At 51.0% G+C, this 57,671-nt stretch carries 56 protein-coding genes, 1 tRNA gene and 2 pseudogenes (1 of these 59 running past the window's edge); 26 read left to right on the top strand and 33 right to left on the bottom strand.

The features are described 5' to 3' along the window. Positions 1-635 carry the 5' portion of a phosphoglycerate kinase gene (gene pgk, locus OGV80_RS12920; protein WP_286515077.1) on the bottom strand. It extends 529 nt beyond the left edge of the window, so only the first 635 of its 1,164 coding nucleotides appear in the window; it begins with the start codon at positions 633-635; its stop codon lies off the left edge, out of view. 39 nt (positions 636-674) lie between these two features. Continuing rightward, positions 675-1,703 (bottom strand): erythrose-4-phosphate dehydrogenase, encoded by a 1,029-nt coding sequence (gene epd / locus OGV80_RS12915; protein WP_008785759.1) that lies wholly within the window; start codon positions 1,701-1,703, stop codon positions 675-677. A 374-nt stretch (positions 1,704-2,077) separates the two neighbouring features. Between epd and OGV80_RS12910 the strand changes: the two genes are divergently transcribed. The 5 genes from OGV80_RS12910 to OGV80_RS12890 are packed head-to-tail and all read left to right on the top strand — an operon-like array spanning position 2,078 to position 5,156. Continuing rightward, positions 2,078-2,503 (top strand): PPC domain-containing DNA-binding protein, encoded by a 426-nt coding sequence (locus tag OGV80_RS12910; RefSeq protein ID WP_043017528.1) that lies wholly within the window; start codon positions 2,078-2,080, stop codon positions 2,501-2,503. A gap of 24 nt (positions 2,504-2,527) precedes the next feature. Further along, on the top strand, positions 2,528-3,106 hold the full coding sequence (locus OGV80_RS12905; protein WP_003027040.1) for an ECF transporter S component: 579 nt from the start codon (positions 2,528-2,530) through the stop codon (positions 3,104-3,106). Continuing rightward, positions 3,107-3,814 carry an energy-coupling factor transporter transmembrane component T gene (locus tag OGV80_RS12900; RefSeq protein ID WP_080626128.1) on the top strand — a complete coding sequence of 236 codons (708 nt, stop codon included), beginning with the start codon at positions 3,107-3,109 and terminating at the stop codon, positions 3,812-3,814. It abuts the gene before it with no gap. Continuing rightward, positions 3,802-4,479, top strand: coding sequence for an ABC transporter ATP-binding protein (locus OGV80_RS12895; protein ID WP_286515075.1), 678 nt, complete (start codon positions 3,802-3,804; stop codon positions 4,477-4,479). The genes OGV80_RS12900 and OGV80_RS12895 overlap by 13 nt, the downstream gene beginning before the upstream one ends. Then, positions 4,473-5,156, top strand: coding sequence for an ABC transporter ATP-binding protein (locus OGV80_RS12890; protein ID WP_043017531.1), 684 nt, complete (start codon positions 4,473-4,475; stop codon positions 5,154-5,156). Before OGV80_RS12895 ends, OGV80_RS12890 begins: the two co-directional genes overlap by 7 nt. Here the strand turns inward: OGV80_RS12890 and OGV80_RS12885 are convergent. From OGV80_RS12885 to tkt, 7 genes are all read right to left on the bottom strand, one after another. Next, positions 5,113-5,823 carry a nucleoside/nucleotide kinase family protein gene (locus tag OGV80_RS12885; protein WP_043017532.1) on the bottom strand — a complete coding sequence of 237 codons (711 nt, stop codon included), beginning with the start codon at positions 5,821-5,823 and terminating at the stop codon, positions 5,113-5,115. The two genes, OGV80_RS12890 and OGV80_RS12885, sit on opposite strands and share 44 nt — an antisense overlap. Next, positions 5,820-6,329: an MltR family transcriptional regulator gene (locus OGV80_RS12880; protein WP_047408872.1), complete on the bottom strand. Its 510-nt coding sequence runs from the start codon at positions 6,327-6,329 to the stop codon at positions 5,820-5,822. Before OGV80_RS12880 ends, OGV80_RS12885 begins: the two co-directional genes overlap by 4 nt. Positions 6,330-6,344: 15 nt before the next feature. Next, the gene (gene glpX / locus OGV80_RS12875) at positions 6,345-7,316 is read right to left on the bottom strand and encodes a class II fructose-bisphosphatase (protein ID WP_087051209.1); all 972 of its coding nucleotides are present in this window, start codon (positions 7,314-7,316) and stop codon (positions 6,345-6,347) included. Next, positions 7,313-8,590: a zinc-binding dehydrogenase gene (locus tag OGV80_RS12870; RefSeq protein WP_286515071.1), complete on the bottom strand. Its 1,278-nt coding sequence runs from the start codon at positions 8,588-8,590 to the stop codon at positions 7,313-7,315. Before OGV80_RS12870 ends, glpX begins: the two co-directional genes overlap by 4 nt. A gap of 25 nt (positions 8,591-8,615) precedes the next feature. After that, positions 8,616-9,995 (bottom strand): PTS mannitol transporter subunit IIBC, encoded by a 1,380-nt coding sequence (locus OGV80_RS12865; protein ID WP_286515069.1) that lies wholly within the window; start codon positions 9,993-9,995, stop codon positions 8,616-8,618. A 27-nt stretch (positions 9,996-10,022) separates the two neighbouring features. Continuing rightward, complete coding sequence (cmtB, locus tag OGV80_RS12860; protein WP_043017536.1) at positions 10,023-10,466, bottom strand: PTS mannitol transporter subunit IIA; 444 nt, start codon at positions 10,464-10,466, stop codon at positions 10,023-10,025. A gap of 315 nt (positions 10,467-10,781) precedes the next feature. Further along, entirely contained in the window at positions 10,782-12,773 is a 1,992-nt protein-coding gene (tkt, locus tag OGV80_RS12855; RefSeq protein WP_043017537.1) for a transketolase, read from the bottom strand. Positions 12,774-13,052: 279 nt separating this feature from the next. On the opposite strand from tkt, the gene loiP reads away from it, so the two are divergent. Next, positions 13,053-13,811 carry a metalloprotease LoiP gene (gene loiP, locus OGV80_RS12850; protein WP_220771430.1) on the top strand — a complete coding sequence of 253 codons (759 nt, stop codon included), beginning with the start codon at positions 13,053-13,055 and terminating at the stop codon, positions 13,809-13,811. A 186-nt stretch (positions 13,812-13,997) separates the two neighbouring features. Here loiP and speB read toward each other — a convergent pair whose 3' ends face one another. The 4 genes from speB to yqgG all read right to left on the bottom strand — a co-directional run bounded on the left by speB (position 13,998) and on the right by yqgG (position 17,463). Further along, positions 13,998-14,918, bottom strand: coding sequence for an agmatinase (gene speB, locus OGV80_RS12845; RefSeq protein ID WP_005123314.1), 921 nt, complete (start codon positions 14,916-14,918; stop codon positions 13,998-14,000). Between the two features lie 142 nt (positions 14,919-15,060). Beyond that, positions 15,061-17,037, bottom strand: coding sequence for a biosynthetic arginine decarboxylase (speA, locus tag OGV80_RS12840; RefSeq protein WP_072033361.1), 1,977 nt, complete (start codon positions 17,035-17,037; stop codon positions 15,061-15,063). An 8-nt stretch (positions 17,038-17,045) separates the two neighbouring features. Beyond that, entirely contained in the window at positions 17,046-17,177 is a 132-nt protein-coding gene (gene yqgB / locus OGV80_RS12835) for an acid stress response protein YqgB (RefSeq protein WP_049041971.1), read from the bottom strand. 91 nt (positions 17,178-17,268) lie between these two features. After that, positions 17,269-17,463: a small protein YqgG gene (gene yqgG, locus OGV80_RS24520; protein WP_370867238.1), complete on the bottom strand. Its 195-nt coding sequence runs from the start codon at positions 17,461-17,463 to the stop codon at positions 17,269-17,271. Between the two features lie 612 nt (positions 17,464-18,075). On the opposite strand from yqgG, the gene metK reads away from it, so the two are divergent. From metK to ruvX, 8 genes are all read left to right on the top strand, one after another. Next, positions 18,076-19,230: a methionine adenosyltransferase gene (gene metK, locus OGV80_RS12825; protein WP_003027071.1), complete on the top strand. Its 1,155-nt coding sequence runs from the start codon at positions 18,076-18,078 to the stop codon at positions 19,228-19,230. Positions 19,231-19,630: 400 nt separating this feature from the next. After that, a complete protein-coding gene (gene galP / locus OGV80_RS12820) occupies positions 19,631-21,025 on the top strand; it encodes a galactose/proton symporter (RefSeq protein WP_003027074.1) in 1,395 nt (464 codons plus the stop codon). Between the two features lie 78 nt (positions 21,026-21,103). Further along, positions 21,104-21,601, top strand: a complete 498-nt coding sequence (locus OGV80_RS12815) for a SprT family zinc-dependent metalloprotease (protein WP_087052022.1) — start codon at positions 21,104-21,106, stop codon at positions 21,599-21,601. 94 nt (positions 21,602-21,695) lie between these two features. Further along, a complete protein-coding gene (gene endA, locus OGV80_RS12810) occupies positions 21,696-22,403 on the top strand; it encodes a deoxyribonuclease I (protein ID WP_043017541.1) in 708 nt (235 codons plus the stop codon). Positions 22,404-22,477: 74 nt separating this feature from the next. Further along, positions 22,478-23,209 carry a 16S rRNA (uracil(1498)-N(3))-methyltransferase gene (rsmE, locus tag OGV80_RS12805; protein WP_016154393.1) on the top strand — a complete coding sequence of 244 codons (732 nt, stop codon included), beginning with the start codon at positions 22,478-22,480 and terminating at the stop codon, positions 23,207-23,209. 19 nt (positions 23,210-23,228) lie between these two features. Further along, the gene (gene gshB, locus OGV80_RS12800; protein ID WP_043017542.1) at positions 23,229-24,176 is read left to right on the top strand and encodes a glutathione synthase; all 948 of its coding nucleotides are present in this window, start codon (positions 23,229-23,231) and stop codon (positions 24,174-24,176) included. Between the two features lie 176 nt (positions 24,177-24,352). Next, on the top strand, positions 24,353-24,916 hold the full coding sequence (locus OGV80_RS12795) for a YqgE/AlgH family protein (protein ID WP_047408844.1): 564 nt from the start codon (positions 24,353-24,355) through the stop codon (positions 24,914-24,916). Beyond that, positions 24,916-25,332 (top strand): Holliday junction resolvase RuvX, encoded by a 417-nt coding sequence (ruvX, locus tag OGV80_RS12790; protein WP_008785771.1) that lies wholly within the window; start codon positions 24,916-24,918, stop codon positions 25,330-25,332. Before OGV80_RS12795 ends, ruvX begins: the two co-directional genes overlap by 1 nt. Here the strand turns inward: ruvX and OGV80_RS12785 are convergent. Beyond that, the gene (locus OGV80_RS12785; RefSeq protein WP_087052019.1) at positions 25,329-26,309 is read right to left on the bottom strand and encodes a type IV pilus twitching motility protein PilT; all 981 of its coding nucleotides are present in this window, start codon (positions 26,307-26,309) and stop codon (positions 25,329-25,331) included. The two genes, ruvX and OGV80_RS12785, sit on opposite strands and share 4 nt — an antisense overlap. A gap of 17 nt (positions 26,310-26,326) precedes the next feature. Here OGV80_RS12785 and OGV80_RS12780 point away from each other — a divergent pair. After that, positions 26,327-26,497, top strand: a pseudogene (locus OGV80_RS12780) (YggS family pyridoxal phosphate enzyme); the annotation flags it as partial. 5 nt (positions 26,498-26,502) lie between these two features. On the opposite strand, the gene OGV80_RS12775 reads toward OGV80_RS12780, so the two are convergent. From OGV80_RS12775 to OGV80_RS12765, 3 genes and pseudogenes are all read right to left on the bottom strand, one after another. Further along, positions 26,503-26,922, bottom strand: coding sequence for a DUF3828 domain-containing protein (locus tag OGV80_RS12775; protein WP_087052018.1), 420 nt, complete (start codon positions 26,920-26,922; stop codon positions 26,503-26,505). Further along, positions 26,922-27,281 carry a hypothetical protein gene (locus OGV80_RS12770; protein ID WP_087052017.1) on the bottom strand — a complete coding sequence of 120 codons (360 nt, stop codon included), beginning with the start codon at positions 27,279-27,281 and terminating at the stop codon, positions 26,922-26,924. The genes OGV80_RS12775 and OGV80_RS12770 overlap by 1 nt, the downstream gene beginning before the upstream one ends. 351 nt (positions 27,282-27,632) lie before the next feature. Beyond that, positions 27,633-27,758 (bottom strand): annotated as a pseudogene (locus OGV80_RS12765) (type IV pili twitching motility protein PilT); the annotation flags it as partial. Between the two features lie 17 nt (positions 27,759-27,775). On the opposite strand from OGV80_RS12765, the gene OGV80_RS12760 reads away from it, so the two are divergent. The 5 genes from OGV80_RS12760 to hemW are packed head-to-tail and all read left to right on the top strand — an operon-like array spanning position 27,776 to position 31,082. Beyond that, the gene (locus OGV80_RS12760; protein ID WP_075145648.1) at positions 27,776-28,480 is read left to right on the top strand and encodes a YggS family pyridoxal phosphate-dependent enzyme; all 705 of its coding nucleotides are present in this window, start codon (positions 27,776-27,778) and stop codon (positions 28,478-28,480) included. Positions 28,481-28,498: 18 nt separating this feature from the next. Beyond that, a complete protein-coding gene (locus OGV80_RS12755; RefSeq protein ID WP_087051206.1) occupies positions 28,499-29,065 on the top strand; it encodes a YggT family protein in 567 nt (188 codons plus the stop codon). Further along, positions 29,062-29,352 (top strand): DUF167 family protein YggU, encoded by a 291-nt coding sequence (gene yggU, locus OGV80_RS12750; RefSeq protein WP_005123286.1) that lies wholly within the window; start codon positions 29,062-29,064, stop codon positions 29,350-29,352. The genes OGV80_RS12755 and yggU overlap by 4 nt, the downstream gene beginning before the upstream one ends. Before the next feature lie 7 nt (positions 29,353-29,359). Continuing rightward, positions 29,360-29,953 carry an XTP/dITP diphosphatase gene (locus tag OGV80_RS12745; protein WP_047408837.1) on the top strand — a complete coding sequence of 198 codons (594 nt, stop codon included), beginning with the start codon at positions 29,360-29,362 and terminating at the stop codon, positions 29,951-29,953. Next, on the top strand, positions 29,946-31,082 hold the full coding sequence (gene hemW, locus OGV80_RS12740; protein WP_075145647.1) for a radical SAM family heme chaperone HemW: 1,137 nt from the start codon (positions 29,946-29,948) through the stop codon (positions 31,080-31,082). Before OGV80_RS12745 ends, hemW begins: the two co-directional genes overlap by 8 nt. Before the next feature lie 116 nt (positions 31,083-31,198). Here hemW and ansB read toward each other — a convergent pair whose 3' ends face one another. The 4 genes from ansB to trmB all read right to left on the bottom strand — a co-directional run bounded on the left by ansB (position 31,199) and on the right by trmB (position 34,248). Beyond that, a complete protein-coding gene (ansB, locus tag OGV80_RS12735) occupies positions 31,199-32,245 on the bottom strand; it encodes an L-asparaginase 2 (RefSeq protein WP_043017547.1) in 1,047 nt (348 codons plus the stop codon). A gap of 188 nt (positions 32,246-32,433) precedes the next feature. Next, positions 32,434-33,153: a YggN family protein gene (locus OGV80_RS12730; RefSeq protein ID WP_043017548.1), complete on the bottom strand. Its 720-nt coding sequence runs from the start codon at positions 33,151-33,153 to the stop codon at positions 32,434-32,436. Between the two features lie 49 nt (positions 33,154-33,202). Then, entirely contained in the window at positions 33,203-33,529 is a 327-nt protein-coding gene (locus OGV80_RS12725; protein WP_043017549.1) for a YggL family protein, read from the bottom strand. After that, the gene (gene trmB / locus OGV80_RS12720; protein ID WP_043017550.1) at positions 33,529-34,248 is read right to left on the bottom strand and encodes a tRNA (guanosine(46)-N7)-methyltransferase TrmB; all 720 of its coding nucleotides are present in this window, start codon (positions 34,246-34,248) and stop codon (positions 33,529-33,531) included. The genes OGV80_RS12725 and trmB overlap by 1 nt, the downstream gene beginning before the upstream one ends. A 160-nt stretch (positions 34,249-34,408) precedes the next feature. Here trmB and mutY point away from each other — a divergent pair, with 160 nt between their 5' ends. The 4 genes from mutY to OGV80_RS12700 all read left to right on the top strand — a co-directional run bounded on the left by mutY (position 34,409) and on the right by OGV80_RS12700 (position 38,397). Further along, positions 34,409-35,461 (top strand): A/G-specific adenine glycosylase, encoded by a 1,053-nt coding sequence (gene mutY, locus OGV80_RS12715; protein ID WP_043017992.1) that lies wholly within the window; start codon positions 34,409-34,411, stop codon positions 35,459-35,461. Between the two features lie 27 nt (positions 35,462-35,488). Continuing rightward, positions 35,489-35,758: an oxidative damage protection protein gene (locus OGV80_RS12710; protein ID WP_003027126.1), complete on the top strand. Its 270-nt coding sequence runs from the start codon at positions 35,489-35,491 to the stop codon at positions 35,756-35,758. Positions 35,759-35,844: 86 nt separating this feature from the next. Continuing rightward, positions 35,845-36,930: a membrane-bound lytic murein transglycosylase MltC gene (gene mltC / locus OGV80_RS12705; protein ID WP_087052015.1), complete on the top strand. Its 1,086-nt coding sequence runs from the start codon at positions 35,845-35,847 to the stop codon at positions 36,928-36,930. 210 nt (positions 36,931-37,140) lie between these two features. Next, positions 37,141-38,397: a nucleoside permease gene (locus OGV80_RS12700; RefSeq protein WP_043017551.1), complete on the top strand. Its 1,257-nt coding sequence runs from the start codon at positions 37,141-37,143 to the stop codon at positions 38,395-38,397. Between the two features lie 57 nt (positions 38,398-38,454). Here the strand turns inward: OGV80_RS12700 and OGV80_RS12695 are convergent, their stop codons facing one another. Then, positions 38,455-40,590: an ornithine decarboxylase gene (locus OGV80_RS12695; protein ID WP_087052014.1), complete on the bottom strand. Its 2,136-nt coding sequence runs from the start codon at positions 40,588-40,590 to the stop codon at positions 38,455-38,457. A 468-nt stretch (positions 40,591-41,058) separates the two neighbouring features. On the opposite strand from OGV80_RS12695, the gene OGV80_RS12690 reads away from it, so the two are divergent. Both OGV80_RS12690 and OGV80_RS12685 read left to right on the top strand, forming a co-directional pair. Beyond that, complete coding sequence (locus tag OGV80_RS12690; protein ID WP_043017554.1) at positions 41,059-41,766, top strand: DUF554 domain-containing protein; 708 nt, start codon at positions 41,059-41,061, stop codon at positions 41,764-41,766. Between the two features lie 105 nt (positions 41,767-41,871). Next, positions 41,872-41,947: transfer RNA gene (locus tag OGV80_RS12685), tRNA-Phe, on the top strand. A gap of 214 nt (positions 41,948-42,161) precedes the next feature. Here the strand turns inward: OGV80_RS12685 and OGV80_RS12680 are convergent. The 11 genes from OGV80_RS12680 to OGV80_RS12630 form a co-directional block, all read right to left on the bottom strand. After that, positions 42,162-43,502, bottom strand: coding sequence for a VasL domain-containing protein (locus tag OGV80_RS12680; protein ID WP_087052013.1), 1,341 nt, complete (start codon positions 43,500-43,502; stop codon positions 42,162-42,164). A 1-nt stretch (position 43,503) separates the two neighbouring features. Beyond that, on the bottom strand, positions 43,504-43,947 hold the full coding sequence (gene tssE / locus OGV80_RS12675) for a type VI secretion system baseplate subunit TssE (RefSeq protein ID WP_043017589.1): 444 nt from the start codon (positions 43,945-43,947) through the stop codon (positions 43,504-43,506). Then, positions 43,947-44,480 (bottom strand): type VI secretion system lipoprotein TssJ, encoded by a 534-nt coding sequence (gene tssJ / locus OGV80_RS12670; RefSeq protein WP_043017590.1) that lies wholly within the window; start codon positions 44,478-44,480, stop codon positions 43,947-43,949. Before tssJ ends, tssE begins: the two co-directional genes overlap by 1 nt. After that, positions 44,455-45,543 carry a type VI secretion system baseplate subunit TssG gene (gene tssG / locus OGV80_RS12665; protein ID WP_080626115.1) on the bottom strand — a complete coding sequence of 363 codons (1,089 nt, stop codon included), beginning with the start codon at positions 45,541-45,543 and terminating at the stop codon, positions 44,455-44,457. Before tssG ends, tssJ begins: the two co-directional genes overlap by 26 nt. Beyond that, positions 45,504-47,270, bottom strand: coding sequence for a type VI secretion system baseplate subunit TssF (tssF, locus tag OGV80_RS12660; protein ID WP_087052012.1), 1,767 nt, complete (start codon positions 47,268-47,270; stop codon positions 45,504-45,506). The genes tssG and tssF overlap by 40 nt, the downstream gene beginning before the upstream one ends. Positions 47,271-47,292: 22 nt before the next feature. After that, complete coding sequence (tssA, locus tag OGV80_RS12655; protein WP_087052011.1) at positions 47,293-48,891, bottom strand: type VI secretion system protein TssA; 1,599 nt, start codon at positions 48,889-48,891, stop codon at positions 47,293-47,295. After that, positions 48,888-52,304 (bottom strand): ImcF-related family protein, encoded by a 3,417-nt coding sequence (locus tag OGV80_RS12650; RefSeq protein ID WP_502873998.1) that lies wholly within the window; start codon positions 52,302-52,304, stop codon positions 48,888-48,890. The genes tssA and OGV80_RS12650 overlap by 4 nt, the downstream gene beginning before the upstream one ends. Positions 52,305-52,308: 4 nt before the next feature. Next, positions 52,309-53,460 (bottom strand): hypothetical protein, encoded by a 1,152-nt coding sequence (locus OGV80_RS12645; RefSeq protein WP_087052009.1) that lies wholly within the window; start codon positions 53,458-53,460, stop codon positions 52,309-52,311. A gap of 6 nt (positions 53,461-53,466) precedes the next feature. Continuing rightward, entirely contained in the window at positions 53,467-53,733 is a 267-nt protein-coding gene (locus OGV80_RS12640; RefSeq protein WP_087052008.1) for a PAAR domain-containing protein, read from the bottom strand. Between the two features lie 157 nt (positions 53,734-53,890). Next, on the bottom strand, positions 53,891-54,907 hold the full coding sequence (locus tag OGV80_RS12635; RefSeq protein WP_087052007.1) for a putative type VI secretion system effector: 1,017 nt from the start codon (positions 54,905-54,907) through the stop codon (positions 53,891-53,893). 20 nt (positions 54,908-54,927) lie between these two features. After that, the coding region (locus OGV80_RS12630; RefSeq protein ID WP_286515050.1) for a T6SS effector BTH_I2691 family protein at positions 54,928-57,671 on the bottom strand (2,744 nt) is incomplete at its 5' end.

Raw genomic sequence — 57,671 nt, 5'->3', positions numbered from 1 at the left:
ATCAGTTGGTCAGCGATTTTTGACAGAGAATCCAGAACGGTCAGTTTGGTAGAAACTTTAGAACCACCAACGATAGCCACCATCGGACGAGCAGGTTCTTTCAGCGCTTTACCCAGCGCATCCAGCTCTTCAGCCAGCAGCGGACCTGCGCACGCTACGTCAGCAAATTTGCCGATACCGTGGGTAGAAGCCTGCGCACGGTGAGCCGTACCGAAAGCATCCATGACGAATACGTCGCACAGCGCAGCATATTTTTTGGACAGCGCTTCGTCGTCTTTCTTCTCGCCTTTGTTGAAGCGAACGTTTTCCAGAACAACCAGTTCACCGGCAGCGACTTCAACGCCGTCCAGGTAATCTTTTACCAGGCGAACTGGAGCAGACAGTTTGTCTTTCAGATAGTTAACAACCGGCAGCAGAGAGAATTCTTCGTTGTACTCGCCTTCGGTAGGACGACCCAGGTGGGAAGTTACCATCACTTTAGCACCCTGTTTCAGGGCCAGTTCGATGGTTGGCAGGGAAGCACGGATACGCGCATCGCTGGTTACTTTCCCTTCTTTAACTGGTACGTTCAGGTCCGCACGGATAAAAACGCGTTTACCAGCCAGATCCAGATCGGTCATCTTAATTACAGACATGGTGAATCCTCTCGTTGATTCATAAAGTTTTGTCGACGCTCAAGCGTCGAGCCTGAAACCAATAGCAGCCATCGCTAACGTTGTGTCGAGCATACGGTTAGCAAAGCCCCATTCATTATCACACCAGACCAGCGTTTTGATCAGGTGAGCGCCACTCACGCGCGTTTGCGTACCATCAACGATGGCGCTGTGCGGGTCGTGGTTAAAATCTACAGAGACCAACGGTAATTCCGTATAGTCAACTATACCATGAAATGCACCTTGTGCTGCTTTTTGCAGCAACTGGTTGACTTCACTGGCTTTTACTGGTTTTTTCACCGTCACGCTTAAGTCGATCGCCGTCACATTTATGGTCGGTACACGCACCGCTATCGCTTCAAAACGATCGTTAAACTGCGGGAAAATTCGCGTGATGCCCGCCGCCAGTTTGGTATCCACCGGAATAATCGACTGACTGGCCGCTCGCGTGCGACGCAGGTCGGGATGATAAGCATCAATAACCTGCTGATCGTGCATCGCGGAGTGGATCGTGGTGACGGTACCAGACTCAATGCCGTAAGCATCATCCAGCAATTTAATGACGGGAATTATACAATTCGTGGTGCAGGAGGCGTTGGATACAATTCGGTGCTCAGCGCGCAGCTGATCCTGATTAACGCCATACACAACGGTTGCGTCGATGTCGTGACTGCCAGGATGTGAAAAGAGCACTTTTTTTGCACCAGCGGCAATATGCGCCTCGCCGTGTTCGCGGTTGCCGAAGACCCCCGTACAATCCAGCACGATGTCGACACCCAGTTCGCGCCATGGAAGTGCATCGAGTGTTCGCTCATGCAGAATGCGAATCGCGTCATCGCCAACAATGAGCTGGTCACGTTCCTGACGAACATCCCAGGCAAAACGTCCATGGCTGGTGTCATATTTCAACAAATGCGCCATGCCTGCAGCATCGGCCAGTTCGTTGATTGCCACCACGGTGATTTCCGCCCGACGCCCGGATTCATACAAAGCACGAACCACGTTGCGTCCGATGCGACCGAAACCATTAATCGCTACGCGTACGGTCATAGGTCTCCTGCAAGGATTTCTCAGAAACGATGTGGCTGACAGAGTAATGCAGCAAATCGCTCAGGGAAACCTTACCTGTCGCAAACTGCGACTAATTGGTTAATTGTCGAACATTTAATCGACTGAAACGCTTCAGCTAGAATAAGCGAAACGCGGAATAAAAGGAATGATTGTCCAGCAACAGAACACAGTTATCTGACTTACGTCACATTTTAACGCCCTTCAGCGCTAAATTTATTCCATATTCCAGAATTACGAATAACCGTAGCAAGATTATTTCGTTGCCATGTCACAAATCCTGATTTATATCAGGAAGCTCCCTAGCCCGCGTCTATATTATCAGCGCTACGTCCGAGTCTCGGAGTCCCTCAACTATGGCTATATTCTATCCCCCATCATCTGAAGCTCGCTTTCATGCGCTGCGGTTATTACCCGGTCAGGAAGTCTTTTCAGCGCTACACGCTTTTGTACAACAACATCAGCTACAGGCTGGTTGGATAGCGGGTTGCACCGGCAGTCTGAGCAACATAGCCCTGCGCTTCGCTGGACGCGAAGAAACCACGTTACTCACCGATTCGTGGGAAATTATCTCTCTGAACGGCACGCTGGAACTTACCGGTGAGCATCTCCATCTGGCGGTTGCCGACCCGCGCGGCGCGATGCTGGGCGGCCACATGATGCCGGGCTGTACCGTGCGCACCACGCTGGAACTGGTGATTGGCGAGCTGACGTCTCTGGCATTCAGCCGTCAGCCCTGCGCCGTTTCCGGTTATGACGAACTGGTTATTTCATCCCGCTAACGTTTTACTTGAAAGAGGTTTTCTATGGCGCGTCGCCAATTTTCCAGCCAGTCTCTGGTACTGATTGTCATTGCTATCGCCATCAATATGGTCGGTGGGCAGCTTATCAGCATGCTGAAACTACCTATTTTTCTCGACTCGATTGGTACCTTGATTAGCGCAGTGCTGCTAGGTCCAGTGGTGGGGATGCTCACCGGATTACTCACTAACCTGTTATGGGGGTTACTGACCGATCCGATCGCCGCCGCCTTTGCGCCCGTCGCCATGGTGATTGGACTGGTCGCCGGTTGGCTGGCGCGGGCGGGATGGTTTCGCACCTTACCCAAAGTCGTTGTCAGCGGTGTGATTATTACGCTTGCTGTTACCCTCGTTGCCGTGCCTATTCGCACGACCCTGTTTGGCGGCGTTACCGGCAGCGGTGCCGATCTTTTTGTCGCGTGGATGCACTCGGTCGGTCAGAACCTGGTGGAGTCCGTCGCCATCACCGTCATCGGTGCGAATCTGGTCGATAAAATCCTCACGGCAATCATCGTCTGGGTGCTACTCCGCCAGCTCCCGCTGCGCACAACGCGCCATTTCCCTACGATGTCTGCCGTGCGCTAAATGCACCCGTTTACGTCGTTAACTCTGTGGGCACTCGCCGCCTGCTCCACGCTCCTGCTGCCAACCGGAGCGCCGCTTAGTCTGTACAGCGCCGCGACGTTTGCCAGTTTGTTGTGTATGAAGGCTACGCGGTCGCGGGCGAAATACGTACTCTGGCTGATGATCCCCTTAGGACTGGGGCTATGGCTGGTGCACGGCGGATGGCTTACCGAATGGCTCAGCGGACAACCACGCACGCCAGAACGTTGGGCCGATGCCATTACGCTCTGGCTGCGGATCCTGGCTATTGTGTCAACATCGCAGATATGGATGCAGTACGTACCGGTTTCGCGTTTTATACGCGCCCTGTTTGCTTCTCGGCTGCCGCCAGGTGTGGCCTACCTGTTTGCCGGGCCGTTGCTGGTCGTTGAACAGTTCAAACGCCAGTTGGCGATTATTCATGAGGCCCAGCGCGCACGCGGCGTACCGCTGGATGAGTCCTGGTACCAACGTTTACGCGCCATGCCAGCATTGATTGTTCCGCTTACCCATAACGCGCTCAATGATTTAGCCGTCCGCGGCGCGGCGCTCGATATGCGAGGATTTCGCCTGCATCGCTCACGCACCACGCTGTGGGCGCCGCCAGACAGCCCCCTGCAGCGTCTGGCTCGCTACGCCATGATAGTTCTGATGATGGTTGAGACAGGAGTCTGGATTTGGTTACGTTAGAACAGTTTCGCTATCTTCCGACGCATGCCGCGCGGCCCCCCGCTTGCTACAATTTCCACTATGCCGAGCCCGGAATGGTAGCTATTTTTGGCGATAACGGCAGTGGGAAAAGTACGCTGGCACAGCTGATGGCAGGCTGGTACCCCGATTTCCTGCCCGGAGAAATTGAGGGCACAGGAACGCTGCTGGGTACCCCCATCGGGAAACTGTCACTGGTCGAGCAGTCGAGTACTGTCCAGCTTGTACAGCAGTCACCTTACCTGCAGCTTTCAGGTTGTACATTCAGCGTAGAGGAAGAAGTGGCGTTTGGTCCGGAAAATCTCTGCCTTACCGAGGCCGAAATTATGAAGCGCATTGATGAAGCCCTGACGCTGACGGAATGTCAGCCTCTGCGCCGTCGTCATCCTGGCACGCTTTCCGGCGGAGAAACCCAGCGGGTGGTGATTGCCAGCGCGCTCGCCATGCAGCCGAAGATATTGATTCTGGACGAAGCATTCAGCCGCCTGACAGCGCAGGCGACTGTGATGCTACTCAGGCGACTGCAACAATGGGCGCAGGAACAGCATGCTTTGGTGGTGCTTTTCGAACGCAATCATTCCCCTTTTCTCAGCCATTGCCAGCAGGCGTGGCAACTGCGCGATGGAGCATTGTCACCGCTATGCTAACGTTAAACCAGGTCAGCTATCGCTGGCCGAACGCCGCCGATGACTGCCTGTGCAATATTTCACTTGAACTCCATGAAGGGGAATGGCTGGCGCTTACAGGCGATAATGGCGCCGGTAAATCTACGCTGCTGCGTATTATGGCCGGGCTGCTATTTCCGTCTTCTGGCTCAGTAACGGTACAAAACCGTGCGATTGCGCAACTGAAAAACCGGGAGCGCGCCAGGGCGATCGGCGTGCTGTTTCAGGAGGCGGAAAACCAAATCTTTCACAGCAAGGTAGCAGAGGAAGTGGCTTTCGGATTACGGCTACAGAAGCTCCCGGTAGCTGAGATTGCGCAACGTACGTCGGCAGCACTGCAGTTATGTCAGCTAGAGGACGTTGCCGACGCACACCCACTGGATCTGCATACTGCTCAACGACGAATGGTTGCCGTCGCCAGTCTGGAAGCACTCGCGCCCGCGATTCTACTGCTGGATGAACCCAGCCGGGATTTTGATGCGCACTGGCTTGGCGTCTTCGAAAACTGGCTGGCGGTATGTCGTGCGCGTGGTACAAGCATTGTAGCGATCAGTCATGACGCGGCGTTTACGCAGCGTCATTTCTCGCGCGTGGTACGTCTACACAATAAAAATATCACACAGCCCGATATGCACCATCGACCGTCATCTCCAGCATAAAGTCTGCTGACCGACTACCATCCAGTACCCGACGAACATTCGGTCCGTCGGTACGCTCATAAAACGCCTCAGCGTCAGCTTGTGAGAGTCCACCAGCCAGTTTACGACCTACCAGTCGCATGCGCAGCGCATTGGCGGGGGCGCGAATAAACAACGAGCAATCACAAAACTCAGCTAACGCTCGCCACCTTTCGTCATCGCGCAATAACCAGTTTCCTTCCACAATCACGATCGGTGCCGTCACGGTGATGGCCGCTTCTACCGGATCGTGCTTTTGCCGATCATATTGCGGCCAGGATCCTTCCCCTTCCTTTATCTGGCGTAGATTCTGCGCAAGCTTATCCACATCAAATGTTTCCGGCGCACCTTTGTATGCCCGCAGGTTATGGGCATCCAGCCAGGTATTATAGTGATGGAAGCCATCCATCGGCAGCGTCTGGATCTCCGGCAGATCAGGATCCTGATGGGAGAGATATTCCCAGAAGGTGGTCAGCGTCGATTTCCCCGTACCCGGCGGCGCGCTAAGAAAAACAATCGTTCGTCGCTGCGGGTTAGTGGCGTGTATTTTTGCCAACTGATGCAATAACGGTTTATGAACGTTCTCTATCTCATCATCATGGTAATGCGCTTCAACTTGTAGCCCATTCACCGTTAGTTCGATTTTCACGGCGTTAATTCCTTTAAAATCGCCGTTACTGCCAGCGTCATTGCCGTCTTGACCATGGCGCTAAAGCGCACTTCAGACCACGCAGCAAAGTCGGCAAATTTCATCGACTCCAGCGCACCATAAAGGGTCGCATTGCGGGTGATACTGTTCACGTTGCTGACAAAATCCCAGGTAATATCATCGGCAAAACCGGGGATATTATCCTGCTCCTTCAGGTACTGATAAAACTGAGAGAAATGGGTGATGTCGGCATAAAGCCATTTATCCATTTTTCCCAGCGCATAAATCAGTCGTAACGCAACGTCGATATCGTCAAGCGGTCCACTCTGGGCGAGTAACGGCTTCACTGCATATTCCACGATTTCTTCATCGTTATTAACGAACAGCGACGGTAAAAAACGCTTAATGCCCTGGAGCAAAATGTTATGTGCCGTCGTCATAAACGAGAGTAAATTATTTTGAGCATCCAGTTGCTCAAGCACATCGTCTTCTGTCAGCGTCGTCATTAGTTATCCGATAAATCACCATGAATGCAGAGAGTCTATTATATTACACGTTCGATCCGCGCCACCGATCAGTAAAGTTTGTGTGCGCACACCATTTGCAACCTGTTGGATCCCTTTAACAAGATCGCCGCCTGTTACCCCCGTCGCGCTGAAAAGGATCTTATTTCCCCCTACCAGTTCGTCAAGCGCATAGATACGGTTGATTTCAACGCCCATCTCCGCACAGCGCTGACGTTCCTGTGTTGCAATCAGGCGATGATCTGCGCTATCTCCTTTCGCTTCGCAAAAATCAATCAGCTCAGCCTGCATATCTCCCCCCAGCGCTTTAACCGCGCAGGCCGAAATAACCCCTTCAGGCGCCCCGCCAATGGTATACATCAGATCATAAGGATTCTCCTGCATACAGGCCAATACGCTGGCGGCCACATCGCCATCGGGCAGAGCAAAGACTTTGACGCCAAGCCGCGTCGCCTCGGCAATCGCTGATTGAAGACGCGGTTTATCCAGCGTCACCATCCGCAGTCGATCCAGCGGTTTGCCCAACGCCTCAGCCACATTACGCAGATTGTCTGCCAACGGCAGCGCCAGATTAATCGCCCCTTTTGCAAACCGATTAACAACCAGTTTTTTCATGTACATATCAGGAGCGTGTAACAGTGAACCTCGAGGTGCAAACGCCATGACGGCCAGCGCATTGCTTTGACCCATCGCCACCATTCGGGTTCCTTCAATAGGATCGACGGCGATATCTACCTCAGGTCCGGTATCGGTTCCCACTTCCTCGCCAATCCACAGCATCGGGGCTTGATCAATCTCCCCTTCGCCAATGACGATTCGTCCACGGATGGCAATACTGTTCAATGCTTCACGCATTGCCGTCACCGCCAGACCATCAATCTTGTTTTTATCGCCGCACCCGGTTTGCGGCCAGGCTGCCAGCGCAGCCTGTTCCGTGATACGAAATAGCGGCCATGCCAGCGACATCATATCGCCGCCTCCCCGATATCAACGCCAAAGTGTGCTAAAAGGTATTTTTCTGCCTTTTCATTCCAGATACCGTGCGTCTCCTCCACCAGCAGCGCCAGTTCTTTGAATAATGGGTCCGTTTTCCCTTTCTCCGCAAAATCAGCAATGGCGGTCAGTGGCATGGTAACGCCGTTGTATATCAGCTTTTTACCGCCGGGGATCGCAGGTAAGTTCAATACGGTGTGCGGAACCGCATCAAGGCCGCCAATGTGCGTCACCATAAACGACGGTTGCAGTTGGCCAGTTGCACTGAGCGCAATAGCCTCTTTCATATCATCCGTGGAACCGCCGGACGTTCCGACAACGTGAGTACTGTTGTAGTGCACGTTATAAAAGTTAAACGGCACTTTGAAGTTACTGTCCGTAGGGCCGGCAAAGAAATTCAGGCAGCCATCTTCCGCAAGTAAATCATCAGCCATTTCAATGACGGTTGGCACTGCCGCATACACAAAGACATCATCAAAACCTGCGTCATTGGTAAGAGCACGCAGCATCGCGGTCGGAGAATCCATGCCTGTAGTATTCACATAGATAAGCTCAATCCCCTTTTCTGCCGCTAACTCAACCGGCAACAGTTTTTTAGCCTGCGCCAGTCGCGCTTCGTCAATGTCGACCACCACCACACGTGACGGCTGAATGCTGCCGTTAATGGCATAATCTATAGCGCCAATCCCCATCGGCCCGGCGCAGGCCAGAAGCGCAATACTTCCCCCCGGCTTAATCCCCATACGGTGCTCATAAACGTAAGGCGTGGTGTGAAAATTCGCGTTATAAGCGCCAATAATGCAGCACATCGGCTCCGCCAGGGATGCTGCGGCAAAATAAGAACCGTGGTACGGTAAAACACAACCCAGATTAATCGCCACCTCCGGGATAATCATATATGTCGCATTACCGCCAAAATATTCGTAGCTGTATCCCGCTGAATAACCGCTTGGCAATCCCATCGCGGGTTGCAAAACAAAACGCTGGCCTTTCTTATATTTATCCGTCAGGTTTTTTCCAACCTCAACGATGATACCTGCACATTCATGCCCGGTAATAACCGGATGGTTTTCCAGATCATCCGGTACGCGTTTATGATCGCTCCCTAATGCCGCCGCTTTCCAGGTAGATAAACAAACGCTATCGGATATTACGCTTACTAACAATTCATTATCTGTAATTGCAGGCAGCTCAAACTCGCGGATACGAATATCCTGCTTGCCATAAATGGCAGCAACTTTCGTTTTCATATTCACTCCATAAAATAGAATAAGGCTAGTTCGCCGTAATGCGTTTAAATAAATCGTCTAACAGTGGGTCACCAATATAGTTCTTAATCAGCACTAATGGCTTTTCGCTTACACGTTTAACACGACCTTCAAGACTGGCATGGGTGACAATAATATCGGCATCTTTTGGAACATTTTCGATGGCATAATGTGTCACGTTAATATTCAATCCCGCTTTCTCCAGACGTTTACGAAACGTGGTTGCCCCCATCGCGCTGGAACCCATTCCCGCATCACAGACAAAAGCAACGCGTTTAATATTTTTATAAGAGAATTTACCTTCCTGCTTCATCGCCTTGACGGCTCTGGCTGACTCAGCAAAGTCATCCTCACTTTCCGTTTCGACGCTCTTTTCCATTTTCAGGATTACAGAGGTAATAACAAAAGTCACTATTGTACCCGCAGTGACTCCTGCTATGGTCGCGAGGAAAGAACCTTTGGGCGTTAATGCCAGATAGGCGAATATTGATCCAGGGCTCGGACCCGCAACTAACCCACCGTCCAGCAGGTGGAATACCCACGTCCCGGTCATTCCCCCGGCAATCATCGCAATCAGGGTCAGAGGCTTCATCAGCACATACGGGAAATACAGTTCATGAATACCGCCGAGAAAGTGGATAATCATGGCGCCTGGCGCAGACTTTTTACTCATCCCTTTGCCAAAGATAGCAAAGCCAAGTAACAGACCTAACCCTGGACCTGGGTTAGATGCCACCATGAAGAAAATCGATTTTCCCGTTTCTGAAGCTTGTTGCATTCCCAGCGGATAATATACGCCCTGATCGATAGCATTATTCAGAAAAAGGATTTTCGCCGGTTCATTGATTACGGATAGCAACGGCAGATAACCCGCATGAACCAACGCTTCAATACATTCCTTCACAAAATTATTAGCAATGAGGACCGCCGGGCCAATGACTTCGAACCCCAGCAGGCATAACAGCATTCCCGCAATACCAAGAGAGAAGTTATTGATAACCATCTCGAAACCTGCAGGAATGCGTTTTTCCAGCAGACGATCGATATGCTTAATCACCCAGCCACCAAGCGGTCCCATCACCATCGCGCCAAGGAACATCGGGATATCCGCGCCGACGATAACGCCAATAGAACCAATGCCCCCCATTACTGCGCCACGTTTCCCGCCTACCAGATGTCCCCCTGTGGAGCCAATCATGACGGGCAGTAAATAGGTAATCATCGGACCGACAATTTTGGCGAAATGCTCGTTCGGCATCCAACCGGTAGGAATAAACAATGCGGTTATAAAACCCCAGGCAATAAACGCGCCGATGTTGGGAATGACCATGGCAGTCAAAAACCCACCAAAAGCCTGGACTTTGGCACGAGCAGACTTGTTTTCCATAATAATGTCCTGAAAGGAAACTGTGAATTATGCGTGGGCGATAATATCCGCCAGTTGTTTTTCTGATTTAGCTGATAACAAAGCGGTTAGCGCTTCCTCTTCACATAACAATTCACTTAAAGCCTGAATAGCACCAATATGTGAATCAGCATTTGCTGCCGATAATCCGATTAATAATCTGATACCTTCATCATCTTCGGCAAATTTTACTTCCTGTTTGAGAAGCGTTAATGACATTCCGGTCTTTAATGCACCACACTCTGGGCGAGCGTGTGGCATGGCAACGCCAGGGGCTAAAATATAATAAGGTCCATTGTTAACCGTTGAATCTTTAATGGCCTGAATATAATCTGAATTGACATAATGATTGGCGAGTAAGGATGACATAGAAAAGTCAATTGCCTCCTGCCAGTTCTTTGCTGAATTTTTTATTGAGATAGATGATTCTGGAAAGTAATCAATCAGCCGCATACATTTTCCTTATTTTATTTTTAGGGTACGAGTTAGCGTTAAAAATAAAATACGCGCACGGCAAAATGAAATCAATCGAGGAGAAAAATACAGACAGCGCAGAATGTTTTTTGATGAGGCCTTTAAAAACAGATGGTTAAGGAGTTAAAAATAAAAATCAATACTAATTATGCGACATCGCCTGCAAATACCAAACAAGGATAAATATCATATTTGTGACTCAGATCTACAATGAAAGGTTGCACAGGGATAAATAAACATCCTCTGATTAAAAAACGGGCCGCCTGAGCGACCCGTTTTTACCTGTAATCGAAATTACAGCAGTTCTTTTGCTTTCGCGACGACGTTGTCGACGGTGAAGCCAAACTCTTCGAACAGCAGCTCTGCCGGAGCAGACTCACCAAAGGTGGTCATACCGACGATAGCGCCGTTCAGGCCCACATATTTGAACCAGTAGTCAGCGATACCCGCTTCCACTGCAACGCGAGCGGAAACCGCTTTCGGCAGTACGGACTCGCGGTAAGCGGCATCCTGCTTGTCGAACGCGTCGGTAGACGGCATGGAAACCACGCGCGCTTTAACGCCTTCAGCCGTCAGTTTGTCCCATGCAGCCACAGCCAGCTCAACTTCAGAACCGGTAGCAATGAAGATCAGTTCCGGCTGACCGGCGCAATCTTTCAGCACGTAACCACCGCGAGCGATGTTCGCCAGCTGCTCTTCGGTACGTTCCTGCTGTGCCAGGTTCTGACGGGAGAGGATCAGCGCGGTCGGGCCGTCCTGACGCTCTACGCCGTATTTCCATGCCACGGCAGATTCAACCTGGTCACACGGACGCCATGTGCTCATGTTCGGCGTCACGCGCAGAGAAGCAACCTGCTCTACCGGCTGGTGTGTCGGGCCATCTTCGCCCAGACCGATTGAGTCGTGGGTATAGACCATCACCTGACGCTGTTTCATCAGCGCAGCCATACGCACCGCGTTACGGGCATATTCTACGAACATCAGGAAGGTAGAGGTGTATGGCAGGAAACCACCGTGCAGCGCGATACCGTTAGCGATAGCGGTCATACCGAATTCACGCACACCGTAATGGATGTAGTTACCAGCGGTATCTTCGTTGATCGCTTTAGAACCCGACCACAGAGTCAGGTTAGAAGGTGCCAGGTCAGCAGAGCCGCCAAGGAATTCCGGCAGCAGAGGACCGAACGCTTCAATCGCGTTCTGAGACGCTTTACGACTGGCGATCTTGGATGGGTTAGCCTGCAGCTTAGCGATGAACTCGTTCGCTTTGGCGTCGAAATCAGCCGGCATTTCACCTTTCATACGGCGGGTGAATTCAGCCGCTTCCTGCGGGAAGGCTTTCGCATAAGCAGCGAACTTCTCGTTCCATGCCGCTTCTTTTGCCTGACCTGCTTCTTTCGCATCCCACTGCGCGTAGATTTCAGACGGGATTTCGAACGGCGCGTATTTCCAGCCCAGCTGTTCACGGGTCAGTGCGATTTCTGCATCGCCCAGCGGCGCACCGTGAGAGTCATGGGTACCGGCTTTGTTCGGGGAACCGAAACCGATGATGGTTTTGCACATCAGCAGGGACGGTTTGTCGGTCACAGCGCGTGCTTCTTCAACTGCGCGTTTAATCGCGTCAGCATCGTGGCCATCAACGCCGCGAACCACGTGCCAGCCGTAAGCTTCAAAACGCTTAGCGGTGTCATCGGTGAACCAGCCTTCAACGTGGCCATCAATAGAGATGCCGTTGTCATCGTAGAACGCAACCAGTTTGCCCAGCTTCAGCGTACCGGCCAGGGAACATACCTCGTGAGAGATACCTTCCATCATGCAGCCGTCGCCCATGAAAGCGTAGGTGAAGTGGTCAACGATGTCGTGACCTGGACGGTTAAACTGCGCCGCCAGCGTTTTTTCAGCGATAGCCATACCCACTGCATTCGCAATGCCCTGACCCAGAGGACCGGTAGTGGTTTCAACACCCGCGGTGTAACCCACTTCCGGGTGACCCGGAGTTTTGGAGTGCAGCTGACGGAAGTTCTGCAGCTCGGACATCGGCAGATCGTAGCCGGTGAGGTGCAGCAGGCTGTAAATCAGCATGGAGCCGTGACCGTTAGACAGCACGAAGCGGTCACGGTCAGCCCAGGACGGGTTAGTCGGGTTGTGGTTCAGGAAATCACGCCACAGGACTTCGGCAATGTCAGCCATACCCATCGGGGCACCCGGGTGACCGGATTTGGCTTTCTGTACTGCGTCCATGCTCAGCGCACGAATAGCATTGGCAAGCTCTTTACGTGAGGACATTTTGACTCCAGATCGGATAATGAAGGCCACGCCCTAAACGACTTGACGACAGCGCGTTTTGGGCTACGCCGGAAAAAAGTGCCAACAATGTAACCCAAGCCGCGTGTCATGTACATGGAGCATCCTTTTACCGCTTCAGAAATCTCTGGATCGTGCGCGCAAGTTGCGCAATCTTCTCGCCCGCTTATTGTTCTTTTCTTTATACTTAGGCCGGGCGTCGGTTCACCTGCAAACGACGCATTTTTTAGAATAATCCTGACTTTGTGCGGAAGAGAAAAAATGAAAATTCGCGCTTTACTGCTTGCTACGAGCATGGCGGCGGCATTGACCGGCTGCCAGAACATGGACTCAAACGGACTGCTTTCTTCTGGCGCAGAGGCTTTTCAGGCCTACAGTCTGAGCGATACTCAGGTGAAAGCGCTGAGCGATCAGGCCTGTAAGGATATGGACAGCAAAGCTACCATCGCCCCGGCTGGCAGCGAGTATGCAACGCGTCTTGGCAAAATTGCCTCCGCGCTTGGCGATAACATTAACGGCCAGCCGGTGAACTACAAAGTCTATATGGCGAAAGACGTGAATGCCTTTGCCATGGCGAACGGCTGTATCCGCGTATACAGCGGCCTGATGGATATGATGACGGATAACGAAGTTGAAGCGGTGATCGGCCATGAAATGGGCCACGTTGCGCTGGGCCACGTGAAAAAAGGCATGCAGGTTGCGCTGGGTACAAACGCCGTACGTGCAGCGGCGGCGTCAGCTGGCGGCATTGTCGGCAGCCTGTCACAGTCGCAATTGGGCGATCTTGGCGAGAAACTGGTGAACTCGCAGTTCTCCCAGCGTCAGGAATCCGAGGCGGATGATTACTCGTATGATTTGTTGCGCAAACGAGGGATCAGTCCGGCAGGCTTAGCCACCAGCTTTGAGAAACTGGCAAAACTGGAAGCGGGACGTCAAAGCTCAATGTTTGACGATCACCCGGCTTCCGCAGAACGTGCGCAACATATTCGCGATCGCATGAGCGCAGACGGAATTAAGTAATCTTCAAACAGTGCCGGATGGCGGCGTGAATGCCTTATCCGGCCTACAGATTTCATCCCATTATCGGACGTAATTGGCGAAGTCAGTTTGGGCCCGGCCAGCGCACAGCCACCGGAGCGTACACGTAGTACGTGAGGATGGCGAGCACTGCCCGGACCCAAAATGACGAGTAAAATAGTCCGACTATTATTCGCCTTTCTTCGCCGCCTGAATATACAGCATTTCCAGTGCTAACGTAGCCGCCGCCAGCGCGGTGATCTCCGACTGATCGTAGGCCGGAGCCACTTCAACGACGTCCATCCCGACGATGTTCAGATCTTTCAGACCACGCACCAGCTTAATCGCGCGGTCAGACGTCAGACCGCCGATGACCGGCGTACCGGTACCCGGAGCAAACGCCGGATCCAGGCAGTCGATATCAAAGGTCAGGTAGACCGGCATATCGCCAACAATCTGCTTAACCTGCGCAATGATGTCATCTACGCCGCGATCGTTCACCTGGCATGCGTCCAGCACGGTAAAACCGTTATCTTTGTCGAACTCGGTACGGATACCAATCTGCACTGAGTGATTCGGATCGATCAGACCTTCGTTCGGAGCTGTGTAGAACATGGTGCCGTGGTCGAATTCACAGCCGTTAGCGTAGGTGTCGGTGTGGGCATCAAAGTGTACCAGCGCCATTTTACCGAAGTGCTTAGCGTGTGCGCGCAGCAGCGGCAGCGTGACGAAGTGGTCGCCGCCAAAGGAGAGCATGCGCTTACCAGCAGAAAGCAGCTTTTCAGCATGCGCCTGCAGTTTTTCACTCATTTCACGCGCATCGCCGAACGCATAAACCAAATCGCCGCAGTCCACCACGTTCAGACGCTCGCGCATATCGAAGTTCCACGGGAAGCGGTTGTGCTCCCACGCCAGGTTAGTGGAAACCTGACGGATCGCAGCCGGACCATGACGACCGCCCGCGCGGCCAGACGTTGCCATATCAAACGGTACGCCGGTGATCACCCAGTCGGCGTCGCTGTCGTACGGCATGAAGTTCATCGGCAGACGCAAAAAACCAAAGGCGTTAGAAACCAGGGAGTTGTCGTATTGATGACCTAAGGTGCTCATGTACTGACCTCTTTAAAAATCGATGAAAAAAAATCCCCTCCGCGTCGTTAAGCCCGACGAGGAAGGGATTGATTTACGTGACTACTTGTATTGCCGAATTATCGCCGTTAATTTGTACGGATTCAAGCGAACCCGCACAGCTTTACTCGTCTTCCAGATAGGTGTATCCGTACAGACCCGCTTCAAATTCTTCGAGGAACTGTTGCTGTAGCTCGGTATCCAGATCGGTGTTTTTCACCTGGTCACGGAACTGCGTCAGCAGGGTGTTTGGATCCAACTGCACGTACTGCAGCATATCCGCCACGGTATCTCCTTCGTCAGACAGCTCAACTTCTACGCTGCCGTCAGGGAAGACGAACACGTCAACCGCTTCGGTATCACCGAACAGATTGTGCATGTTGCCAAGGATCTCCTGATACGCCCCTACCATAAAGAAGCCCAGCATCGGCGGGTTCTCCGGGTCGTATTCCGGCATCGGCATGGTGGTCGCAATGCCATCACCATCAACGTAGTGGTCGATAGCGCCATCAGAGTCACAGGTGATATCCAACAGCACCGCTCGACGCTCTGGCGCCTGGTTCAGTCCTTCCAGCGGCATTACCGGGAACAGCTGATCGATCCCCCACGCATCCGGCATCGACTGGAACAGGGAGAAGTTGACGTAGATCTTATCCGCCATACGCTCCTGCAGCTCGTCGATAATCGGTCGGTGCGCACGGTTGCTTGGGTCGAGTTGTTTTTGTACATCGTGACACATGTTCAGATAGAGCTGCTCTGCCCACGCGCGTTCCTGCAGGCTAAAGGTGCCTGAAGAGTAGCCAACGTGAATATCGTGCAGATCCATCTGGCTGTCGTGCAGCCATTCACGCAGCGAACGACGGGTTCCCGGCTCGTGCATCTCTTGCCAGGTTTCCCACATGCTTTGCAGGGCACGCGGCGCATCGTCAGCCGGGGGCGTTGCTTCGGTGTGTTCGCTACGCTCAACGCCGATAATGTTAGACACCAGCACGGTATGGTGCGCGGTAACCGCACGACCGGATTCGGTGATAACGGTTGGGTGCGGCAGGCCGTGCTCTTCGCAGGCATCGCCAATGGCCCAGATAATGTTGTTCGCGTATTCGTTCAGGCCGTAGTTTACGGAACAGTCGGACTGCGAACGGGTGCCTTCGTAATCCACGCCCAGACCACCGCCGACATCGAAGCACTGGATGTTCACGCCAAGCTTGTGCAGTTCAACGTAGAAACGGGCGGATTCACGCACACCGGTGGCGATATCGCGAATATTCGCCATCTGGGAGCCAAGATGGAAGTGCAGCAACTGAATGCTGTCCAGACGGCCGCGCTCGCGCAGAATTTCTACCAGTTGCAGCACCTGGTTTGCCGCCAGGCCGAATTTCGATTTTTCACCGCCGGAGGACTGCCATTTACCGGAGCCCTGCGACGCCAGACGCGCACGCACGCCCAGACGCGGAACAACATTCAGGCGTTCAGCTTCATCCAGCACGATAGCGATTTCAGACATCTTCTCGATGACCAGATAGACCTTATGGCCCATTTTCTCGCCAATCAGCGCCAGACGGATGTATTCGCGGTCTTTATAACCGTTACACACGATCACGCTACGGGTCATTCCGGCGTGGGCCAGAACGGCCATCAGTTCAGCTTTAGAACCCGCTTCCAGTCCCAGCGGTTCGCCGGAGTGGATCAGCGATTCAATCACGCGGCGGTGCTGGTTGACCTTGATCGGGTAAACGAGGAAATAGTCACCGTTGTAGCCGTAAGATTCACGGGCGCGTTTAAAGGCGGCGTTAATCGAACGCAGACGGTGTTGCAGGATCTGCGGGAAGCAGAACAATGCAGGCAGACGCTGGCCCTGTGCTTCACGGGCTTTCACCAGCTCAGCAAGGTCAACGCGCGCTTCGGGTACGTCCGGATCCGGGCACACGCTGATGTGGCCCAGTTCATTGACGTCATAGTAGTTATTACCCCACCAGGCAATATTGTAAGTACGCAGCATCTTGCTGGCTTCCTGGGAACTCATTGCAACCTCCTGCATGGAGCGTAGTACACCGTGTTCGCCTGCTGACGAAGGCGAACCCAAAGAAATGTCGTCAGACATAGCGAACCTCAAATTTTATTAACAAGTGTAAAACAGTTGACTACTATCGCAATCCGAAGACGCGATAACAACCCAAATACAGGCAGAATTTCCAGCAGATAGTGCTGACGCTCCGACTGTGCGACCGGTTTCTTTTTCATATCAATGTAAACACGTAACCGAACTTAATGCTGACGGTTCGGCGAAACCACGAGAAAACTCTTGTTTACCAAGAGCGCCCTTGTTCAGTTCTTAGTGACCGTTACCGGCTCTTGAGTCCTGAGATACGCCGAGATGGGTACACACTTCATCCTTCATGCAGCCTCGACCAGCATGAATGATTTTGTGTATATAACATCGACAGGTATGCAAAGCAGAGATGCAGATTGCGGGGAACATATGTACACCAGAACGGTGCGACAGATTCAGCAGAATACAACGGTTCATTATCTCGTATCACCTCCACGGTTGCTCCTTACGGAACGAACCCACAAGCCAAAGCTAAAGTTTTAACCCGGCTGGAAGTGGCAACACGATGAAAACGTCGTGTGCTTTTGTCTATCCTAAATAATTCGAGTTGTGGGAAGGCGGCAACGCAGAGAGTCCCCGGGAGCTTACATGAGTAAGTGACTGGGGCGAGCGAGACAAATCCGTCAGGAACGGATTTGAACGCTGTCCACAGCGCCCATAGGGCGAGCCCCAGGGACGGGGCGAGTATTGCCAACGCACATGCAACTTGAAGTATGACGGATATGAGCCGCGCGCCGCGTTTTATACCGACAACAGTACGAAAATGCAAAAGATAAATATGCACATTGCCAGCACCGTCAGGAAAAATTTCCAGTTTCATTTTCAGTACAATGCGACCTCAATCAAAAAAAGCTGGAAATCAGGCGAAGAACTGTCCTAAAATAGCCGTCCAGATGTTAATCCATCTATACCGATTAACACTCAGACTGCCAGTGTTCGTCATCTGCAGACTCATGGTAGAATCTTCTACACATGGCTATTCCACTCGACAGTTTGAGCTAACCAAATTCTCCTTAGGTGAAATTAAATATGGCAAAACACCTTTTTACGTCCGAGTCCGTATCAGAAGGGCATCCTGACAAAATCGCTGACCAAATCTCTGATGCTGTGCTGGATGCAATCCTGGAGCAGGATCCGAAAGCACGCGTTGCCTGCGAAACCTACGTCAAAACCGGCATGGTTTTAGTTGGCGGTGAGATCACCACCAGCGCATGGGTTGATATCGAAGAGATCACCCGTAACACAGTTCGCGAAATTGGCTATGTGCATTCCGACATGGGTTTTGACGCCAACTCTTGTGCGGTACTCAGCGCGATTGGTAAACAGTCTCCGGACATCAACCAGGGTGTTGACCGTGCCGATCCGCTGGAACAGGGCGCAGGCGACCAGGGTCTGATGTTTGGTTATGCAACCAACGAAACCGACGTGCTGATGCCTGCCCCAATAACCTATGCTCACCGTCTGGTGCAGCGTCAGGCTGAAGTGCGTAAAAACGGCACCTTATCCTGGCTGCGTCCGGATGCAAAAAGCCAGGTCACCTTCCAGTATGATGACGGCAAAATCGTCGGTATCGATGCAGTTGTTCTGTCTACTCAACACTCTGAAGATATCGACCAGAAATCGCTGCAAGAAGCCGTTATGGAAGAGATCATCAAGCCGGTGCTGCCGACTGAATGGCTGACCGCTTCGACCAAATTCTTCATCAACCCAACCGGTCGTTTCGTTATCGGCGGCCCAATGGGTGATTGCGGCCTGACGGGTCGTAAAATCATTGTTGATACCTACGGCGGTATGGCACGTCACGGTGGCGGCGCATTCTCTGGTAAGGATCCGTCTAAAGTTGACCGTTCCGCAGCCTATGCAGCCCGCTACGTAGCGAAAAACATCGTTGCCGCAGGCCTGGCTGACCGCTGCGAGATTCAGGTTTCCTACGCAATCGGCGTGGCTGAACCGACCTCTATCATGGTGGAAACGTTCGGTACTGAAAAAGTGCCTTCAGAACAGCTGACCCTGCTGGTGCGTGAGTTCTTCGACCTGCGTCCGTATGGCCTGATTCAGATGCTGGATCTGCTGCACCCGATTTACAAAGAAACCGCTGCTTACGGTCACTTTGGTCGCGAACATTTCCCATGGGAAAAAACCGACAAAGCCGCTCTGCTGCGTGAAGCTGCCGGTCTGAAGTAATTTCCCCCACAGCTCAACGCTTATAAGACCAGCTTCGCGCTGGTCTTTTTTTATGTCCTTTTCTCTCTCCTACCTCATTGCTAAAACAACCTTTATTTCCATTGCATTAAACAACAAATGAAAGCGATTACATAGCTCAGTATTTCTATCCACCTTGACTTAACACACCTTTACTACTAAAGCTGCATCACCGTTACATTATATTTCAGTATTGTCTTAAAATCAGGCAACCAACTTTTCCAGCCCTAAATAAATAATGTTAACTTTCAAATAATTAATCAATAATCCGTATGAATGTCAGTGTAACCGATTACACTAATGTGATGTGATTCGCATTTTTTTACCCCGTACTCACCTACCCTTAACATCAACAAAACTAGCTACCCAACCGGAGGGCATCATGCCTGACAATAAAAAAACGGGGCGTTCCAACAAAGCTATGACATTTTTTGTCTGCTTCCTGGCAGCCCTGGCTGGATTACTTTTTGGCCTGGATATCGGCGTTATTGCCGGTGCTTTACCTTTCATCACCGACGAGTTTCAAATTACCCCGCACACTCAGGAATGGGTGGTGAGTTCCATGATGTTTGGTGCGGCAGTGGGCGCCGTCGGCAGCGGCTGGCTCTCCTTCAAGCTGGGTCGTAAAAAGAGTCTGATGATCGGCGCAATTCTGTTTGTTGCCGGTTCGCTGTTCTCCGCCGCAGCGCCAAACGTTGAAGTGCTGCTGGTTTCCCGCGTCCTGCTCGGCCTGGCTGTAGGCGTTGCGTCTTATACCGCGCCGCTGTACCTGTCTGAAATTGCCCCGGAAAAAATTCGCGGCAGCATGATCTCTATGTATCAGTTGATGATTACCATCGGTATTTTAGGTGCGTATCTTTCCGATACAGCGTTTAGCTACAGCGGCGCATGGCGCTGGATGCTGGGTGTGATCATCATCCCTGCCTTGCTGTTGCTGGTTGGCGTCATCTTCCTGCCGGACAGCCCGCGTTGGTTTGCTGCTAAACGCCGCTTTGTCGATGCCGAACGCGTACTGTTGCGTCTGCGTGACACCAGTGCTGAAGCTAAACGTGAGCTGGATGAAATTCGTGAAAGCCTGCAGGTGAAGCAGAGCGGATGGGCGCTGTTTAAAGAGAACAGCAACTTCCGCCGCGCAGTGTTCCTTGGCGTGCTGTTACAGGTGATGCAGCAGTTCACCGGGATGAACGTCATTATGTATTACGCGCCAAAAATCTTTGAACTGGCGGGTTATACCAACACCACCGAGCAGATGTGGGGAACGGTTATCGTTGGCCTGACCAACGTGCTGGCAACCTTTATCGCCATTGGCCTGGTTGACCGTTGGGGCCGTAAGCCTACGCTGATCCTCGGCTTTATCGTCATGGCCGTCGGTATGGGCGTGCTGGGTACAATGATGCACGTGGGGATTCACTCGGCTGCCGCACAATACTTCGCAGTGCTGATGCTGCTGATGTTTATCGTTGGCTTTGCGATGAGCGCCGGTCCGCTGATTTGGGTACTGTGCTCTGAAATCCAGCCGCTGAAAGGTCGCGATTTCGGCATCACCTGCTCTACCGCAACCAACTGGATTGCCAACATGATCGTCGGCGCAACCTTCCTGACGATGCTGAACTCGCTGGGCAGCGCCAACACCTTCTGGGTCTACGGTGGCCTGAACGTACTGTTCATCTTCCTGACTCTGTGGCTGATCCCTGAAACTAAAAACGTCTCTCTGGAACACATTGAACGTAACCTGATGAAAGGTCGTAAACTGCGCGAAATTGGCGCACACGACTAATCACGAAAGGCTTTCTCCCCCAGCGGGAGGAAGCCTACCTCTTGCAGTCCCTTCCCTGTCGCACTATCCTCTGCCGTTATGAAAACCTCCCGTCTCCCTATCGCCATCCAGCAAGCCGTTATGCGCAGCCTGCGGGAAAAACTCGCCCAGGCCAATCTCAAGCTGGAACGCCAATACCCGGAGCCAAAGCTGGTTTACCAACAGCGCGGAACCGCCGCGGGTACCGCGTGGCTACAAACCTATGAAATTCGCCTTAACCCCGTCCTGCTGATGGAGAATGTCGACGCGTTCGTTAACGAAGTGGTGCCCCACGAACTGGCGCATTTACTGGTGTGGAAGCATTTTGGCCGCGTGTCGCCGCACGGGAAAGAGTGGAAATGGATGATGGAGAGCGTGCTGGGCGTACCAGCCCGGCGTACGCATCAATTTGAACTGCAATCGGTGCAGCGTAAGACCTTTACTTACCGCTGTAAGTGTCAGGAACACCAACTGACCGTTCGTCGACATAACCGTGTTGTACGTGGTGAGGCCACCTACCGCTGCGTTCACTGTGGCGAACCGCTGGTTGTGGAATAATCTTCAGAATTATCAGGAACTTTTCTGATCTAACTGATTGCATACAGGAATAACTTTCGCTACGTTGCGGGCTCGTTTTGACACGGAGTTCGTGATGTACCGTAATCTTTCTTTTGCTGCGGCCCTGTTAGCCGCAGCGTTTTCAGGTCCGGTTTTAGCCGAAGGCATCAACAGCTTTTCTCAGGCAAAAGCGGCAGGCGTCAAAGTTAACGCCGATGCGCCGGGCGATTTCTATTGTGGCTGTAAAATTAACTGGCAAGGCAAAAAAGGGGTCGTTGACCTCGAATCATGTGGCTATAAAGTACGAAAAAATGAAAACCGCGCCAGCCGAATTGAATGGGAGCACGTTGTCCCCGCCTGGCAATTTGGTCATCAGCGCCAGTGCTGGCAGGATGGAGGGCGCAAAAACTGCGCCAAAGATCCGGTCTATCGCAAAATGGAAAGCGATATGCATAACCTGCAGCCTGCGGTCGGTGAAGTAAATGGCGATCGTGCAAACTTTATGTACAGCCAGTGGAACGGTGGCGAAGGTCAGTATGGGCAATGCACTATGAAGGTTGATTTCAAAGAGAAAGTTGCCGAACCGCCAGCCCGCGCCCGCGGCGCCATCGCACGCACCTATTTTTACATGCGTGACCAGTACGACCTGACGCTCTCCCGCCAGCAAACTCAGCTTTTTAATGCCTGGAATAAGCAATATCCGGTCACCGACTGGGAGTGTGAGCGCGACGAACGCATCGCGAAGGTACAGGGTAACCATAACCCATATGTGCAACGCGCTTGCCAGGCGCAAAAGAGCTAACCTACACTAGCGTCAATATTTTTAACCATGCCCTGGCCTTTCGTAGCCCAGGGCTAAGACGCGGATGTTAAACTATGCGCATTCCTCGCATTTATCACCCTGAGCCACTCACTTCCGGCAGCCAAATATCACTGTGTGAAGATGCAGCCAACCATATTGGCCGCGTGCTACGTATGGGACCGGGCCAGGCGCTACAGCTGTTTGATGGCAGCAATCAGGTATTCGACGCTGAAATCACCCACGCCAGTAAAAAAAGCGTGGATGTGAAGGTGCTTAACGCCGAACTCGACGATCGTGAATCGCCGTTGCACATCCACCTGGGTCAGGTGATGTCGCGCGGAGAAAAAATGGAATTTACTATCCAGAAATCGATCGAACTGGGTGTAAGCCTCATTACGCCACTTTTTTCTGAGCGCTGCGGCGTTAAACTGGACAGCGAACGCCTGAACAAGAAGCTCCAGCAGTGGCAGAAAATCGCTATTGCCGCCTGCGAACAGTGCGGTCGTAACCGGGTGCCTGAAATTCGCCCGGCAATGGATTTGGAAGCGTGGTGCGCGGAACAGGACGAAGGTCTGAAACTGAACCTGCATCCGCGCGCCAGCGCCAGCATCAATACGCTGCCGCTGCCGGTGGAACGCATCCGCTTGCTGATTGGCCCGGAAGGCGGGTTGTCGGCTGATGAAATTGCCATGACCGCACGCTATCAGTTTACTGATATTCTGTTAGGACCTCGCGTTCTGCGTACTGAGACAACTGCGCTCACCGCCATTACCGCGTTACAAGTGCGTTTTGGCGATCTGGGCTAAGGCATAAACGGAGAAGAACATGATTAAGCTCGGCATCGTGATGGATCCCATCGCAAGCATCAACATCAAGAAAGATTCCAGCTTCGCTATGCTGCTGGAAGCGCAACGTCGCGGTTACGAAATTCATTATATGGAGATGGCCGATCTTTATCTGGAAAACGGTGAAGCCCGCGCCCGCACGCGTACCCTGAGCGTAGAGCAGAACTACGACAAGTGGTATGAGTTTAAGAGCGAGCAGGATCTCCCGCTGGCAGACCTGGACGTCATTCTGATGCGTAAGGATCCGCCGTTTGATACCGAGTTCATCTACGCGACCTATATTCTGGAACGTGCAGAAGAGAAAGGAACGCTAATCGTCAACAAACCGCAGAGCCTGCGCGATTGCAACGAAAAGCTGTTCACCGCATGGTTTGCCGACCTGACGCCGGAAACGCTGGTCACGCGTAACAAAGCGCAGCTGAAAGCCTTCTGGCAAAAACACAGCGACATCATTCTCAAACCGCTGGACGGCATGGGCGGCGCATCTATTTTCCGCGTGAAGGAAGGCGATCCGAACCTCGGCGTGATTGCTGAAACGCTGACCGAGCATGGTACCCGCTACTGCATGGCGCAGAACTATCTGCCAGCAATTAAAGATGGCGATAAACGCGTGCTGGTGGTCGATGGCGAACCCGTTCCGTACTGCCTGGCGCGTATTCCACAGGGCGGTGAAACCCGTGGCAACCTGGCCGCCGGTGGCCGTGGCGAGCCGCGTCCATTAACCGACAGCGACTGGGAAATCGCACGCCGCATTGGGCCAACGCTGAAAGCGAAAGGTTTGATTTTTGTCGGTCTGGATATCATTGGCGATCGCCTGACAGAAATTAACGTCACCAGCCCAACCTGTATTCGTGAAATTGAAGCGGAGTTCCCGGTTTCGATTACCGGTATGCTGATGGATGCCATTGAAGCGCGTTTGCAGAAATAAATATGTTGCCGGATAGCGACGCCATCGCGTCTTATTCGGCCTGGAATTACACCCCGTAGGCCGGATTAGGCGAAGCCGCCATCCGGCAAAGCTATCTTCAGAGGGTGACATCTTCGAGCTTTGCCCACATACTGGGCTCTGTTGCTTTTTTGAACCAGGAAACAGAACCTCTGACAATGAATTTACAGCATCACTTTCTGATTGCCATGCCTGCTCTCCAGGATCCGATTTTCCGCCGTTCCGTGGTGTACATCTGTGAACATAATGAGAACGGAGCAATGGGGATTATCGTTAATAAGCCTCTGGAAAACTTACAGATTGAAGGAATTCTGGAAAAGCTGAAGATTACGCCAGAAGAACGCGATCCGGCCATTCGTCTGGATAAACCGGTGATGCTCGGCGGACCGCTGGCGGAAGACCGTGGGTTTATTCTGCATACCCCGCCGTCACGCTTTGCATCCAGTATCCGCATCTCAGATAACACCATCATCACCACCTCCCGCGATGTATTAGAAACCCTGGGTACGCAAGAGCAACCGTCCGAAGTGCTGGTTGCGCTGGGTTATTCATCATGGGAAAAAGGTCAACTGGAGCAAGAGCTACTGGATAACGCCTGGCTCACGGCCCCCGCAGACCTCAACATCTTATTCAAAACGCCGATTTCCGATCGCTGGCGCGATGCGGCGAAGCTTATCGGGATTGATATTCAGACCATGCCTGGCGTGGCGGGACATGCCTGATGAGCGGAACATTACTCTCTTTTGATTTTGGTACAAAAAGTATCGGCGTCGCGGTTGGCCAACGCATTACCGGTACGGCAAGACCCTTGCCCGCCATCAAAGCGCAGGACGGTACGCCGGACTGGAGTTTGATTGAACGTCTGCTCAAAGAGTGGCAGCCGGACGAAATTATCGTAGGTCTGCCGCTCAACATGGATGGCACCGAACAACCCCTTACTGCGCGCGCGCGCAAGTTCGCTAACCGCATTCACGGTCGCTTTGGCGTTACCGTAACGCTGCACGATGAACGCTTGAGCACCGTCGAAGCCCGCTCTGGCCTGTTTGAGCAAGGCGGATACCGGGCATTGAATAAAGGCAAAGTAGACTCCGCTTCTGCCGTGGTCATCCTCGAAAGCTATTTCGAGCAGGGCTACTAAAGCCGCCCCTGCGCCTGTCGCTGCTGCAGACTTTGTGCAAACGTCTGCATGCCTGTCTGCTGCCCGGTTTGAATTACGCCGGGTAGCTGATGCGTTTTCCCTTCACGAATCAAATTGCCCACGGCGGGCGTGTTGACGAGCAGCTCGAATAGCGCCACGCGTCCTCCCAGCTTATCTTCCTCCAGCTTTTGCGAAAGCACTGCCCGCAGGCTGTCTGCCAGTTGATTACGCACCGGATCCTTCTCCTGCGCGGGAAAGGTATCCACCAGCCGTGCGATAGCCTGCGCAGCCCCTCGCGTATGTAACGTTGCCAGCACCAGGTGCCCGGTTTCCGCTGCCGTTAATGCCAGACGAATGGTTTCCACGTCGCGCAGTTCGCCCAGCAAAATGACGTCAGGATCTTCACGCAGCGCGCCGCGCAAGCCAGCGGCAAAAGAAGCACAGTGTACGCCCACCTCCCGTTGTTGAATAAGACAGCGCTGGCTGGTGTAGCGATATTCAATCGGGTCTTCCAGCGTCAGAATATGCCCCGCAATATGCTGATTAAGGTACTCCACCATCGCTGCCAGGGTCGTTGATTTACCGCTGCCGGTGGCTCCCGTGACCAGAATCAATCCATGTTCACTGTGCAGCAGCTCAGGTATGGCCTCGGGAGTCTGGAGATCGTCTAAACGTGGACAATCAAGCGGGAGCAATCTTAGCGCCAGCGACGTTCCCTGTTGATGAACAAAAGCGCTGGCGCGCAGACGTCGGGAATCTGCCAGCGCAATAGCAAAATCAATCTGCCCCTGTTTCCGCCACTGTACCTGTTGTTGCTCGCTGAGCCAGCACATCAGCAGATCCTCCACGCAAGGCGGAGTAAATGGCGCGATTTCGACTTTTCCACGTATGCGCCAGCGCGCAGGCCATGCATTGCACAGGTGTAGATCCGACACGTTATGCTTTACACTAAGGGCCACTATTTCTTCCATATTCATATGAACATCCTCGGAAAATGAACGATATCGCGCATAACCTGGCATATGTCCGGGACAAAATCTCAGCCGCCGCGACGCGTTGCGGGCGGTCTTCAGAAGAAGTTATGTTGCTTGCATTCAGCAAAACCAAACCTGCGAGCGCCATCGAAGAAGCCATCGTCGCAGGATTATTTTCAATTGGTGAAAACAACGACTAATGGCGAGTAGCGACACTCTTGATTTTCCATACACCTTTTTCTTCTACCATGCAGTCAATAACTTTTTGAGATGACTCACCCGTTCCAAATGTCAAATAGACATTGGTACAAATAGGATCAGTTATAATTAGATCAATACTAATATGATTACTCCAGTCTTCATCTGCAACATCCTGAACTTTTAGGAAATAATCCTCTTCAAGATTATCGCTTATATATGCCTGCTTTAATTTATTCAATGTATCGATAATAACATAAGGTTCTAATGCCGTCGGATTATCTGCAACTGGGATGATATTATGAGTAACCAGCTTGATATACCAGGTATTGAACTTTAATGCCTGAGTACCAGCAGGTATTATTCCTGCCATAGCAAACGATGAGACTAGAAAAGTAAATAATATTAATCGCTTCATCAGTTATGCCTATAGATTTTATATGAAGGCTGACTTTTACGATAACCCGGTCCGGGATACACGCCATGTTCCTGTTTAAAATCCGACCACCAGTAATGCCCATCAAAAATCGCCATGTGCCCTGCTGTATTTCCTCCAGTATATGGTTGAATTATAGCAACATCACCTTTAATAGGATCGCCATATACTTCACGAAAACCAGCTAATACTAAATATTTCCCCATATTTTTAGCATTATCATGATGCAAGGATACGCCGCCATGTTCGATAGCTGCTGTTACTGCCCTGGCACAATAACCAGTAGCGTGCGCATGAGCATTGTGCCTAACAAAATTTATAGCGGCTTCTTTATTCCACATTTGTAACACCTCATTTATAGACGAAGAGTATGAAATATCACAAAGCGAACCATCACCTTGAACATTAAATGCTTCAAATTCTATTCATTGACATCACAAATACCCCCACATTTTATATTTGCAATGTATATTATCGCTTGATAACAAATGAAGCTATAATATTCACCTTACCAATCATCTAATATTTTTGTTTTATTATAAACAAACCTCATAAATAATTTTATAACTGCAGGATATTCACACTACAGCAAACTGGAGCTGAATAAAATGAAATGAAAATTCTGTCAGTTAAATCTGTTTACGTCCTCCTACAGACTCACATTTTATACTCAGCCTATCTGCAGCCTCACCAGGCATAGTAAATGGCGCGATTTCGACTTTTCCACGTATGCGCCAGCGCGCAGGCCATGCATTGCACAGGTGTAGATCCGACACGTTATGCTTTACACTAAGGGCCACTATTTCTTCCATATTCATATGAACATCCTCGGAAAATGAACGATATCGCGCATAACCTGGCACATGTCCGGGACAAAATCTCAGCCGCCGCGACGCGTTGCGGGCGGTCTTCAGAAGAAGTTATGTTGCTTGCAGTTAGCAAAACCAAACCTGCGAGCGCCATCGAAGAAGCCATTACCGCAGGGCAGCGTGCCTTCGGTGAAAACTATGTGCAGGAAGGGGTGGATAAAATCCGCTACTTCCAGGAAAAAGGCGTCAACGATCTGCAGTGGCACTTTATTGGCCCACTGCAGTCCAACAAAAGTCGTCTGGTCGCGGAACATTTTGACTGGTGCCATACGATCGACCGTCTGCGTATCGCTGCCCGTTTGAGCGAACAGCGCCCGGCACAACTGCCACCGCTCAATGTACTGATTCAAATTAATATCAGCGATGAGAACAGTAAGTCAGGAATTCCGCTGGCAGAGCTTGAGGCACTGGCCGCTGACGTCGCTGCACTGCCGCGCATTACCCTACGTGGTTTGATGGCAATCCCGGCGCCAGAGTCAGATTATGTAAGGCAGTTTGAAGTTGCACAGCAAATGGCGGTAGCATTTGCTGGGTTGAAAACACGTTACCCAAGTATCGACACGCTCTCACTGGGGATGTCTGATGATATGGATGCCGCAATCGCGGCGGGTAGCACGATGGTGCGCATCGGCACTGCCATTTTTGGTGCTCGTGATTACACTAAAAAATAAGGAAAACTAAGGAACACCATGAATACGTTGACCTTCCTGCTCTCAACGGTAATTGAGCTGTATACCATGGCGCTGCTGCTGCGCGTGTGGATGCAATGGTCTCGCTGCGATTTTTACAACCCGTTCTCGCAGTTTATAGTGAAAATCACTCAACCTATTATTGGGCCGTTACGCCGCATTATTCCCCCGATGGGACCGATCGACAGCGCATCGGCATTAGTGGCGCTGATTCTCAGCTTTATCAAAGCAATCGTGCTGTTTAAGGTGGTCACGTTCCAGCCGATCATCTGGATCGCCGCCGTGCTGATTGTCCTGAAGACCATCGGATTGCTGATTTTCTGGGTACTGTTGGTGATGGCGATTATGAGCTGGGTCAGCCAGGGCCGCAGCCCCGTGGAGTACGTGCTGATTCAACTGGCAGATCCGCTGCTGCGCCCTATCCGTCGCATACTTCCAGGCATGGGCGGGATCGATTTCTCGCCAATGATTCTGGTTCTGCTGCTCTATGTCATTAATATGGGCATCGCAGAAGTGTTACAGGCGACAGGCAACATGCTGCTGCCGGGGCTGTGGATGGCGCTATGAGTGCCGTTACACCCTGCGACGACGGTCTGGTTTTACGGCTCTACATTCAGCCTAAAGCCAGCCGTGACAGTATTGTGGGTTTACATGGCGACGAGCTAAAAGTCGCCATTACCGCCCCACCGGTTGATGGACAAGCCAATAGCCATCTGGTGAAGTTTCTCGGTAAACAGTTCCGCGTAGCAAAAAGCCAGGTCGTCATTGAGAAGGGCGAGCTTGGTCGTCACAAACAGGTTAAAATCATTCATCCGCAACAGATCCCGCCCGAAATTGCGGCGCTAACTGATTAGGTATCCCATGCAAAAAGTTGTCCTCGCGACCGGCAATGCCGGTAAAGTGCGTGAACTCGCCTCTCTTCTGAGTGATTTCGGTCTTGATGTTGTTGCCCAAACGGATCTGGGTGTTGATTCTGCAGAAGAGACCGGACTGACGTTTATTGAGAACGCCATTCTGAAGGCGCGTCATGCCGCGCAAATTACCGGCTTACCGGCCATTGCTGATGACTCAGGTTTGGCGGTAAATGCCCTTGGCGGCGCGCCAGGCATCTATTCAGCCCGCTACTCCGGCGAAGATGCGACCGATCGGCAGAACCTGGAAAAACTGCTTCACACCCTGCAGGATGTTCCTGATGACAAGCGTCAGGCACAATTCCATTGCGTGCTGGTGTATATGCGCCATGCAGACGATCCTACTCCTTTAGTTTGTCACGGAAGCTGGCCGGGCGTGATTACCCGCGAACCTGCCGGAAACGGTGGCTTTGGCTACGACCCCATCTTCTTTGTACCGTCTGAAGGGAAAACCGCCGCCGAGCTGACCCGTGAAGAAAAAAGTGCGATTTCTCACCGTGGACAGGCGCTGAAGCTGCTGCTGGATGCCCTGCGTAATGGTTAAGCTTCCGCCGCTAAGTCTTTATATTCACATCCCGTGGTGCGTGCAGAAATGCCCGTACTGCGACTTCAACTCGCATGCGCTAAAAGGCGAAGTCCCTCATGACGACTATGTGCAGCATCTGCTGAGCGATCTGGATACTGAGGTGGCTCACGCCCAGGGACGTGAAGTAAAGACGATTTTTATCGGGGGTGGTACGCCGAGCCTGCTTTCTGGCCCGGCAATGCAAACGCTGCTCGACGGCGTACGCGCACGGCTGAATCTGGCCGCAGATGCAGAAATCACGATGGAGGCGAATCCCGGGACGGTGGAAGCCGATCGCTTTGTTGATTATCAACGCGCTGGTGTCAACCGCATCTCGATTGGCGTACAGAGCTTTAGCTCCGCCAAACTCGAGCGTCTGGGACGTATTCACGGGCCGGAAGAAGCCAAACGAGCGGCAAACCTGGCGAGCGGTCTGGAGCTACGCAGCTTTAACCTCGACCTGATGCATGGTTTACCGGATCAGACGCTGGAAGAAGCTTTGGGCGATTTACAGCAGGCCATCGCGCTCAACCCGCCGCATCTTTCCTGGTATCAGTTGACCATCGAACCCAACACGCTGTTCGGTTCCCGACCGCCGGTGTTACCGGACGATGATGCGCTGTGGGATATTTTTGAGCAAGGCCACCAGTTGCTGACCGCCGCAGGGTATCAGCAGTACGAAACCTCAGCCTATGCGAAACCAGGCTATCAGTGTCAGCACAACCTTAATTACTGGCGTTTTGGCGACTATCTCGGTATTGGCTGCGGCGCGCATGGCAAAATCACGTTCCCGGACGGACGCATCCTGCGCACCACCAAAACGCGGCACCCACGCGGATACATGCAAGGGCGTTACCTGGAAAGCCAGCGTGATGTTGCCGAAGCCGACAAGCCGTTCGAGTTCTTTATGAACCGTTTCCGGTTACTGGAAGCCGCGCCGCGTGCAGAGTTCACGCAATATACCGGGCTTACCGAAGACGTTATTCGCCGGCAGATCGATGAGGCTATCGCCCAGGGCTACCTGATTGAATGCGATGAGTACTGGCAGATCACCCAACACGGTAAGTTGTTTTTGAATTCGCTGCTGGAGCTGTTTCTGGCGGAGTAATACGGTAACGATGTAGGCCGGATAAGGCCTTGAGCCGCCATCCGACAAATTGCCTGATGGCGCTGCGCTTATCAGACCTACAGGGTTAGGGCGATAAGCGCAGCCACCTTCATCGATTAATACTGATTAAACATTTCCTGGATCTGCTTAGGATCCTTGGTTTGGGTCAGCGCAAGCTGCAGCAGAACACGCGCTTTTTGCGGGTTCAGAGAGCCTGAAGCCACAAACCCGTATTTCGCATCATCAATTTCAGCATCCTGCGTGGTGGAGCCGGTTGGTACACGGGATGAACGCACCACAACGGTACCTTTGTGCGCGGCAGTTGCCAGCGTATCGAAAATGGTTTTATACAGGTTACCGTTACCTACACCCGCACTGACGATCCCAGCGTAACCCGCGTCCACCAGCGCTTTTGCCGGCAGATCGGATGCGTTAGCGTAGTTGTAAACAATCCCAACTTTCGGCAGTTCGGTCAGCTTAGACACATCGAACGGCGTAGACGTGGTGTGCTTACGCGCAGGCGTACGCTGGTAGTCAATCTTACCGTTATGGATGTAGCCCAGCGGGCCATAGTTAACGGATTTGAAGGTGGCGACATCGGTAGTGTTGGTTTTGGTCACGTCGCGGCCATCCATAACGGTGTCGTTCATCACCACCAGCACACCGCGGTTGGCAGAGGCTTTGTCTGCTGCGGTAACCACTGCGTTATACAGATTGAACGGGCCATCAGCGCTCATACCTGTAGACGGACGCATTGCGCCGACCAGCACCACCGGCTTGTTGCACTTGACGGTCAGGTCGAGGAAATAGGCGGTTTCTTCCATGGTATCCGTACCATGAGTTACCACGAAGCCGTCGGTTTTATCACACTCGGTATTAATCTTTTTCGCCAGTGTTAACCAGACTTCGTCATTCATATCCTGGGAGCCGATGTTCACCACCTGCTCGCCTTTCACAACGGCGATATCTTTCAACTGAGGTACGGCATCAACCAGATTTTCTACGCCGACCTTGCCTGCCGTGTAGTTAGATTTTGTCGCGGAATCACCGCCGCCGGCAATCGTTCCGCCAGTAGCTAAAATGGTGATGTTTGGCAATGCCAGCGCCGCGCCGCTGAAACCCATAACCAGTGCGGCAAGTGCCGTTCTCTTGAAAAACTCCATGTTATTTCTCCAGTTACTTGAATTTGCAGCATTATGTCTATCTTACAGATGAATAATGTGACGCCATCCAATTAACCAGATTTATATCTCCATCAAATTGTCATTCTTAGAGATGGATATCAAAAAAACAGAAAAGTACAAAATAAAACGGCACAGAATGTTTCTGTGCCGTTAAAAAGAGGTGAAGATTATTTCAGAGCGCTAACCAGCGTTTTACGATCGTTTTCCAGCGTCACGACGCGGGCGCAAACATCTTTACCAAACTGCTGGAAGTCTTGTTCCTGATTCTTCCATTCGTTCTGAATTGAGGTCTGCAAACCGCCGAGGCTTCCGAGTACGCCCTGCAGCGGATTACCACCGCCTTTGAGCACGGCTTTCGCCCCCATCTCGTTGATGCTGTCCTGTAAAATACCGCCCATCGCCTGATTCACCAACTGTTGTCCGTCCGCGCGAACCTGATCAATCGCCTTATAATGGAAGGTCAGGCCGTCAGTACGATGCTCAATGATGCGGTTCATCTGCGCTTTCAACTGCGCATCCAGCTTGGTTAAGCGGCCACGCATGTTGCTGCTTTCGCCGACCTCTTTGGCGATGATTTTGTCCAGCGCCACGCGACCTTTCTCCACGCGCGCTCTGGCACCTTCATCAATCCATGGCAGGCTACTACGCAACGCCGCCTGATAATCTTTGGCCTGCTCACGCTGTGCGGCGTTCAGGTTGTACTGTTTACCGTTAAAGGTAACATCACCGGACTGGGTAATAACCAGGTCGCCGTTCTCCCCCTTCACCTGCACAGTTTGTGGGCTCAAAATCACATCGTCACGCGGGGTGACGCTGCACTGATAATCGGCATGTGCGGCCATCGCCGTGAACGTTAGGACTGCCGCCAGCAGCGTTTTGCGCATCATATCTTTCCCTCAATACAAATCGGGCCGGCATTTGCCGACCCTGTGCTACTTAGTCCCACCAAATATCGAAAAGTTCGCTGGTACGCACTTCTTCAAGTTTGTGTTCTTCCAGCCACTTACGCACGATAGCCTGATGTTCTTCGGTGCATTTGCCGATTTCCTGCAGACAGATCAGACCTTCCCAGGCCAGATAGCCGCTGCCGTCAAAGGCCAGTTTGTTCGGTTCGATAACTTCATTGATAAAGTCATCAACGATTTGATCGACCTGCTCTCCGGATGTACCTTCCGGAAAACGCCATGCAACCGAAAATCCTATTTCCTGGAATTCGTCGATGTGCATCTTTTTACGCAGACGACGGCTACGGTTCTTTGCCATTATTTCACCCTCTCGAACATTAAGTCCCATACGCCGTGGCCAAGACGATGACCACGTTGTTCAAATTTGGTTACCGGGCGCGATTGTGGGCGCGGTACATAATCGTTACTCTCTGACTGGTTTTTATACCCGTCAATTGAGGACATTACTTCCAGCATGTGCTCCGCGTAGGCTTCCCAGTCGGTTGCCATGTGGAACACGCCGCCCAGCTTCAGCTTGCTTAAGATATGCTCAGCAAACGGTACCTGAACGATACGGCGTTTATTATGACGTGCTTTATGCCACGGGTCAGGGAAAAACAGCTGAACCATAGATAAAGAATTGTCAGGAATCATTTTATGCAGGACTTCAACGGCATCATGGCACATGACGCGCAGATTCTCGACGCCCTCTTCATGGGCTGAAGCCAGACACGCGCCAACACCCGGCGAGTGAACCTCAATGCCGAGGAAATTTTGTTCCGGGCACGCTTTCGCCATCGCCACCAGCGAAGCCCCCATACCAAAACCGATTTCCAGCGTGACTGGCGCGTCGCGACCAAACAATACTGCGAAATCCACAGGCTCTTCGCTGAACTCAACGCCCATCACCGGCCAGTAGTTTTCCAGCGCGTGTTCCTGCCCTTTCGTCAGTCGCCCCTGGCGACGAACAAAACTACGAATCCGGCGCAGCGGGCGGCCGTTTTCATCAAATTCCGGTGAAATGACGTCGTTCTTCATAAAAGTTTAGTCTGCTGTGATTGAGTTCTGAAAACGGGCATTATCCAAAGTTAGTTGCCGGATGCAAGTAAAGGAAGAAAGTGAGCAGCGGAAAGTTCCGGTTTACACCCCGTTGCCGCTGTGCTGCAATCTTGCCCCCGGCAATAATGAAACGGTAATCATGCAAGCGTCTCAATTCTCGGCTCAGGTTTTGAGCTGGTACGACAAATACGGGCGGAAAACGCTGCCCTGGCAAATTGACAAGACGCCTTACAAAGTATGGCTCTCTGAGGTGATGCTGCAACAAACTCAGGTTGCCACCGTCATCCCCTATTTTGAGCGCTTTATGGCGCGCTTCCCAACGGTAACGGATTTAGCCCATGCGCCGCTGGATGAAGTCCTGCATTTATGGACCGGGCTGGGCTATTACGCCCGTGCGCGAAATCTGCATAAAGCGGCGCAGCAGGTTGTGACGCTGCATGGCGGCATATTCCCGCAAACCTTTGAAGAGGTGGCCGCCCTGCCTGGCGTCGGGCGTTCAACCGCAGGCGCGATCCTTTCTCTCTCTCTGGGTCAGCATTTTCCGATTCTCGACGGTAACGTCAAACGTGTGCTGGCTCGCTGTTATGCTGTAAGCGGTTGGCCGGGTAAAAAAGAGGTTGAAAAGAAACTGTGGGAGTTGAGCGAGCGGGTTACGCCTGCCCACGGCGTTGAGCGATTTAATCAGGCGATGATGGATTTAGGCGCCATGGTCTGTACGCGCTCAAAACCTAAATGTTCCCTGTGTCCGTTGGAAAATGGCTGTGTGGCAAGCGCCAATGCAAGCTGGGCGCAGTACCCAGGTAAAAAACCCAAACAGACGCTACCGGAACGGACGGGCTATTTTTTACTGATGCAGCATGATGAAGAGGTGTTGCTCGCGCAGCGGCCACCCAGCGGCTTATGGGGTGGTTTATACTGTTTTCCGCAGTTTGACGATGAAGATGGGCTACGCAACTGGCTGGCGCAACGACAAATTAACGCAGATAATCTGACCCAACTTAATGCGTTTCGCCATACCTTTAGCCATTTCCACTTAGATATTGTGCCTATGTGGCTTCCCGTGTCTTCATTCAGCTCATGCATGGATGAAGGCAACGCGCTCTGGTATAACTTAGCGCAACCGCCGTCGGTCGGACTGGCGGCCCCCGTGGAGCGTTTGTTACAGCAATTACGTGCCGGCACCCAGGTTTAACGTACCGGTCGATAGAGAGGATTTTTTATGAGCAGAACGATTTTTTGCACTTTCCTGCAACGCGAAGCAGAAGGACAGGATTTTCAGCTGTACCCGGGCGATCTGGGAAAACGTATCTATAACGAAATTTCTAAAGAAGCATGGGCGCAATGGCAGCATAAGCAAACCATGCTGATTAACGAGAAAAAACTCAATATGATGAACGTCGAACACCGTAAGTTACTGGAACAGGAAATGATTAACTTCCTGTTTGAAGGTAAGGATGTGCATATTGAAGGCTATACGCCAGAGTCATAAGAACCGTTGCCGGATGGCGCTGCGCTGATCCGGCCTACGATTTAATCTGGTCCTTGCAAATAACAAACACAACACGCACTCCCGGAATGATGAAAAAATTTCTCGCGCTTACCGTTATTGCGCCGTTGCTCATCTCCTGTTCCAGTTCGACCAAAAAAGGCGATTCCTATAACGAAGCCTGGGTCAAGGATACCAACGGTTTTGATATTCTGATGGGGCAATTTGCCCATAACATTGAGAACCTGTGGGGATTTAAGGAAGTGCTGATTGCGGGTCCGAAGGACTACGTCAAGTATACCGATCAGTACCAAACCCGCAGCCATATCAACTTTGATGACGGTACGATAACCGTCGAGACCATTGCCGGGACAGATCCCGCCGGACACCTGCGCCGGGCGATTATCAAGACGTTGCTGATGGGCGATGATCCGGGTTCTATCGACCTCTATTCCGATGTCGATGACATTAAGATTTCCAAAGAGCCGTTCCTGTACGGACAGGTGGTTGATAATACCGGCCAGCCCATTCGTTGGGAGGGACGAGCTACCAACTTTGCCAACTATCTGCTGCAAACGCGACTTAAAAGCCGCAGCAATGGCCTGCGTATCATCTATAGCGTAACGATCAATCTGGTGCCGAACCACCTTGATAAGCGCGCGCATAAGTACGTCGGCATGGTGCGCCAGGCTTCTCGTAAGTATGGCGTCGACGAGTCGCTGATTCTGGCCATCATGCAAACCGAATCCTCGTTTAACCCCTATGCGGTCAGCCATGCCGATGCGCTGGGGCTGATGCAGGTGGTACAGCACAGCGCCGGGAAAGATGTGTTCCGCTCGCAAGGTCGCTCAGGCACGCCAAGCCGTAGTTTCCTGTTTGACCCAGCCAGCAACATTGATACCGGTACCGCCTATCTGGCAATGCTCAACAATGTCTATTTGGGCGGCATCGATAATCCAACCTCGCGTCGCTATGCGGTGATCACCGCGTATAACGGCGGCGCGGGCAGCGTGCTGCGCGTATTCTCGAACGATAAAATTCAGGCCGCGAATATTATTAACAGCATGTCCCCGGGAGACGTTTATCAAACGCTGACCACCCGACACCCTTCTGCTGAATCACGTCGATACCTTTACAAGGTCAATTCCGCACAAAAATCATATCGACGCCACTAATGTATCCCTCTTCTGCCCCCTGAAACGGGGGCCAGAAGAGCCAAAAACGTTAACCCCATCACTCTTTTGCTTTGCAATCAGAAATTGTTTGCAAATATTTGTCACAGGTAACAAAAAAAGAGTGCCTCTCGTTGATAGAATCACATCATATAGCCACGGCAAATGTGCCTTTTAAAACATTCATCCGCATTACGGTGTGAGGAAATTAACATGAATCTTAAGCTGCAGCTGAAAGTTCTCTCGTTTCTGCAGTTCTGCTTATGGGGTAGTTGGCTCACTACCCTCGGCTCCTATATGTTTGTCACCCTTAAATTCGATGGTGCATCCATTGGCGCAGTATATAGCTCGCTGGGGATCGCCGCCGTGTTTATGCCTACACTGTTAGGGATCGTGGCTGACAAATGGATCAGTGCGAAATGGGTTTATACTATTTGCCACCTGGTCGGCGCTGCAACGCTGTTCGCCGCAGCCGAGGTCACCACGCCAGGCGCCATGTTCTTTGTGATCTTGCTTAACTCCCTGGCCTATATGCCAACGTTGGGGTTAATCAACACTATCTCTTACTACCGCCTGCAGTCAGCCGGGATGGATATCGTTACGGACTTCCCGCCAATCCGTATCTGGGGCACCATCGGTTTTATTATGGCAATGTGGGCCGTAAGCTTCTCCGGCTTTGAACTGAGCCATATGCAGCTGTATATCGGTGCGACGCTGTCCGTGGTACTGGCGCTGTTCACCCTGACGCTGCCGCATATTCCGGTCGCTAACCAGCAGAAAAACCAGAGCTGGACGTCTATGCTCGGCCTGGATGCCTTCGCGCTGTTTAAAAACAAGCGTATGGCGATTTTCTTTATCTTCTCGATGATGCTGGGCGCAGAGCTGCAAATTACCAATATGTTCGGTAATACCTTCCTGCACAGCTTCGATAACAACCCGCTGTTCTCCGGCAGCTTCATCGTTGAACACGCATCGGTGATGATGTCGATTTCGCAGATTTCCGAGACCCTGTTTATCCTGACCATCCCGTTCTTCTTAAGCCGTTACGGCATTAAGAACGTGATGCTTATCAGTATTGTGGCGTGGATGCTGCGCTTCGGCCTGTTTGCCTACGGCGATCCGACACCGTTCGGTACCGTGCTGCTGGTGCTGTCGATGATTGTTTACGGCTGCGCCTTCGACTTCTTCAACATCTCTGGCTCTGTATTCGTAGAGAAAGAAGTTCGCCCTGAAATCCGCGCCAGCGCACAGGGTATGTTCCTGATGATGACCAACGGCTTCGGTTGTATTCTGGGCGGTCTGGTGAGCGGCAAAGTCGTTGAATACTATACGCTGAACGGTATTACCGACTGGCAGACCGTGTGGCTAATCTTCGCAGGTTACTCGCTGGTTCTGGCTTTTGCCTTCGTTGCGCTGTTTAAATACAAACACGTACGCGTTCCGGCTGGCACCCAGACTATCGCGCACTAATCTTTATTGATGAAAGAAGGTCACCAGATGGTGACCTTCTTTTTGTCCAGATGGCGCTTACTTCAAAACATATCCATACAGACGTTTAATGCCGTCTGCATCTGTCTCACTGTAAACCCCTTGCAGCTCCGGCGAGAAGCCCGGCAGCAAGTTTACGCCCTCTTCCAGCGCCAGGAAGTAACGTTGCACCGCCCCGCCCCAGACTTCACCTGGTACCACACAGAGCACGCCCGGAGGATAAGGCAGCGCACCTTCCGCCGCAATGCGCCCAGCGGCATCACAAATACGCACCAGTTCAACATCACCGCGGATAAAAGCGCTGTTGGCATCCTGCGGGTTCATCGCCACGGCAGGTAAACTCTCCTGACGGAACATCGCTTTTTGCAGATCTTTCACATCAAAGCTAACGTACAGTGAGTGCATCTCCTGACACAGTTCACGCAGCGTGTAATCCCGGTAACGTACCGGATACTTATTGAAGATGGTGGGTAGCACATCTGCCAGCGGCGTATCGTCTTCAATATGCTGCTCAAACTGCGCCAGCATCGCCACCAGTTGTGCCAGTTTCTCCGCGCTTTCTGCCGGGGTCAGCAGGAACAGAATCGAGTTAAGATCGCATTTCTCCGGCACTATGCCGTTTTCCCGCAGGTAATGCGCCAGAATCGTCGCCGGAATACCAAAGTCGGTATATTGCCCGGTTTGCGCATCAATACCCGGAGTGGTTAACAGCAGCTTGCAGGGGTCGACAAAATACTGGTCGCGCGCGTAGCCGGAAAAACCATGCCATTTAGCGCCAGGTTCAAAGCTAAAGAAACGACGCTCGCTGGCAATCACCTGCGTCGGATAGCTTTCCCACGGTTTGCCATCAACTACCGGAGGAATAAACGGCTGAATCATCTTGCAGCGGGTAAGAATCGCTTTACGGGCCTCAATCCCCAGTGCCACACACTCCGCCCATAGCCGACGGCCACTCTCCCCTTCGTGGATTTTGGCGTTAACGTCCAGCGCCGCAAACAGCGGGTAAAACGGACTGGTGGAAGCATGCAGCATAAACGCATTGTTCAGACGCTTATGCGGGCAGAATCGCGCCTGGCCGCGAATATGGTTATCCTTTTTGTGGATCTGCGAGGTTTGCGAGAACCCGGCCTGTTGTTTGTGTACTGACTGAGTGACAAAGATCCCCGGATCGTTAGCATTAAGCTCCAACAGCAGTGGTGAGCCATCGGCCATCATCGGGATAAATTGCTCGTATCCAACCCATGCAGAATCAAACAGGATGTAATCGCACAGTTGACCGATCTTGTCGATCACCTGCCGGGCGTTGTAGATCGTCCCGTCATAAGTGCCGAGCTGAATGATCGCCAGACGGAACGGACGCGGCTGGTCAGCCTTTTGTGGCGCAACTTCACGGATCTGCTGACGCAGGTACTGCTCATCAAAGCAGTGCTCATCAATGCCGCCGATAAAGCCAAACGGATTACGCGCCGCCTCCAGATAAACCGGCGTGGCGCCCGCCTGGATCAGCGCGCCGTGATGGTTCGACTTATGGTTGTTGCGGTCAAACAGCACCAGATCGCCGCGCGTCAGCAGCGCATTGGTCACCACTTTATTGGCCGCCGAGGTCCCGTTCAGCACAAAGTAGGTTTTATCCGCGTGGAAAACTTTCGCAGCAAATTTCTGTGCATGTTTCGCTGATCCTTCATGAATCAGCAGATCGCCAAGCTTAACGTCGGCGTTGCACATATCCGCGCGAAACAGATTCTCGCCAAAGAACTCGTAGAAATGCCGGCCCGCCGGATGCTTCTTAAAAAACTCACCGTGTTGGTGCCCCGGGCAGGCAAACGTGCTGTTCCCCATTTCGACATACTGGGTGAGCGTGTCATAGAACGGCGGCAGCAGCTCTTCCTCATACTGGCAGGCAGCAGACTCCAGCTCCAGCCAGTCCTGAGCCTGACCGCAAATGACCGCATTTATACCCGCAGGCACATCGACATCAGATTCTGCGAACAAAAACACCGGTATATGAAAACCGGTGCGTTTCAACAAAGCCAGGATCCCACTGCGGCTGTCCGCAACGGTAATGACGACTGCCGCAACGTCAGTAAAATCGGTACCATCCAGCGACACCACCTGACGATGACTGGACAGACGAGAAACCAGTTCACCACTGGCGGCAATTTTCATTGATTTCATAAGCGCAATAACCCGTTTCGGGAAAAACAAAAGTCCCGGACAAAGCCGCATTGCTTTGCCCACGAAATGACAGGTCAAACTGGTTACCAGCCCCGACCGCCAGACATCAGTAAAAGCAGATAGCCTCTGATTTTACTGTTATCCTGCAGTGAGCGTGCGCTGCCCTCACCGCATGGTGAGTGCATAAAGATAAGTCGCAGGAAGGGGTAAACGTCGCGCAAAAAGGCGATATTGAAGGCGATGTAGGGGGAGTAATATCATCCCAGGCAGCCCCATTCAGACAGGAGAAAATTCGCGCAATCATGGCACCTTTCACTTACAGGCGCAAGATAAAATCCGGTGCCAAAACCTCACAGATAAACAAGCATTTCGTCTGAAAATAGCGGCATAATAATGCAATCTGAAACATAATTTTACCCAGCTAATTGCCTTTAGCATCAAGACGATAATGGGTATGCAGGAGCAAATGTGGTAATCGGACCCTTTATTAATGCCAGCGCCATTTTATGTGGTGGCGTTCTCGGCGCGCTGCTTAGCCAGCATATACCAGAACGCATTCGGGTCTCCATGACCTCTATTTTCGGACTGGCTTCGCTAGGGATTGGTATCTTGCTGGTTATCAAATGCGCCAACCTACCGGTGATGGTTCTGGCAACGCTGGTAGGCGCCTTAATTGGCGAATTCTGTCATCTGGAGAAAGGGATCAATGCTGCGGTCGCCAAAGCGCAGCAGGTTTTCACCCGTTCGGATGCCAATGCAACGCACGAATCTTTTATTCAAAGCTATGTAGCTATCATCGTGCTGTTTTGCGCCAGCGGTACCGGGATCTTCGGTGCGATACATGAAGGGATGACCGGCGATCCTAATATTTTAATCGCAAAGTCGTTTCTCGATTTCTTCACGGCTATCATCTTTGCCTGTTCGCTGGGAATTGCGGTATCCGCCATTTGCGTACCGATGCTGACAATCCAGTTAACGCTTGCTACCTGTGCAGCACTGATTTTACCCCTGACAACGCCAGCTATGATGGCCGATTTCAGCGCCGTAGGCGGGCTATTGCTGCTGGCAACCGGTTTACGTATTTGCGGCATCAAGATGTTTGCGGTTGTGAATATGCTTCCTGCTCTGCTGCTGGCAATGCCGCTTTCCGCCGCGTGGACGGCATTTTTTGCCTGAGAATGCGTGCAATTGCAGCAATGTGGTGATAGATTGTGCAGTCTGCATTGAATTGAAGAAATTTCGTTGACGAAGCGAAGCGAATCGGGTTTAATGCGCCTCGTTGCCCGGATAGCTCAGTCGGTAGAGCAGGGGATTGAAAATCCCCGTGTCCTTGGTTCGATTCCGAGTCCGGGCACCACTATTTAAAGAACCCAGCCTATGGCTGGGTTTTTGCTTTTGGAGAAACGGACTCTCCATCGAACTTCGTTCGATTATTCGCCGCCAGCGGCTCACCCCTGCGGGGCCAGCGCGACAAGCGCGCTGTTCAACGCCTACGGCGTTAGTCCGAGTCCGGGCACCACTATTTAAAGAACCCGCCCAAAAGGCGGGTTTTTGCTTTTGGAGAATAGTGACTATTCTCTCCTCACCGAATTTTGTTTCAACAGCGCATAACGATTAAGAAGCTGATTAATCCGCATATCAAGCTGCTGATACAAAGCGGGTGATACACTCCCCTGCACTTTGAACTCTTCATCTATTTGACGTAACAACTCTTCTGTCGGCGGCGTTTCGTCAAGCTGGCGGCGGATAGTGAAAATGGCTGATTTCAGCTCCGACCCTGTCAGATATTTACCTTTACGTTCATCAAGCGCATTTAGCTGGGCGGTTAACGCTTCCAGCCCCTGCTGAGCATTATGCCAGTTTTGCAGAGCGCTTTCCGGCAACGCTTCGGTAGCTAACTGTTTTTGTAACCCGCTTTCAAATACTGTAGTCTGCGATTCTTCAGGCCACAGGGTAACTACCTGCTGCGCTAATGATGCGGCATATTCTCGCGACCACAAAGGTGACAGGCGATATAAAATATCCAATTGCCCTTGCGTTGCAGCGATTATTTCCTGCTTCTGATCCTTCAAATCTGAGGACTGCTTCAACGCGGATAATTGTTCAGGCGTCAGCACCTGAGGCAATGGCTTGATCAGATCATATCCGTCAGCCCGCATATGACTGGTGCCAAGAAAAGCGCCTGCGCTCGCTGCCGCAGCAACGATAAAACCGATAGCAAACCCCAGCCACATCCGTCTGGTTCCCCCCTCGATTTGAGTAGTAAAAACCGCTGCGCTTGATTGCCCGGGTGATGCGGGTTCATTGACCACAAATACCAACTGTGGCGAAGACGTCTCAACATTATTAGTCGTACCTGAAGCCGGTATTATCACAACGGCCGATCCCGAATCCGCTTCAGACTTCTCCAGACGCAAAGCGGCATTGTGCATCCAGGTAACAACAGCCTCCATTTTACTAAGCGCTTTCAATTCAAGCCGTTGCAGCACTGCGCAGGCATGTTTTAAACTTTGTTCAACCCGATACACTTTTGATAAATCAGCATATGACAGCGTTAGGGTACGCAATTCTTGCTGTAAGCGGACAGACAACCATGCCAGGATCTCAACGCGGGCATGGGTTTGCTGTGGCCATATTGCACTCCAGTGATGCGTCAGTAATGCTTCCAGAAGTTCCGTGCTTTCGGCAAGTCCCTCCAGTCCCGCATTACGTATTCTGGCGACGGTGTACCAGGCAAGTGTTTGCAGTTCGACTCCGTTATGACGAAACAGCGCCAGGCTTAACTGTTCAACCTTTTGCCAGTCAACGTCCGGACGCGCAGGGTGAGTCAGCTTGCTAATTTCATCGCGTAATTGCCCAAACTCCATGAAAGCACGTGGATCTCCCCCGGTGCTGATGCGATTCTTTTCCATGTCAGTACACTCCAGTCTCAAGCCAACCCTGCCTCTTGAGGTGCCGAATCAGAACCCGCCCCTCAGGGGTAAAATCAGTGCCATAGCGAACAATGCCTAGGTCTTGCAGTTCAGCATCAATGGAATAACGCAAATGTCCCGGTGTTTCCTGCTGCTGCATCGTTACCTGAATTCCTTTTAGCCGCGGTTCATACTTCAACAAAACCTGAGAAAGCGTGCTAATAAGCTGATGTGCCGTACCTGGCATACCCTGGAGGATTTTGGTCATATCAGGCAAACCATAATCGGGTATATGTTTGAGACTACCTGCACGAGTATTCAAAATGCGCTGCATATTATCGAGGACGGATAAGATGACCTGCGTGTTTTCGCTGACTGCGTGCAAAGGAAAACCACCGGAAAAATTACCCAGCAAGATGTCATAAAGTGAAGGCTGCTTGACCATTACTCGCCCTCCTGCGCCATGAGTGCCAGAGTCTGGGTATTTAATTCGATCACTCGCGCATTATCAGGATCGAGATCTTCACGACGTAATACCACGCGCCAAGAATCTTCAGACAGATCGGGAGAAATAAACATTCCCGCCACGGCAACATATTGCGCTTCGTTTTCGAATGGAATATCGACAGCTACGCTTTCACCTGGTCGTACCCGAACATCTCTCTGAGCCAATAAATCTGCTTTAACCACCGTGCTGTCTTGTGCAAATAAAGACTGATAATTAGCCGAGTCAAATGCTTTACGATCTTTGAGTTGGTAAATACGTACGACCGTCGAAAGCGCGATGCCCTGTGCATTTTTATTAGCAGCTTCTCTGGCGGAAAGATCCAAATGCAGCGTTTTAATTTCCTTATAAAAGATCGACTTTGTTAATGACACGGTACCTTCAGATACTTTTTGCGTCAGACCACATCCGGTGACCAGACTGGTCATTCCGGTTATTACGGCAAAATTAATAGCGATAATCGCCAGTCTCATCGGCTTCCCTCCGCTGATCATGTTGACTAAGGCTCTGCCAAAGCCCAAGTTTAATTGTTATATGTTGATTCTTCGTTTCCGGGTTATCCAGACGCATAACGGCCGTACGGCCAAGCTGAACTGCACGTTCGCTTTTATTACTGGTAAGTTGAGCATGCGGAAGCGCCGAGCGAGGAATACGTAGTTGCAACCTGGCATTCACTCTGGCACCTAAATAAACGTGCATCAGCGCGAGAAAATCATGATAAAGCTGGCCGCCCGGTAACCAGTCACGAACCTCATCGGTAACGCTCGTTGTAAGCGTAATGAGTACCTGACTGTTAATATCTACGGCGCTGCGTCCCATCACCGGACGAGAGTGGAGGCTAACAGGTTGCCGCGTGCTCATTTTTAACGCCTTATCCAGCAGGATTAAGCGTTTATCATGAGGAGTCACGGTAGTATTTGTTGTTGGCGATAATAAAGAAACCAGCGCGGATATACCTTCCGCCGTACGCGTTGGCATTCTCATTATTCCCAGCAGCGCCAAAAAACGCGATAACGGGGTCTCGGTTTGTTTGCCGCATCCCGGAATCCCCAATCCGGTCAACCCCAGTAAATATTGTGATGTTTCATCTGTTCCGCCTGGTCGAAAGGTCGCTGGATAGCTGTATTTTCGCCAGATTCGGTAAAACTGCGTAATTAAGCGATGGTTAAAAATATCCAGAAACTCAGCGGCAACGTCCGAACCTTCCTGGCGCTGGGCAATATCATCCTGATAGGTCGTCGGCAGCGGCGACTCCACGCCATACAACCCCATAAAAGTGACACGAACCGTTGGCGGCAGTGTGGGTTGCTGCGGATCATATTCTGCACTTTTAAGCTCACCCGCCGGAAACCCCATCCCCGGATGAGGGCGAAAACGAATGGCATCGAAGCGCGGACTTTGTTGGCTCCCAGGACCTGGCGCTTGCGGGTTCCCTTGTTCCAACAACTGACAGAAACGATAAAAATTGGTACGTGGCAGGTTTTCGCCAAGGCTATTTAGCAGCCGGGTAGCCGCTGATTGTGATTCTCTTTCCATCGCAAGCTTTTCCCTGCCGGCTGTATGATTAAAGTAAGCTGATTAAACAAATGAATATCCGCATACAATGCAAAAAAGCGATTAAGCATTTCACCAAACAGATGAATATCGCCTTCACCTGTAAATCCGTTCTCATCAAGCGTTATTTCGATGTCCACCCCACGAAGTAGAAATCCTTTTTCAAAGCGCTGTATTTCATGTTGTTGAACATTCATGATCGCATCCAGGCGACGATAATTAAGCTCATCATCCTGCCAGTTATAGAGAGACAACGTTCCTTTGAGCACTTCAGCGCTGGCCATCATATTCAGAAAGCTGGATCCCAGGTGGCTCAACACTCGCCAGTGAAAACGATCCTCAGCGGGAGGGTAAGCAGGTAGCGTCGGTTTACACAGATTGCGCACGGCAAGGGGCGTCTGGAGGATCTGCTCACAACGATTGAGCAATGTACTTTGCAAAGCTCGCCGCGGTAGCTGACCGTTTGTGCCGGTCACTTTCAAAGACAAGGTTTCATACTCAGCAAGACGATCCCGTTCCCAGGCATCTCCTCCGAGGATCAGCCATGTATCATATAATCCGGATACGCCGCGTCTGACGCGAGTATGGTAATAACGCTCGGGCGCGTTCCGGCGCATCATGCCTCCCTTATGGCGAAAGCTGGTAAAAGGAGCATAAACAGCATTACGCGTTCGCTGTGAACCTGAAACTGCATCGACTGCATATATTTCCGTGTGGCCATCCTGCAACCTTCGCGGACGCAGCAAATATTCGCTTTCCAGACCATTAACTACCAGCGGATCGGCCTCAATCGTGAAAAGATTAATAACCGGAACGCAATGAAGACGGATGTTTTCACTCCCCACAGGAAGCTCAGAACTCCACTGTTGAGTCAGTACCGCTTCTATTTCAAAGCAGTCTATACCCGCAGGAAACGATATCTTTTCCAGACCGTTAAGATGGACAAACATAAATTTTTCGCGGAACGTAAAATACTCAAGCAACAATTGCCAGCCGCCAAACGCCGTATCGCCTTTTGGCCACAAACTGTCTTCATCGGCAAATCCGCCCGGGGAAAAGTAACCCTCCAGTCGAATACGTTCTACGCTGTTGGGGAGTCTCAAATAAAGAGAAGCCAGACGCTTTGTCAAAGCAAGGTGCAGCGCGTGGGTCACCGGCGCGTCACCGCTGAGGTAAAGGCTGAGGTGCGTCAGATCGGTTTGCGACCAGTCCATCTGTGGATTGCACTTTATTCGCATACGGATGACCGAGCGTCCGTCAGGTTCGGCATCGATATTCACCGCCGTGACAGACAGCGGATTAAGTGTGACGGGCTGAGTAGTACGATACTGACATACCGTTTTTTTAGGGCCAACGGGCTGTGACAATACGCCAAATCTCGCGTTAATCTGCTCGCTCATTTTTAGCACATCAATATCTGGTAAAAGCTCGACAACACTTAAGGAGGGAATGGTACGTAAATAATGCGGCCACAGCAGACTCATCAAGCCTTCGGTAAATTCAGGGAGATGATCGTCAATTTTAGCGCGCAATCGCCCCATCGAAAATGCAAAACCTTCAAATAACCGTTCCACATAAGGATCGGGTATGCCGGCTTTATCCAGATCCAGCATCGCTGCACGATCCGGATGCGCCTGCGCAAACTCTTTTGCCGCTTCCCTTAAATAACGCATTTCCGCGTCATAATAACGCAGAGTTAAATCTTCCATTTTATAGTTCGCTTATTTTGTTTTAGCCGCACAAAACGGCGGCTCTGGCAGGATCAATGGCGACCAAGCCGGACAAAAGTGAGTCCATCTCTGGCGCCAGACGCGCTTTGTCGCTTTCACTGCGGTTGGCTTTTAAACGCAGAAGTTTCAGCCGTCGCGCTTTAACTTCAAACAGTAGCTCAGGCTCCCATTGTTTGAGAGTGAGGGAGTGTGCTGTGGTATTCAATTCCCCAAGCAAATGCAGCGCGAGATCGTTGCACCCACATTGTTCCGTCAGACGGGCCATCAACAGTTGGCGTAACCAACGCTGTCGACCTGAAACAATGCCAGGACGTGCCTGAACCCAGGCGAGCGCGGCTTCAACGCCTTCGCTATCCGCCAGCACCAGGGCCTCACTTTCAAGTAGCAGAATATCGTCGTCCGCTCCTGCACTAGCCGCGGCGACTTTTTCAGTCTGCCAGTCACTTTGCTGTTGCACATCACGGGCTATCCACTCACGGGTGACATCGTCAGCAAAGGGGGTTCCATCGTTAAAAGCCAGCGTTTCCAGACCCGGCATCCGATGTAGCAGCATTTTCAGATCGCTGATGATAATCGCGGCATTTTTATCCCAAGGCGATCCCGCCCTCATTAATGCCTGATGAAGGTACCACTGCACGTCCAGCCAGAAATGATTCACTCCCTCAACAAATAAGCTGTCCGTTAACTCAATCAGTTCAGTCCAACTTTGCTGCAAATACAGACGTTTGAGCTGCGCGCGATAATCACTCTTGGGCGGCACCAGGCGCGTACGTCCGGCGCCATCTGGCGGAGGAAGCTGGCTGACCGTATCGAGCCGCACGCTTTTCATCAAATGATGCGCCGCCAGCCAGCCATCCGGCTGATCGCTTAAGTATTTTGCCAACACCCGTGCCTGTTCCAGCAGCTCACGACCAGAGGCAATACCTTTGAGGACGGGGGTTTCTGCGCTGTGCCGACTGGGTTGAGCACTGATATTTTGCGGTACCAATGCCTGAGCCCCGCCAGATTGGGCCAGACGGTTCTCCAGCGCGCTATAGAGCGCCCCAAGCCCAGGACGAATACTCTCCTCTCGCTGGCTAAACTGCTGCTCAAGCAGCATCAGCGCACCGGCGATCCGTTGCGCGTCAGGTCGTGAAACTTCGGGAAAACGCGCCAGACTATCCAGCATCCTCCCGCCTGCCAGCCATTCAAGGGCGGCCTTATAGCTGTTGGCTCTTAAAGGATGGAGAGAATCGCCATATTGCTGCATCAGGCCAGCCAGCAAAATCAGACCATCCGCCAGGCCGGACTCACCATCCTGATGCAAACGCGCCCATGTGTAGTACGTGACAACACGGACATCCTTACAGGTGTGGGTCAGGATTTTTTCCGCAAGCTCAATGATGAGATCCGTTTGTGCGCCAGAAAGTTTATTCACCTCCTCTCGCATATGCTGAAAATCATCGTCATAGCCTGGATCTTCACCACCGGGGTTGGCTGCTGAAATGGGCAATAGCCAGTTTTGCCATAGCGCAGTCTGCGTTTGCGCCTGTTCCATTAGTTGCTGTTGTTCATCTGGCGAAGCCGTGCTGGCAGCCAATAGACGTTTCAGAGCGCTCATTCTTCTTCCTCTGAGGAAATCTTGCCGCTAACAACAAAAATTGCTTCTGGTAGTTCAAAGTCGCGGAGTTTGAGTAATGCGAGCGGACCTTCACCGGCTTCAGTTCGCAGGGTGTAGTTCAGCGGCAATCCATCCTGCGCAGTCCAGCGCAGGTTAAAACCGCTACTCACGCCAGCGTTATCGGTTATCTCCGCTTTCTCAAGCAGTCGGATCCACCCCCAGGTACCGGGGTTATCTGAGTAGATTCGGGTTCCCGAATTGGTGCTCACCCAGCTTAGGGTTGCCCCTGACGCTTGCGTATCAGCAGGCCAGACAACGTTTTTCCACGCTGGCATCTGATTAACGTAAGTGAGTTTCTGCCCATCCAGCACGAGGTCAGTCTGCATCACGTCCCGCGCCGTTCCGGGACGCAGTTCAAAACGCATCCCGGCTTCTCCACGAATAAATGCGACATCCGCAATTTGACTGAGTTGGTCCATCGCCTCGAGAAACGCCGGATTAAACTCCAGCCCCTGAGCATTCACCGTGTCGGCAACCCAGTGACTTCCCTGTTTATGCAGCACACCGCTTAAATGACTTTCGAGAAAATGCGGGATTCGCCCGTTATCGCTTCGCAGATATTGCGCCAGCAGCGGCAGAGAAGCCTCGCTGCCAACATCGCGAAACGGATAACGTCCGCCGAACGCGGTGTTCCAGTCATTCACAATCAGCGCCTTCCATTGCGCATTCAGGCCCGCCGCGGTGGGTTGCAACACCTGCTGCCATGACTGCTCCAGTGGCTGAACAAACATAGTTTGACCAAATCCACTCCATGCTTGCCCCAGACTGGCAGCCACCAGATTGCCATAGTCACGCGTGGTGGTGAGATCGATGGTTTTACCCTGAAACACCGTTTGCGCCAGGGCCTGGCTCATGCCTTGCGGATCGGCAGCGTTAGTAATCTGCTGGAGTTTCAGCCTGACCTGCGTTACCCGGGTCAGGTAGGTTTGCAGACTCAGATGACTGATATCCTGCCCAGCCGATTGTTCATCCATCAATGCCAGGATTGGCGAGAAGGTACTCGCCATAGGGCCTTCTTCCCGCGCATGTTGGTCAATGATTTGATTTTCTTTGGTGTTAAATAGATCCTTTGCCGACTTCACCAGCGAATCCGACAGCGCTTCTCCGGTTAACCCTGTGCGTCCCTGAACGGCGAGCGTATTCATTAACGCAACCAGAGGAGACTGACGGATATCTGCAATCAACGTGAGTTGATCGATAGCATCACTTAGCGTCTGGGTGCGCTTCCAGCGAATACTGTTGAGAAAATCCAGCCAGTTGTCGGCAAAATCTGTGAAGTAACGCTCGCTAAGACGCACCTTTAAGGCCTGTGGAGAGAGAGGGTCACTTGCAGAATGCGTATCATCTCCCAGCACCTGATCCATTTCTTCCCGACGGTTGTTGACGATTTTCTCAATGGCGGGCAAAACCTCCTCTTCCCAGGCTTTGCGGGTATACACGCCAGCAACCGAACTGCGGGTATAAAATACGTGCTCTGCCCGGGTATCGCCGGTCATGTCTTCCAGACGAAGATCTGTGTAATGCGGCGTTACCTGTTCAATGATTTTCTGATACAGGGCAGCTTCGCCATTGCGGATCCCCATCTGACGAATTAACAGCGTTCGCACCTGGCTAATAAGATTTTTATCGGCTGCTATCTTCCATTCAGGATGCGCCTGAAGGTTCTCTCCCCAGAATTGCCAGAGCCCAGGGCCAACGCCCTGCCATGATGCGCGCGAAATACCCGCTCGCTCCGGCCAGTCTTGCATCAGCGCCTGACTAAAAAATGACGCCTCCATCTGCTCAGGCCGCGAAAGCATCAGATACATTTTCAACTGGTTGTAGGCGATCTTTGCCTGGGCGGCAAACTGCGGGCTGTCTGGAGCCAGTCGGGTTAAAGCCGTTAATTCCTGGGTAAGATGTTGGGCGGCTTCATCACGCAGGAGCGGAATAGCGATACGCGTATAGCGCGGCCATAGTGCATCCAGCAGAGCATCATTTTGGCTTAAGCCGAAACGGTAGTACCACGGCGTCCCATTCTGCTGACGCCAGCGAAGCATGCCTGGCGTTTGCTGCAGAGCAGACAGCGCCGTAAGACGCTCGGCGAGCGGTTTATCCGCACCGCCTGCCAGGCTCGCCTGGTCCAGACTTTCGCCAATCAGATTGCGATTAGCCAGAAAAGATACCACCATTCCCGCCCCCCATAGCAGCATCAAACCGGCTGTACAGACGGCCAACACGCGCATCCCTGAACGGCCTGTACGCTGTGCCTTTAGTTCAGCAGGTAACGCAGGGAGTGAATCAAGCAGCGCACGCCAGCGCTCATCACGCATCCAGGCATGCGCGATGAGCGATGAAGTATCTTCCGCATACTGGCTCATGATTACCGCCGCCAGCGGCAGAGGCCGATGCGGGCTGAAAAAAGTGGACAACGATTCGCTGATGGCTTCTGCGCCAGGCATCAGCAAATTAGCCATTTTCAGTAAGAAATTATCGCGGATATTGCGCGTAACCTGCTGCGTACCCTGCTCCGCCATCTGCATTGCCAGCGAGGTCAACTGCGAACGACATAAAGCCGTGGTGCATCCTGCAGGGAACAAACATGTCGCAGAGTGCAAGGTTACGTCATCCCGGACGAATTGAGCGCCATACAGCGACCAAAGGTATAACGGTACTCGCCAGCGGAGCGTGGTAAAAACAGCCTGAAGATGGCGGGCGGCATTATCTATTTGTTCTGCGGTTAAAGAGACAACAGGTGCCGATTGAACCAGTGTATCCTGGTGCTGAAAAGTGGGGGTTACCCATACAATCCCATCCAGCGGACGCCGATGCAGCTTGCGTATCGCATCAAACAACGAGGCATCTGGCGTTTCAGTGAGCGTACCTCCCCAGATTAACACCACGCCATCCCCTTCAACCCAGCGCTGAGTGGTGAGTTTTGACACCAGTTGCTCAACCTGAGAGGCATCTCCCATCACCAGCAGGATACGCGTTTTGGCGCGCCAGAGGCGGCCATAATTATCTTTAAGTGTAGTATGGAAGTTAATGAATATATTACTATCCAATGTGGTGGTTATATTATCTCCAACATTTGTCTTATCAGCTGATTTCCATGGCAAAAAAGAATAAACAATTGATTTATATTTTAAAAATGGAACATACGATATCAACACTGATTTCAGCGCATTCAACTGCCATAATTTAAAAATATAACATAGTGCTATTAAAACAGTTGTAACGACTATTATCCTTGTTGATTGGGCCCTCACCTCCAAATACTCTCCGTAGTAAAAAAGAACTACATAGCATATCAAACCAACGACAACTAAAATACATAACCGACCAAATAGCAGCAACAAGGTGGACTTCTTCATATATCTATTCCTGATTTCTAATTTGTTTAACCCTCGACAATATAATTCTTCCATCCGATTCCGATAATATTAGATCAACAGCACTCACATTTTGTCCATTTAACAAAGAGAACATTAACATCATCCATATATCAAACTCTCCGTGAATGCCGATATATAACTCTGCATAATATTGCTCAAGGTTGTTATTATATTCATTAAGAAGAACTGCCACCTTAGCCACATCTTTTTTATTGTTATGTTTGCCTATCAATAAATTGTCAATTATCCCAGCCTTGGCCTGATAAAAAATAAGATCGTTAAGGTCTTTGAGCAATTCATCTTCATTCGTAGAGATAGACCTATACAATCTTGCTTTCTCGAAAATATTATTCTGATTAACTAACATCGGCGGAGCAAAAAGAAAAGCACACATCCCATCACCCGTTCTATGGTGATTATCTTTGATTTCCGTTGATTTTTCCCCTACAATAATTAATCTGAATTTATCCTCTGTAACACTTAGCCATTCATTAATATTTAATACATAATCATGCAAGATAAATTCACTATTTTTAATTATATCATCAGAGAGCCCAAGTCGTTTCCATGCCAATAAAAAAGACTGCCATGCTGAATTCCCTGACATCTGACCAACAATAAAGCTAATAACCAGACCTTTTTCAGAAGTAATATCAATTAATCTAGCTCTCATGGGAGCCAATAACTCATGGAATAAAACAGTAGAATTAATCGATTCTGGAAAATGTAACGCCCTGGCTCCAATGGCATTGAACTCATTGACTTCAAGTAAATGAGGTATCTGCGATTCTTCTGGAAAGAGATAACTGTAATCTACAATACTTATATAATCAGACGCCCATTCAGACCACTCATAATCAATATTAGAATTTTCCGTTGATATCATTTCATTTTTTTCAAGGGATACACCGAGTTGAAATAACCTAAGTCCTAAGTATATAATGAATACTAAAAAAACACTTAGCGATATTGCAAAAGCATAATAAAAATAATCACTATTATGAGTAATATAATAAAAAAAAGTGAATAGCAGAATAATAGTTATTAACAATGAGAAAAAAACACCACTATCACGCCCCCACCTTATAGAAGGTACGGGTTGTATTTTCTTTTTACCTGGAATATTCCAACTCATTTTAACTTACCAAATCCCGCTACAGGGAAGAGTTGAGATGACATAACAACCGCATTGACACATGCATTTATGCACAGCTACTGGTTTTCCATCTGAGATCCACTCTGTAGACCCCTGGATTATTTTATTTACTCCATGAAATGGAATTGGACATATAACAGTATCATCAAGCAATGCGACACCTAAACCATCGACAATTATCGTTGACGAAACTGAAATTACTTTACCACCACTACTTAATGGATCATTGAGTCTGACTAAGCCTAGAAACATAAATCCTCACTATAAAAAATATAACCACTCAGATATAATCCTTTGAAAAAACAAAAGATTATCTAACACATTTATATAATCAGATAAAGATCAGATAATAACATACTACCTGGTAATAAATATTAGCTTTAAAATTAAACCCACAAATAAAATTCGTCTAATAGTAATAAAACCACCATCCTGATGTCATTACCCGCACAGATTTTCCATTTTTTTTGAATTCTTTTATTCTTCTGCGTTTTAATCTTCGCAAATCAATATTGGTCACATTATCCCAGCCAGCAACAGTCAATATCTCTTCCGTCAGCTGTTCTTTCGGGAAAGGATGTCGTCGCCAGATCGTCCATATTGCGGGCAGGATATACAGAAAGGTTCCCATGGTCAGAAACATCGTAACCCCGCTCACTATTTTTTCAGTAACAACCCAGCCATCCTGGTAAATAAACACTACCAACATCGTAATAATTAACAAAATAACGATCGAAATGGGGACTTTCATCGCGTCTATTCGTGCCCGTCGTATTCCCTGGTAGCACCACGGCGGCATGGTCAGCGAGCGCGCATGCGGCCGGACAATGGCATATACCAGGTACTCCTCTCCCACCGGCGCGGCAATCAGTTCCACTTCCTCACCTTCCCGGCAATAGGGGGCGCCCAGCCACCCTGAAAACTGCCGGCCATTGATTTCGCCCGTAACGTACCATGCCGAAGAAGGAACCCTGTCTTCATTGCTCACCACCATGCCCTGTGCTGTTGCCGCTGACCCCGTCGAGGCCAGCACCATCGCGGCAGACGCCATGTTCTCATCCTGCCTGCTGAAATATTCCCACGTCTGCGGATAGGCTTTGGTGTCAAAATAGTGCGTCAGGCAGCGCTGGTGGTAGTTTGTCACCACGCCACTGACCTTTATCAGCGGGGCTGGCGGGGGCAGTACCGGGTCCGGTGGCATATCGGCCAGCGCTTTTGCCAGCTGCTTTTCTTCACGATACAGTTCCCCCAGCCGTTTTTTATACTCCTTCTTGCCTTCCGATTCATAGTGCGCAATGGTTTGTCTTAATTTTATCCATTCCCTGCGCTCCCGGAGATAGTTTTCTTCAATATACCCCTTACCCTTCTCCAGACCCCGGATATAGGCCTTGGGCATCTCGGCGAACAGTTCGTCATCTTCTGTCATAGTATTTCGTTGCTCCAAAATTAAACCACAACAGGAACTTCCGGCTCATCATAGATAATAAATGGCCAGTAAATTATTGGTTTTCCACGTTGTTGCTCTTTACCTGAAGATAATTGACGTAAGCTTTCTTGCAGTGAATTTCTGGTCTCATCAATAAATATATTGATTTTTTCCGGTGTACAACTATCGATATCAATCGAACAATCATCACCAAACAAGCTATTCTCAATCCACGACTGTAAGGCATCACGTGAATAATATTCCGTCAGAATATTTTCAGCGACCATCAATAACAGGGCTACCTCCCAGGAAGCCAACAGCCCCACCCATTCGACGCCTAGCTTTGTGAATTGAGGCGCAGCTGCCCTCCCCAGCCATACGGCTAATTCCCCTTCAGGAGTCTTCCAGCCAAAGCGTTCAATCAGCACTGACATTAATTTCCCTTCCGCTTTAGCAATAATGGCAACATCGCTAAGGGTCTTGACTAAATATAATCCCGTAAATGCCCATTTTTTACTGGAATTCGGTAAACTAACTTTATTCAATAATGTGGCAAAATCTAATCCCAGCGAAATACCTGCACTTATCAGCGAACATCCTGCACCAAACATTTTCATATAGTGGAGACTATTTTTATCTTTAAGAATGACCTCCATTGCAGGGGTTGCAATATCAATCATCCCGCTCGCCGTTGCCGATATTGCGCTGACTACCTTCGCGTAGTTAGCAGGTTCATTTTTAAAATTATCGAGTTGGTTATACAACTCAGTAACATTGAAAAATAAAACAAAAATTCTAATACTTGTCACCGCATAACCAGAATGTCCCGCTGGCTGGCTTAGATAATCTGCATAAGATTTTTCAAGTGCGGCATATTTCTTACCCGCCCCCCGGAGAAGATCAGCCCGAATTGCTCTTTGCGGGCTGTAAAAAACAGTGCCGGTAATGTAAGCCCTGCGTTCCGTGGCCCAGCCAAAATATTTACTGAACAATATTTTGGTTTCTAACTCTGACTTTCCAGCAGACAGCGAGAAAAGGGTTCGAACAATGAGGTCATTCATGGTGTTGAGAACAGGTCCAATCCGTGATACGGAAAAAAACCTGGCCCCTACGGTTGCCATGTGCTGGTCCATTTGATACAGAACTCTTTTCGAGAATACGGCATTGCCAGCCAGAGGTTTTGAAATTTCACTCGTTGCTTTTTCAAAACCTTTAAATATTTTATTAAGTTTAGCGCCATTCTTCTCAAAAAAGTAGAGCACATCATTTTCAGAAACCGGCGCTATGCTACACTGACGCAAGCTAGCCAATAATGACTCCGCATCTGCCATGATCTCTGGATTATTATAAAAATGTGTTCTCCAGACAAGATTCTTTTCACTTGTCGTAGTATATGCGTCTATCCAGTCATCCAGCAATTTTACACCTGATGACGACTCACCAAGACCAGCCATCGCGAAGGCAGCTATTTCACGATAGTACGCGTTATCAACAGGATCGTTAGAGAAAAAATCCTGTAGCATTGTTATAAATAAAGAAGTCTGTAACCATTCACAACGATAGCTAATCAGTTTAGCGAGCTGTTCATCAATTTTTTGTGTTAGATCAGCACAACATTTATTAAAAGACTCCCATTTATTCTGATTGATCATTCGGGCATATTTAGACCAATCATTAGCTACCTGGCTTTTTTTATAAACTTCGTTTTGTTTTCCTTTTACCTGCTTTTCGAATTCTTCACGAGTTAGTATATCCTTCGAATCTGTACCTCTAGATTTCTCATTCTGGACATACATATCATAAGAATAATCCATTGCAGGAGGGGAAATATATGTTTCCTGGGGTAATACAGAAAGTTGAGCTGCAACATTCTGTTCCGAGCTTTTGTTAACAATCTCCTTAACTCCGTTTATCAGACTCTGGGTGCAGAACTCCAGAGCGCGTTCTTCACCAAATATCTTCGCCATCGCCAGGACATCATTCGTCCATCCCGTCAGCTCATGCGTTATCCCTGTTGCATCATGCAGCGCCATCAGCAACGGCGTGACAGGGGAACCATCTGCCTTCACTCCCCGTTCCTTCATCTGCCGGATTGTGTTTCCGGCCACTCCGCTCTTCCACGGATACAATGTCTCCTGCGGCGCTGGCTCTTTGACTATTGCATAGCGTTCACTCGCACACTGGCTGACGCGGATTTTAGTCTGGGTGCCATACGGTAACAGCATTGCCGGACTCAGCTGGTTTCCCTGCGGCGCGATGTAATCCAGAACCCCTGCAAGATTGCCTGTCGTGGCTTCTGTCGTTTGCTCTGAAGTCTGTGGTGACGTCCAGTTTGATGCACTCAGGCGCTGCATTCTGCTCTGCCGTTGCCCGTCATCGCCCGCGTAACGCTCCATCGTTTTTTCCGTCCAGCGACACTGTGTGAATGCTATCCAGATATCATTCTCCAGCACTTCATATGGCAGTGTCAGAAAATCCTTTCCGCCGTTACTGTAGGTTCCCTGCCTACAGTCAGGCTCTGATTTCTCCAGAACATTTTTCGCCGACAGTTGCTTCCATAAACTGCCGTCATCACACACCGACCATGCTTCCCAGTCCGTCAGGTATGGATAGTAGATATAGATATAGCCCCTGCGCATCGCACGCAGCGCATAGTGATAATTTTCACTTTCTGCCGGATAAGACGACGCTCCTGGTTTTGCCCACGCCGGCAGCGCTTCCTGAATATATTCAGGAACCACCGCATAACGTACGGGCAGTAATG

Source organism: Citrobacter sp. Ce119, assembly GCF_030334525.1.
In the GTDB taxonomy this organism is placed as follows: domain Bacteria; phylum Pseudomonadota; class Gammaproteobacteria; order Enterobacterales; family Enterobacteriaceae; genus Citrobacter; species Citrobacter europaeus.
Note: the sequence above shows the minus strand (reverse complement) of the source record. Positions and strands in the feature narration are given on the sequence as shown.

Bases quoted from the DNA above. Each gene is read 5' to 3' on its own strand.
- epd (WP_008785759.1), bottom strand. From the start codon at position 1,703: ATGACCGTACGCGTAGCGATTAATGGTTTCGGTCGCATCGGACGCAAC.
- OGV80_RS12910 (WP_043017528.1), top strand. From the start codon at position 2,078: ATGGCTATATTCTATCCCCCATCATCTGAAGCTCGCTTTCATGCGCTG.
- OGV80_RS12905 (WP_003027040.1), top strand. From the start codon at position 2,528: ATGGCGCGTCGCCAATTTTCCAGCCAGTCTCTGGTACTGATTGTCATT.
- OGV80_RS12900 (WP_080626128.1), top strand. From the start codon at position 3,107: ATGCACCCGTTTACGTCGTTAACTCTGTGGGCACTCGCCGCCTGCTCC.
- OGV80_RS12890 (WP_043017531.1), top strand. From the start codon at position 4,473: ATGCTAACGTTAAACCAGGTCAGCTATCGCTGGCCGAACGCCGCCGAT.
- OGV80_RS12880 (WP_047408872.1), bottom strand. From the start codon at position 6,329: ATGACGACGCTGACAGAAGACGATGTGCTTGAGCAACTGGATGCTCAA.
- glpX (WP_087051209.1), bottom strand. From the start codon at position 7,316: ATGATGTCGCTGGCATGGCCGCTATTTCGTATCACGGAACAGGCTGCG.
- OGV80_RS12870 (WP_286515071.1), bottom strand. From the start codon at position 8,590: ATGAAAACGAAAGTTGCTGCCATTTATGGCAAGCAGGATATTCGTATC.
- OGV80_RS12865 (WP_286515069.1), bottom strand. From the start codon at position 9,995: ATGGAAAACAAGTCTGCTCGTGCCAAAGTCCAGGCTTTTGGTGGGTTT.
- cmtB (WP_043017536.1), bottom strand. From the start codon at position 10,466: ATGCGGCTGATTGATTACTTTCCAGAATCATCTATCTCAATAAAAAAT.
- tkt (WP_043017537.1), bottom strand. From the start codon at position 12,773: ATGTCCTCACGTAAAGAGCTTGCCAATGCTATTCGTGCGCTGAGCATG.
- loiP (WP_220771430.1), top strand. From the start codon at position 13,053: ATGAAAATTCGCGCTTTACTGCTTGCTACGAGCATGGCGGCGGCATTG.
- speB (WP_005123314.1), bottom strand. From the start codon at position 14,918: ATGAGCACCTTAGGTCATCAATACGACAACTCCCTGGTTTCTAACGCC.
- speA (WP_072033361.1), bottom strand. From the start codon at position 17,037: ATGTCTGACGACATTTCTTTGGGTTCGCCTTCGTCAGCAGGCGAACAC.
- yqgB (WP_049041971.1), bottom strand. From the start codon at position 17,177: ATGAAAAAGAAACCGGTCGCACAGTCGGAGCGTCAGCACTATCTGCTG.
- yqgG (WP_370867238.1), bottom strand. From the start codon at position 17,463: ATGAACCGTTGTATTCTGCTGAATCTGTCGCACCGTTCTGGTGTACAT.
- metK (WP_003027071.1), top strand. From the start codon at position 18,076: ATGGCAAAACACCTTTTTACGTCCGAGTCCGTATCAGAAGGGCATCCT.
- galP (WP_003027074.1), top strand. From the start codon at position 19,631: ATGCCTGACAATAAAAAAACGGGGCGTTCCAACAAAGCTATGACATTT.
- OGV80_RS12815 (WP_087052022.1), top strand. From the start codon at position 21,104: ATGAAAACCTCCCGTCTCCCTATCGCCATCCAGCAAGCCGTTATGCGC.
- endA (WP_043017541.1), top strand. From the start codon at position 21,696: ATGTACCGTAATCTTTCTTTTGCTGCGGCCCTGTTAGCCGCAGCGTTT.
- rsmE (WP_016154393.1), top strand. From the start codon at position 22,478: ATGCGCATTCCTCGCATTTATCACCCTGAGCCACTCACTTCCGGCAGC.
- gshB (WP_043017542.1), top strand. From the start codon at position 23,229: ATGATTAAGCTCGGCATCGTGATGGATCCCATCGCAAGCATCAACATC.
- OGV80_RS12795 (WP_047408844.1), top strand. From the start codon at position 24,353: ATGAATTTACAGCATCACTTTCTGATTGCCATGCCTGCTCTCCAGGAT.
- ruvX (WP_008785771.1), top strand. From the start codon at position 24,916: ATGAGCGGAACATTACTCTCTTTTGATTTTGGTACAAAAAGTATCGGC.
- OGV80_RS12785 (WP_087052019.1), bottom strand. From the start codon at position 26,309: ATGAATATGGAAGAAATAGTGGCCCTTAGTGTAAAGCATAACGTGTCG.
- OGV80_RS12775 (WP_087052018.1), bottom strand. From the start codon at position 26,922: ATGAAGCGATTAATATTATTTACTTTTCTAGTCTCATCGTTTGCTATG.
- OGV80_RS12770 (WP_087052017.1), bottom strand. From the start codon at position 27,281: ATGTGGAATAAAGAAGCCGCTATAAATTTTGTTAGGCACAATGCTCAT.
- OGV80_RS12760 (WP_075145648.1), top strand. From the start codon at position 27,776: ATGAACGATATCGCGCATAACCTGGCACATGTCCGGGACAAAATCTCA.
- OGV80_RS12755 (WP_087051206.1), top strand. From the start codon at position 28,499: ATGAATACGTTGACCTTCCTGCTCTCAACGGTAATTGAGCTGTATACC.
- yggU (WP_005123286.1), top strand. From the start codon at position 29,062: ATGAGTGCCGTTACACCCTGCGACGACGGTCTGGTTTTACGGCTCTAC.
- OGV80_RS12745 (WP_047408837.1), top strand. From the start codon at position 29,360: ATGCAAAAAGTTGTCCTCGCGACCGGCAATGCCGGTAAAGTGCGTGAA.
- hemW (WP_075145647.1), top strand. From the start codon at position 29,946: ATGGTTAAGCTTCCGCCGCTAAGTCTTTATATTCACATCCCGTGGTGC.
- ansB (WP_043017547.1), bottom strand. From the start codon at position 32,245: ATGGAGTTTTTCAAGAGAACGGCACTTGCCGCACTGGTTATGGGTTTC.
- OGV80_RS12730 (WP_043017548.1), bottom strand. From the start codon at position 33,153: ATGATGCGCAAAACGCTGCTGGCGGCAGTCCTAACGTTCACGGCGATG.
- OGV80_RS12725 (WP_043017549.1), bottom strand. From the start codon at position 33,529: ATGGCAAAGAACCGTAGCCGTCGTCTGCGTAAAAAGATGCACATCGAC.
- trmB (WP_043017550.1), bottom strand. From the start codon at position 34,248: ATGAAGAACGACGTCATTTCACCGGAATTTGATGAAAACGGCCGCCCG.
- mutY (WP_043017992.1), top strand. From the start codon at position 34,409: ATGCAAGCGTCTCAATTCTCGGCTCAGGTTTTGAGCTGGTACGACAAA.
- OGV80_RS12710 (WP_003027126.1), top strand. From the start codon at position 35,489: ATGAGCAGAACGATTTTTTGCACTTTCCTGCAACGCGAAGCAGAAGGA.
- mltC (WP_087052015.1), top strand. From the start codon at position 35,845: ATGATGAAAAAATTTCTCGCGCTTACCGTTATTGCGCCGTTGCTCATC.
- OGV80_RS12700 (WP_043017551.1), top strand. From the start codon at position 37,141: ATGAATCTTAAGCTGCAGCTGAAAGTTCTCTCGTTTCTGCAGTTCTGC.
- OGV80_RS12695 (WP_087052014.1), bottom strand. From the start codon at position 40,590: ATGAAATCAATGAAAATTGCCGCCAGTGGTGAACTGGTTTCTCGTCTG.
- OGV80_RS12680 (WP_087052013.1), bottom strand. From the start codon at position 43,502: ATGGAAAAGAATCGCATCAGCACCGGGGGAGATCCACGTGCTTTCATG.
- tssE (WP_043017589.1), bottom strand. From the start codon at position 43,947: ATGGTCAAGCAGCCTTCACTTTATGACATCTTGCTGGGTAATTTTTCC.
- tssJ (WP_043017590.1), bottom strand. From the start codon at position 44,480: ATGAGACTGGCGATTATCGCTATTAATTTTGCCGTAATAACCGGAATG.
- tssG (WP_080626115.1), bottom strand. From the start codon at position 45,543: ATGGAAAGAGAATCACAATCAGCGGCTACCCGGCTGCTAAATAGCCTT.
- tssF (WP_087052012.1), bottom strand. From the start codon at position 47,270: ATGGAAGATTTAACTCTGCGTTATTATGACGCGGAAATGCGTTATTTA.
- tssA (WP_087052011.1), bottom strand. From the start codon at position 48,891: ATGAGCGCTCTGAAACGTCTATTGGCTGCCAGCACGGCTTCGCCAGAT.
- OGV80_RS12650 (WP_502873998.1), bottom strand. From the start codon at position 52,304: ATGAAGAAGTCCACCTTGTTGCTGCTATTTGGTCGGTTATGTATTTTA.
- OGV80_RS12645 (WP_087052009.1), bottom strand. From the start codon at position 53,460: ATGAGTTGGAATATTCCAGGTAAAAAGAAAATACAACCCGTACCTTCT.
- OGV80_RS12640 (WP_087052008.1), bottom strand. From the start codon at position 53,733: ATGTTTCTAGGCTTAGTCAGACTCAATGATCCATTAAGTAGTGGTGGT.
- OGV80_RS12635 (WP_087052007.1), bottom strand. From the start codon at position 54,907: ATGACAGAAGATGACGAACTGTTCGCCGAGATGCCCAAGGCCTATATC.